Here is a 56460-nt window from a genome sequence, read left to right as displayed (position 1 = left end):
TAGATTTCTTACCGGGCGATAGGGGTCAGTCGCAGCAAATGAATCCGACGGCTGTCGGCGTTCAGGATGCGGAAACGATAGGCGCCGATTTCAGTGATTTCGTTGCGTTTTGGCAAGTGCCCGAACGCGCTCATCACCAGACCGCCAACGGTGTCGAACTCGTCGTCGGAGAATTCGCTGTCGAAGAACTCGTTGAAGTTCTCGATCGGCGTCAGGGCCTTGATCAGGAAGTCACCGCTGGGCAGTGGTTTGATGTAGCTGTCTTCTTCGACGTCGTGCTCGTCTTCGATGTCGCCGACGATCTGCTCCAGCACGTCTTCAATCGTCACCAGACCGGCCACGCCGCCGTACTCGTCGATGACGATGGCCATGTGGTTGTGGTTGGCGCGGAATTCACGCAGCAACACATTCAGACGCTTGGACTCCGGCACGAACGTAGCCGGGCGCAGCAGGTCCTTGATGTTGAAGCTGTCGCCGTTCTCCTTGAGGATCAGCGGCAGCAGATCCTTGGCCAGCAGCACGCCCATCACGTCGTCGTGGCTTTCGCCGATGACCGGGTAGCGCGAGTGGGCCGAGTCGAGCACGGCCGGCAGGAATTCACGAGGGGTCTGAGTCGCCTTGATGCTGATCATCTGCGAGCGCGGGACCATGATGTCGCGTACTTGCAGGTCAGCCACCTGAATGGCGCCTTCGACGATGGCCAGCGCTTCGCTGTCCAGCAGTTTGTTCTGATGTGCATCACGCAGCAGCTCAAGCAGCTCCTGACGGTTCTTCGGCTCGTGGGCAAAAGCCTGGGTCAGTTTACCCAGCCATGACTTCTGCCCGTTGCTCGATCGATCTTCGCTCATAGCGATTACTCTGAATCCTTTGTTGTAACGATAGGGGAGGTTTCGGCTTCGTCGTCCGCGTACGGATCGGGATAGCCGAGTTCGGCAAGCAACTCGCGCTCCAGTGCTTCCATTTCTTCGGCTTCGTCGTCATCTATATGGTCGTAACCGAGCAGATGCAAGCAGCCGTGAATGACTAGATGTGCCCAATGGGCCTGGAGTTCCTTGCCTTGTTCGGCAGCTTCGCGTTCGACCACAGCCACGCAGATCACCAGATCGCCGAGCAGCGGGATGTCGAGAAACTCGTCCGGGACTTCGGCCGGGAACGACAGAACGTTGGTCGCGTAATCCTTGTGGCGCCAGGTGTGATTGAGTTCGCGACCTTCTTCCTCGTCGACCAGGCGAATGGTCATTTCCGAGTCGGCGGTGCGCTGGCGCAGGGCCAATTCGCACCATTCGCGGAAGTCGGCTTCACTCGGGGCGTTCGCTTCGGTAGCGATTTGCAGATCCAGCTCAAGCATCGCGCGAGGTTTCCTTGGCGGCTTCGGCACGGGTCTCGAAGCGCTCGTAGGCCTCGACGATCCGCTGCACCAACGGGTGACGCACAACGTCTTTGGGCTGGAAGTGCGTGAAGCTGATGCCCGGAACGTCCTTGAGCACTTCGATCACATGGTGCAGCCCGGACTTGGTGCCGCGCGGCAGGTCGACCTGGGTGATGTCGCCGGTGATGACGGCGGTGGACCCAAAGCCGATCCGGGTCAGGAACATTTTCATCTGTTCGACGGTGGTGTTCTGGCTTTCGTCGAGAATGATGAAGCTGTTGTTCAGCGTCCGACCGCGCATGTAGGCCAGCGGCGCGACTTCGATCACCTGACGTTCGATCAGCTTGGCCACGTATTCGAAGCCGAGCATTTCGTACAGCGCGTCGTACAGCGGGCGCAGGTACGGGTCGATCTTCTGACTCAGGTCGCCGGGCAAAAAGCCGAGTTTTTCACCCGCTTCAACCGCCGGACGCACCAGCAGGATGCGGCGGATCTGCTCGCGCTCCAGGGCATCAACGGCGCAAGCCACGGCCAGATAGGTCTTGCCGGTACCGGCCGGACCGATGCCGAAGTTGATGTCGTTGCCGAGGATTTCCTTCACGTAGCGCAGCTGATTCAAGCCACGTGGGCGAATCATGCCTTTCTTGGTGCGCAGGGCGACGGAGGCTTCGGCGGGGGCGTGGTTGTCCAGTTCGACGACGGCCGATTCCTGGAGGAACAGGTGCACCATGTCCGGCGACAGCTCGGTACCCTTGGTTTCGCGGTACAGGCGGCGCAGCAGGTTTTCCGCAGACGTGGTGTGCTTGGGGTCGCCGATCAGCTCGAACTGGTTTCCGCGATTGCGGATCTCGATGGCTAGGCGTTGTTCGATCAAGCGCAGGTGCTCGTCGAATTGCCCGCACAGATTGGCGAAGCGGCGAGCCTCAAAGGGCTCGAGGATAAAACGATGTGGTTCTATGGGTGCGTTCAAGGTCGTATTTAGCCGCCCTGGGGCAATTAAGATGAAATCAAGGATAACGCCAGTGGCGTGGGTGCGAAAGCTCTTAAAACGGTCTCACTGGATAACTGTGGCGAGGGAGCTTGCTCCCGCTGGAGTGCGCAGCGCTCCCAAGTCCTCCAGCCTCGATCATTCAGGATGATCGAGGTGTCTGGTTTGCGGCTGCTTCGCAACCGAGCGGGAGCAAGCTCCCTCGCCACAGAGGCACTTTGACGCCTTACGTTTACTGGACCAGCGAGCCGCGCAGCGAGTGCGGTTGCGCCGCGTCTATGTGCACATCGGCGAACTGGCCGATCAGGGTCGGATTATCGCAGCGGAAGTTGACGATACGATTATTCTCGGTGCGCCCTTGCAGCTCGCCCGGGTCCTTCTTCGAATAGTCGGTGACTAGAATGCGCTGGATCGAGCCGACCATTTGTCGGCTGATCTCGAACCCTTGCTGATTCAAACGATGCTGCAAGGCGTTCAGGCGTTCTTTTTTCAGCTCTTCCGGGGTGTCGTCGGCCAGATCGGCCGCCGGGGTGCCCGGGCGCTGGCTGTAGACGAAGGAATAGGAGAAGTCGAAACCGACGTCGGCAATCAGCTTCATGGTCTGCTCGAAATCTTTTTCGGTCTCGCCGGGGAAGCCGACGATGAAGTCCGAGCTGATGCAGATCCCCGGCACCGCAGCGCGCAGTTTGCGCAGTTTGGACTTGTACTCCAGCGCCGTGTGGTTGCGCTTCATCGCCGCGAGGATCCGGTCGGAACCCGACTGCACCGGCAAGTGCAGGTGTTTGACCAGCTCCGGCACTTCGGCGTGGGCCTGGATCAGGCTGTCGGAGAACTCCAGCGGGTGCGAAGTGGTGTAGCGAATGCGGTCGATGCCATCGACGGCAGCGACCACACGGATCAGCTCGGCCAGATCGGCCAGGCGCCCGTCGTGGGTCAGGCCGCGATAGCCGTTGACGTTCTGCCCGAGCAAGGTCACTTCACGCACGCCGTTTTCCGCGAGGTGGATGATCTCGGCAATCACGTCATCGAACGGCCGGCTGACTTCTTCGCCACGGGTGTAGGGCACCACGCAGAATGTGCAGTACTTGCTGCAACCTTCCATCACCGACACGTAGGCGCTCGGTCCATCGATGCGCGGCTCGGGCAGGTGGTCGAATTTTTCGATTTCCGGGAACGAGACGTCGACTTGCGGCAACTTGCTGCTGCGTGCGGCGTCGATCATTTCCGGCAGACGGTGCAGGGTCTGCGGGCCGAAGACCACGTCGACATACGGGGCGCGATCACGGATCGCCGCGCCTTCCTGGCTGGCCACGCAACCACCGACGGCGATCACCATGTCCGGGTTGGCCAGTTTCAGTTCGCGCCAGCGGCCGAGTTGCGAGTACACCCGATCCTGGGCGCGTTCGCGGATCGAGCAGGTGTTGAGCAGAATCACGTCGGCGTCTTCCGCACGCGCGGTGACTTCCAGGGCCTGATGTTCGCCCAGCAGATCGACCATGCGCGAGCTGTCGTACTCGTTCATCTGGCAACCGTGGGTTTCGATGTAAAGCTTCTTGGCCATGGAGTAGGGTCGTCACCTGATTCAAAGAACCGCGCATTATAGGGAACAAGCCCTCAGGTTCCTACCGCTGTGCGTCCGGCGGCTATGCTATAGTTTGCGCCCTCATTTTTATCCCCGATGTTATCCCCCCGCCATGACCAAACGCGAAGCTCCAATCTACAAGGTGATTTTCCTCAACCAGGGCCAGGTGTTCGAAATGTACGCCAAGCAGATCTATCAAAGTGATCTGTGGGGTTTTCTGGAAGTGGAAGAGTTCGTCTTTGGCGAGCGCACGCAAGTGGTCGTCGATCCGAGCGAAGAGAAGCTCAAGGCGCAGTTCGAAGGCGTGGTGCGCAGCTTTGTGCCGATGCATTCGATCGTGCGCATCGACGAGGTGGAGCGTCTGGGCACCCCGAAAATCAGCGAAGCCCGTGGCGCGGTCGGCAATGTGATGCCGTTTCCGATGCCGATGCCTGAGAAGTAAGCCGCAAAACCGAGTCGTCTCATTCGCGAGCAAGTCGAATCGTCGCACCGTCGCTCCCACAGGGGATCTTCTGAACACTGGAGATCTACTGTGGGAGCGAGCTTGCTCGCGAAGGGGCCGGAAAGGTCGGCGCAAAAATCAGGGAAGCGGCGAAAACGGCGTACGCCCATCCGCGCTCTGCAGTTCCATCAGGTATTTACGGAAAATTTGCCCGAGCACCTGGGTCGCGGTTTCGAGGTCTTCGCGGGACATTTTTTCCGAGACCTCGTCGGCGGTGTCCAGCGCATCTTCGGCGCCGTTGACCGCGGCCATCTTCAGCACGATGTACGCCTGAATGTTGTTGGCCTGCACGCCTTCGCCGTGGAAGAACATGGTGCCGAGCTTGAACTGTGCCTGAGCATGGCCTTGCAACGAGGCCTTTTCGAAATAGCTCAGGGCTTGATTGAGGTCGCGCGGCGCATTCTTGCCGTCGTAGTAGAACTCACCCAACTCGTATTGCGCTTGCGCATCCCCTTCATCCGCCGCTTTCTGGCAGGCAGCCAGTGCCTGCGTGACGTCTTGCGGCTGAGTATTGAGGGTGCAACGACCCATCGCCGGGATCAACAACGAGTTGCCGCCTGCTTGTGCATGCGCGAGCAGGGGCTGAAGGAGCAACAGGCAGCCCAAGGCAAGGGTGCGGCCGGTGCGGTTCATGGGAATCGACTTACCTCTGAAGGGCACGCGGACCCATCGAGGGATCCAATAAGCGCGCATTATGAAATAAGCGGGGCCAACCTTACAAAGTCTTTACTCGTTTTTCTGCTGCGCGGGGAATATATCGCCCACTTTCTGGCGGATTTTTAGCAGAGGCGTGGGAAAAACGGCGTGGGTGTAGGTAAAAGCTGACGCTGGCCATGGCCAACGTCAGCGGTACGGCGATTACTTCAATGCAGCGAAGGCGCGTTCGGCAGCGTCCAGGGTGATTTTCAGCTCGGCTTCGCCGTGGGCGATCGAGGTGAAACCAGCTTCGAATGCACTCGGCGCCAGGTACACGCCACCTTCCAGCATCAGATGGAAGAAGCGACCGAACAGTGCCGCGTCGCTGGCCATCACGTCTTCAAAGGTGACGATGTCGTCGGCGCCGCTGAAGTACAGGCCGAACATGCCACCCGCTTGCGTGGTCACGAACGGAATGCCCGCCGCATCGGCGCGTTGTTGCAGGCCGTCGAGCAGGCGCGTGGTGTAGTCGGTCAGTTCGGCGTGGAACCCCGGACGGCTGATCAGACGCAGGGTGGTCAGACCGGCGGCCATCGCCAGTGGGTTACCCGACAGGGTGCCGGCCTGGTACACCGGACCCAGCGGCGCGATGCGCTCCATGATTTCACGCTTGCCGCCGAAGCAGCCGACCGGCATGCCGCCACCGATGATCTTGCCGAACGTGGTCAGATCCGGGGTCACGCCGTAGTGCGCCTGGGCGCCGCCGAGGGCAACGCGGAAACCGGTCATCACTTCGTCGAAAATCAGTACCACGCCATGCTTGTCGCACAGCGCACGCAGGCCTTCGAGGAAACCCGGCGCCGGCGGTACGCAGTTCATGTTGCCCGCGACTGGCTCGACGATGATGCAGGCGACGTCCTGACCGACTTCGGCGAGCATCTTTTCCACTGCGTCGATGTCGTTGAACGGCAGGGTCAGGGTGTGTTTGGCGAACGCTGCCGGTACACCGGCGGAGCTCGGCACACCTTGGGTCAGCGCGCCGGAACCGGCCTTGACCAGCAGGCTGTCGGAGTGGCCGTGGTAGCAGCCTTCGAACTTGATGATGCTGTCCCGACCGGTGTAACCACGGGCCAGACGAATCGCGCTCATGGTCGCTTCGGTGCCGGAGCTGACCATGCGCACCATGTCCATCGACGGCACCAGCGAGCAGACCAGATCGGCCATCTCGGTTTCCATCGCGGTCGGCGCGCCGTAGGACAGGCCGTGTTGCAGCTGATTGCGCACCGCGTCGAGCACATCCGGGTGGCTGTGGCCGAGGATCATCGGCCCCCACGAACCGACGTAATCCACATAGCGCTTGTCGTCTTCGTCGGTGACGTAGGCGCCTTCGGCATGCTTGAAGAACAGCGGTGTGCCGCCCACGCTCTTGAACGCGCGAACCGGCGAGTTCACGCCACCGGGAATGTGTTTCTGGGCATTGGCAAACAGGGTTTCGGAACGAGACATGATCGGGCTCTCAAATCAGATTTTCAGAAGTTCGTTGAAGGCGCGGGCGCGGCGGGTCACTTCGGCGGTGCTCTCTGCACCGAACAAGCCGTGGACCACCGCCAGCAGGTCGACCCCATGGGCCACCAGCGGCGCGGCGTTGTCGAGGGTGATGCCGCCAATCGCGCAGACCGGCAGGTGCAGCTTGCGTTTGGCCTCGTCGAGCAGATCGAGGCTGCAGCTTGGCGCGCCGGGTTTGGTGTTGGAATTGAAGAAGCGGCCGAAGGCGACATAACTCGCGCCTTCCTTGGCGGCCTGTTCAGCCAGTTCGAGCTGCGCGTGGCAGGTCGAACCGATGATGGCCTTGGAGCCGAGCAGGGCGCGGGTCGGCGACAGCGGGCCGTCGGTCTGCCCCAGGTGCACGCCGACGTTGAGGCGTGCGGCCAGCTCGGCGTCATCGTTGATGATCAACTGCGTCTTGTAGCGCTCGCACAGGTTACGCAGCGCTTCGGCCTCGCGCAGACGGCGGGCCTCGTCGCTGCTTTTGTCGCGGTATTGCAGCAGGGTGACGCCGCCTTCCAGCGCCGCCTCCACGTACGACAGAAACTTGCCCGCCAGCAATTGGCTGTCGGTGATGGCGTACAGGCCACGGAGTTTCATCAGGCAGACCTCACGACGTTACGAGCAAAAATCCAGCGGCAGGCGACGCGGCACAAACTGGCCTTTGCCCAGTTGTTCGGCGTCGCGCAGGGTGCGCCAGGTGTAATCCAGTGCGGTACGCACGGCGCTGGCAAGGTTTTCACCCTGGGCCAGCCGACCGGCGAGGGCGCTGGCCAATGTGCAGCCGGAACCGTGATAACTGCCCGGCAAACGCTGGCAATAGAAGGTTTCACGCAGGCCGTCACGGCTGTACAGGCGATTGTGGATTTCAGTTTCGTCGCCATGGCCGCCGGTGATCAGCAGGTTTTTGACGAACGGCAAGAGTTTTTCCGCGCACTCGTCCGCCGTGCCTTCGGGCAATTCGGCGAGAATCCGCGCTTCGGGAAGGTTGGGGGTGGCAATGATCGACAGCGGCAGCAGACGCTCGCGCATCGCATAACCGACTTCATCCTTGCCCAGGCGTCCGCCGCCGCCGGCACGCAGCACCGGGTCGCAGACCACTGGCAGGTGCGGGTGCGCCGAAAGCAGTTCGACAACGGTGTCGACCATTTCCAACGAACCGAGCATGCCCAGTTTGACCGCAGCGACTTCGGAGTCGTTGAGCACGGCATTGGCCTGGGCCAGTACCCACTCACGGTCGAGGACGCGGAAGTCAGTGACGTTGACGGTGTCTTGCACGGTCAGGGCGGTGACGGCCGGAGCCGCATGGCAACCCTGCGCGAGCAGGGCTTCGATATCTGCCTGCAAGCCGGCGCCACCACTGGGGTCGTGGCCGGAGAGACAGAGGACAACGGGGCGGGAGCTGTAGATATTCATGGTGCGCGAGCTTACCACCAAACCTGATTTTGGGGTTCAGTCCTGACGGTGTTTGCGAGCAGATTGTCGGACAACACTGCAGCTATCATTGTGGCGAGGGAGCTTGCTCGCGCTGGGTTGCGAAGCAGCCCCCTGCATTTATTCAGGCACCGCGCATTTACAGGTTTTACGACTGCTGCGCAGCCGAGCGGGAGCAAGCTCCCTCGCCACAAAAGCGGATCGCAATGATTGAGCTGACCAACTCAACAGCTCTAGCTCGCTGCTTTGCTCTGAAACGCCCGTTCTAGAGCCTTTGTAGGAAAAATTTCGATGGTGCTCAATGGCCATCAACGGCTATGCTAGTGTGGATCCAAACCAATAACAGGTAATACCGGTTTTACGTCTACTCAAAGGGAATGGGGGGCTTCCTGACACAACCGGACGAGCCACGCTGGGGCTTCAATGCGCTATTTGCTGATGTTGCTGTTCTGCTTGCCCCTCTTCGCAAGCGCCGTCGAGTTCGACGAAAATACCCAGAGCCTTCCCCTGGGCCGCTCATTGCAAGTGTTCGAGGACCCAAGCGGTCAGGCGAGCATCGCCGACGTCCGCGCTCAAGCGGCGGCGGGCAATTTCAAACCTCACGACAAAGCCACGCTCAATGCCGGTTACTCGCGCTCGGCGTTCTGGCTGAAGATCGACCTGCATTACCGTCCGAACAACCCGGCCGCCCAGCGCACCTGGCTGCTGGAACTGGCGTATCCGCCGCTCGATCACCTCGACCTTTATATGGCCGATGCCAATGGCGACTACCGGCTGATCCGGCAAACCGGCGACGCCTTGCCGTTCGCCAGTCGCGAGATCCGCCAGAACAACTACCTGTTCGACCTTGAGTTCAAGCCGGAGCAACAACGCACCGTGTACCTGCGCCTGGCCAGTGAGGGTTCGATCCAGGCGCCGGTGACCTTATGGTCGAGCACCGCGTACCTCGAGGATCAGCCGGTGCGCCTGTATGTGCTGGGGATCATTTATGGCGTGCTGCTGGGGATGCTGGTCTACAACCTGTTCATCTACCTGAGCGTGCGCGACACCAGTTACCTCTATTACATCTTCTACATCGCTTCGTTCGGCCTTTATCAACTGTCGGTGAACGGCGCGGCGGTCGAGTATTTCTGGCCGGACAATCCGTGGTGGGCCAACGCCGCCACACCATTTTTCATCGGTTGCGCCGGCCTGTTCGGCAGCCAGTTCGCCCGCAGTTTCCTGCAGACAAGAACCCACAGCCGCTGGCTCGACTATTTATTGATCGCCCTGATCGCATTCGGCGCGCTGGTGGTCGGGCTGTCGCTGATGACCAGTTACGCCTTGTCGCTGCGCCTGGCGACCCTGTTGGCGCTGGTGTTCACCGTGGTGATCTTCGCCGCCGGGATTCTCGCCTGGTGGCGCGGCTTGCGGGTGGCGCGTTATTTCATCATTGCCTGGTCGGCATTCCTGCTCGGCGGCATCGTCAATACGCTGATGGTGCTCGGCCTGCTGCCGAACGTGTTCCTGACCATGTACGCCAGCCAGATCGGTTCGGCGATCGAAGTGGCGCTGCTGTCGCTGGCGCTGGCCGACCGCATCAACGCGATGCGCGAGCAACAGGCGCAGACTCTGTTCGATGCCGGGCAGAAACTTGAAGTGCTCAACCAGCAACTGGCCCACAGCAACAAGCTCAAGGATGAATTCCTTGCGACGCTGACCCACGAATTGCGCACGCCGATGAACGGCGTGATCGGTTCGCTGGAGCTGATGCAGACCGTCGAGCTGGAACCTGAACTGGAGCAATACCAGCAAACCGCCGCCGGTTCCGCCCGGGACATGATGCGCATGGTCAACGGCATCCTCACCCTCACCGAACTGCAGGCCGGCAAGCTCAAGGCGACGCCGGGCAGCTTCAGCCTGCGCGCGGTGGTCGAGGCCTTGCGCGTGCAGTTCGATGGCAACGCGGCGAGCAAGTCGCTGGACTTCAAGGTCGAGGTACTGCCGACCCTGCCGGATCGCTTGCACGGCGACAGCGCCAAACTGGCGCAGTGCCTGGAGTGCCTGCTGGACAACGCGATCAAGTTCACCCGGGTCGGTGGTCTCGCGCTGCGAGTGACCGGCAAACCGTCGGCGGGCAATCGCTTGGCGCTGTCGTTTGCGGTGATCGACACCGGCATCGGTTTCACCGATCTGGGCGAGGCGACGATGTATCAGCGCTTCTTCCAGCTCGATGGTTCGATGACCCGCGAATACGGTGGGCTGGGCGTGGGGCTGGCGATCTGTCGGCAACTGGTGGAACTGCTCGGCGGCAAGCTCACGCACCGCTCCCAACCTGGCAGCGGCAGCCGTTTTCAACTGGATGTCGAGTTCGAGCTGCCGGAAGTCGAAGCGGCGCCAACCGCGGACGCGCTGCACGAGCGCAGCCGTGCGCCGCAGGATTGCACGGTGTTGCTGGTGGATGACAACAGCGTCAACCAACTGGTGATGCGCGGCATGCTGCTCAAACTGGGGTTCCGCGTACGCACGGCGGACAACGGCGCGGCGGCGCTGGATTATCTGCAGCGCGAGGCCTTCGATGCGGTGCTGATCGATTGCCAGTTGCCCAGCCACGAAGGGGCCTCGTTGTGCTGCCAGATTCATGGGTTGCCCGGCTGCGCCAATCTGCCGGTGTTCATGCTGGCCCTGGGCACGGATCGCGAGCATTGCGCACCGGGCACGCGCATCGATTACCTGAACAAGCCGGTGAAATTCGAAGACCTGCAAACGGCGCTGGAGCGTCGGTTGCTTAGCGCGTAACAGGGTGAAAGCGCCGGAAGTTCGGCGCATATGACACTTTGATCGGCAGCGGACCGGTGCTTAACTGGATTCCTTGGCTGACCAAAGGAGCCCCGTCATGAACCTGCATCAGTTCGCCGAAACCCACGAAGTCACCAACCAGCCACCGTCGCTGGACGGCGCCAACCTGTACCGCATTGATCTGCCGCTGCAGGAGTGGTCGCGCCGTTTTGGCGCCGGTTGGGCCGAGTCGCGGATCGACACCTACGGCGCTCTGGCCGGTGGGCCGCTGATGGAAGCCGGGTTCCTCGCCAATCAGAACAAACCGGTATTCGTCAGCCATGACCGCTACGGTCATCGCATCGATCTGGTGGAATTCCATCCCGCTTATCACGAGCTGATGCGCACCGCGATCGAACATGGCTTGACCTCGTTGCCGTGGGCGCATCCGCAGGACGGCGCGCATGTCGCCCGCGCGTCCATGAGCTATTTGCACAGCCAGGCCGAGGCGGGCAGCGGTTGCCCGTTGACCATGACCTTCGCCAGCGTTCCGGCCATGCGTTTGCAGCCGGATCTGGCCGAACAGTGGCTACCGAAGATCCTCGCCACCGAATATGACCCGCGCAACGTCGGCATGGCGCACAAGGCCGGTGTGACCATCGGCATGGCGATGACCGAAAAACAGGGCGGCACCGACGTGCGGGCCAACACTACCAAGGCCTATCCGGTGGGTGCCAGCGGCCCGGGGCAGGCTTATGAACTGCTCGGGCACAAGTGGTTCTGCTCGGCGCCGATGTGCGATGCGTTCCTGACGCTGGCGCAGACCGACAAGGGCCTGACCTGCTTCCTGCTGCCGCGCCATCGCCCGGACGACACGCGCAATCAGTTCTACATCCAGCGCCTGAAAAACAAACTCGGCAACCAGTCCAACGCCTCCAGTGAAGTGGAGTTTCGCGGCGCGCTGGCGTGGATGGTCGGCGAAGAGGGGCGCGGCGTACCGACCATCATCGAGATGGTGGCGATGACCCGTTTCGATTGCATGGTCGGCTCCAGCGCCTTGATGCGTCAGGCGCTGACCCAAGCCAGCCACCACTGCGCGCACCGCAAGGTCGGCGGCAAACTGCTCAGCGAGCAACCGTTGATGCAGAACGTGCTGGCCGATCTGGCCCTGGAAAGCGAAGCCGCGCTGGCCCTGAGTCTGCGCATGGGCAAGGCGCTGGATCATCTGGATGATCGCCATGAAGCGCAATTCGCCCGGCTGGTGACGGCGGTGGGCAAATACTGGATCTGCAAACGCGCCCCCGGAATGATCAATGAAGCTGCCGAATGCATGGGCGGCGCGGGGTATGTCGAGGAAAGCATTCTGCCGCGCCTGTATCGCGAGGCGCCGGTCAACTCGACGTGGGAAGGCTCGGGCAACGTGCAGTGCCTGGACGTATTGCGTGCGCTATCGAAAGAACCGGGTGTGCTCGATGTGTTGTTCAGCGAATTGGGCGATGGCCATGGCGATAAGCGCTTGGCCGCGCATATCCAGCAGTTGCAGGCACAGTTCAAGGACACCAGCGACATTCAGTATCGGGCGCGGCAGTTGACCGAGGACATTGCGCTGGGGCTGCAGGCCAAGCTGTTGCTGGAGGCCGGAAACTCAGCAGTGAGTGATGCATTTATCGCCAGCCGTTTGAGCGGTGGCGGCCGGGTCTACGGTGCACTGCCGCGCGGCCTGGACGTCGAAGCCATCGTCGCCCGCTCAACCCCGCAGGGTTTCTGACTCAACACAAATCCCCTTGTGGGAGCGGGCTTGCTCGCGAATGCGGTGTGTCAGTCAATGGATAGGTCGACTGACACTGCGCATTCGCGAGCAAGCCCGCTCCCACAGGGGGATCTCCATTGACAGGGAGATTTGGGTACAGCCACAACGCCACTGTTCCCGTGACGCGATGTTGCAGGCAAGATGAAGCTCTGCAAGTCAGAACACAGGAAGCTGATCGTGACCGAAGCGTTTATTGTCGTTCAAACCGCCGAACAAGCCGTGGATCGTCTGGCCGAGCTGCATGAGCGGGCCACCACTGCGCTGAATTCGGCGCTCAAGCGGTATCTCAAGGATCGCGTCGAGCCCGACGCCGAACAGCGTGCTCTGTTTCGTTACCCCGAACTGCGTCTGACCTACCTGTGTCAGGGCGAAGTGCCGCAGACCACCCGCGCCTACGCCAAGGTGCAATTGCCGGGCACCTACAGCGTCACCGTCACCCATCCGAAGGCGTTCCGCAAATACCTGCTGGAACAGCTGGTGCCGTTGATGCACGACTTCACCGTGACCGTGGAAGTCGGCGTCAGTCAGCAGAACATTCCGTATCCGTACGTGGTCGAGCAGGGCGATGAACTGGCCGGCTCCGGCGTTACCGCTGCGGTGCTGGCGCGGGTGTTCCCGAGTACCGACCTGTCCGCCGCCACCGATGGCATCGCCGACGGTCTCTACGATTGGGAAAACACCGATCCGCTGCCACTGGCGCTGTTCGATGCCGCGCGCGTCGACTTTTCCCTGCGTCGCCTGGTGCACTACACCGGCAGCGACTGGCGCCATGTGCAGCCGTGGATTCTGCTGACCAACTACCACCGCTATGTCGACCAGTTCATCGTTCATGGCCTGGAACAACTGCGCAACGACCCGCGTTTCGTGCGCATGGTTTTGCCGGGCAACGTGATCATCGAGAAGGGCATGGATCACGGCGAAGCGTCGGCGATTGCCGCTGGCGTGGTCTGGCACCGCTACCAGATGCCGGCCTATCACCTGATCGCCAATGACGGCCACGGTGTGACCCTGGTCAACATCGGTGTCGGCCCATCCAACGCCAAGAACATCACCGACCACCTGGCGGTGCTGCGTCCGCATTGCTGGCTGATGATCGGTCACTGCGGCGGCCTGCGGCAGTCGCAGACTATCGGCGACTACGTGCTGGCTCACGCCTACATGCGTCGCGACGGGATTCTCGATCGCGTAGTGCCGCCGAACATCCCGATCCCGGCACTCGCCGAAGTGCAGCTGGCGCTGCAACAAGCCGCGGCCAATATCACCGGCGAGAAGGGCGAGGAGCTGAAAAAGCGCCTGCGCACAGGCACCGTGCTGACTTACGACGACCGCAACTGGGAGCTGCGCTGGGCGCAGGAACGTCCGCTGATCAATCTGTCCCGCGCCGTGGCGGTGGACATGGAAAGCGGCACCATCGCCGCCCAGGGTTATCGCCTGCGGGTGCCGTATGGCACGCTGCTGTGCGTGTCGGACAAACCGCTGCACAGTGAAATCAAGCTGCCGGGCTCGGCCAACGCGTTCTACGAGCGTGCGGTCAGCCAGCATTTGAAGATCGGCATCGAGGCGGTGGATCTGCTGCGCACCGAACTCAACTCGCTGCACTCGCGCAAACTGCGCAGCTTCGACGAGCCGCCGTTCCGTTAACGGTTAGTCGTGGTCATTTGGCGGTCGGGGCACTAGCATTGTCAGCCCAGATCGCCAGATGTTGTTTTGCCCATGTCCCGTCCTCCGCGTCCTCCTTCCCGCCGTCCCGGTGCGAAGCCATCCTCCTCAGCTCCACGTCGTGTCGCCAAGGCGCCGCCGGCCGAGCCGAAGCTGATCCTGTTCAACAAACCGTTCGATGTGCTGACGCAGTTCAGCGACGAAAGCGGGCGGGCGACGCTCAAGGATTACATTGACGTGCCCGGTATCTATCCGGCCGGACGCCTTGATCGCGACAGCGAAGGCTTGTTGTTGCTGACCAACGACGGCCAGTTGCAGGCGCGCATCGCTGATCCGAAACACAAACTGGCGAAGACTTACTGGGTGCAGGTCGAAGGCGTGCCGACTGCCGAGCAATTGCAGCGTCTGCGCGAAGGTGTCGAGTTGAATGACGGCATGACCCTGCCCGCCGAAGCCCGGCAGTTGGATGAGCCGCAGTTGTGGCCGCGCAATCCGCCGGTGCGCTTTCGCATGACGGTGCCGACCAGTTGGCTGGAACTGGTGATTCGTGAAGGGCGCAACCGTCAGGTACGGCGGATGACCGCTGCGGTAGGGCTGCCGACGTTGCGGCTGGTGCGGGTGCGGATTGGCGACTGGACGCTCGAAGGGCTCGATCAGGGTCAGTGGAAAGAAGTGCCGGCGCGTCTATAGAGCGCCGGATTCGATCAGGCCGATCACCACACTCTTGATGATGAATGCGGCCACGCCCAGGCCCAGGACGAAGAACAGGATGAACGAGCCGAAACGCCCGGCCTTGGACTTCTTCGCCAGATCCCAGACGATGAAACCCATGAAAATGATCAGGATGCTGACCAGGCCAGTCATCATCCACTCTTCGAATACTGCAGGATCCATCGGGCATCTCCGGCGCGCACAGGGCTGAAAGGGCTGGGCGATTATACGCCGAGGGGGATTGCGGGCGCATTGACCTGTGTCGGTGTGCCGCAGTGATGGTGGTCGCCTGTGCCGGCCCCTTCGCGAGCAAGCCCGCTCCCACAGTTGGAATGCATTTCCCTGTGGGAGCGGGCTTGCTCGCGAAGGCGATGTCAGCTGCGCAGATGGGTCAGCGGCAGTTCAGTGCTATTGAGCACCTGATTCAACACAAAACTCGAACGCACGCTGGTTACGCCTTCAATCCGGGTCAGATGCCCCAGCAGTAGCTTCTGATAATGATCCATGTCCGGCACCACCACTTTCAGTTGATAGTCGGCGTCCACGCCGGTCACCAGGCTGCATTCCAGCACCTGCGGCAGAGTGCGGATCGCCGCTTCGAAGTTCTCGAAACGCTCCGGTGTGTGCCGGTCCATGCCGATCAGCACGTAGGCGGTCAGGCTCAGGCCGAGCATCTTGCGATCGAGCAGGGCGACCTGGCGCGAGATGTAGCCGTCGTCTTCCAGTTGCTTGACCCGGCGCGAGCAGGGGGAGGGCGACAGACCGATGCGCTCGGCCAGTTCCTGGTTGGAGATGCGGGCGTCGCGCTGCAATTCCGCCAAAATGCTCAGGTCATAACGGTCGAGTTTGCTCATGAATCTGTCCTTGGTTGTAACTATTGCGGCGGATTATCTATCCAGGGTTAAAAATTGCGCAAGCGGTGTTTATTTGAGCAATCTTCGCAATCCTCTGTCGCGCCTCGCGGCCTATTCTTATCACCAGAATCACTGCTCGGTAACACAGTCCACTGCGGCCCGCCCAATCAGGCCCGCCGCGGCCGCCACCCCCACCGGGGATGTGCCGGCCCCCGAGCTGCACACTGTCCAGAAGACGGCGTGAGGTGAGCCGACGTCAAAAGCGTCGAGCCAGGACGAAGTTCTCTAAAGGGAGGCCGACGGGTCTCCCTTTTTTCTTGCCTGCGATTTGCCCGCCACGGAGAATGCCGGCCTCAATAAATAAGTTGCGTGACTGATAACCTGTCGCAGAACCCGGACTGTGGTTTCCCGGTCTTAGCTACAGGTCCACTCAATTACAGGCCTAGCCCGCAGTGAGGAAAAGCATGAAGTCGCGCATCTGGCGTCTGGCCAGTGTTGGTTTGCTATGTGTGAGTGTCAGTGCGCAAGCGCTTGCCGATGAGCCGCAGAACCGTGGTCCCGAGAATGACGGGCGTGGTCCGGAGCATCAGGGCAACAATCAAGGCCATGGTGGCAACAATCCGCCGCACGGGCAGAACAATCCGCCGCCGCAAAACCAGCCGCGGCCGCAGAACAATGAAATCATTCGGGGCGACAACAGCCGCCAGTTCGAGCACAACGGCCAGCAGCACAACAATGGTCAGTGGCAGAACCAGAACCGCGCGCCGAATCAATCGGCCCCGGTGCATCAGCCACCGCCGCCTCCGGCCAACAACCTGCCAATCCAGCCACGGCCCGACGCCGTGCGCCAGACTCAGGAGCCGCGCCAGGGTTACTACCGCGATGAGCGTCCGCAAAACGGCTACAACAACCAGCACTGGCAGGCCGGCAACAATCGGCCCAACGATAATCGCTGGCCGGGTCGCCCGGACGGGCATGGCAACGGTTGGGGCCCCGGCCCGCAATACCGCCCGGGGCATGTGATCGACCGCTTCCCGGATCGCGAATACCGCGTGCCGTATCGCGGCCAGGATTACTTCTATTCCGGTGGCTACTGGTATCGCCCGCAAGGCCCACGCTACATCGTCGTGCAGCCGCCACGGGGCATTCGTACCCATTATCTGCCGGACTACGCCCGTGAAGTGTGGATCGGCGGTGCGCTGCTGTTCCTCGCTGCCGGCTCCTATTATGCGTACGAAGAAAGCACCCAGGATTACGTGGTGGTCGAGCCACCGGTGCAACAACCGCCGCAACCGCAGCCGCAATCCCAGGGCTATGACGTCGAGGCTTATCCGGCCAACGGCCAGTCGCCGGAACAAGTGCAGCAGGACGGTTACCAGTGCTACCAATACGCCGTGCAGCAGAGCGGTTTCGATCCGCGCACCGCGACGTATCAGCCAGCGCCACAAGTGGTGCAGGCTTACCGTCAGGCCCAGGGTAATTGCCTGAGCAGTCGCGGTTATCAGGTGTCTTACTGAATCCGGGTTTGTGCCCGTTCGGTCTTGACCACTTCCTGCGGGTCGGCGTGCACCAGCACTTCGGCCCGCGGGTAGGCGGCGTGAATCGCATCGGCCGCCTGATCGCTGATGCCGTGGGCGACTGACAAGGTCAGCTCTCCCGGCAATTCCAGATGCAACTGCACAAACCAGTGGTTTCCCGAGATCCGTGTGCGCAAGTCATGCGCGCCCAACACACCGGGCACCGCGCAGGCCAGTTCGAGCATGTGCTGACTGACGTCCGTCGGCAGCTCTTCATCCATCAGCACCGAAAAACTTTCCCGGGCGATTTGGATCGCACTCCACAAAATGTACCCGGCAATCCCCAGGCCGAACCACGCATCGAGTTGATGAAAGCCCATGCCGGCGAGGATCAGCGCGATCAGAATGCTGCCGTTGAGCAGCATGTCCGACCGGTAGTGCAGCGAGTCGGCGCGCACCGCGTTGGAACCGGTCTGCTTGATCACTCGATGTTGCAGCGTCAGCAACGCCGCGGTCAGCAGCAGTGAGAACACGATCACGCCGATGCTCAGCCACGGCGCGCCCAGCGGCTCCGGTTGCTGAATGCGTTCATACGCCTGAAACGCAATCAGCACCGCACTGCCACCGATGAACAGCGCCTGCGCCATGCCCGCCAGCGATTCGGCCTTGCCGTGGCCGTAACGGTGATCGTCATCGGCCGGGCGCAGTGCGTAATGCACCGCCAGCAGATTCAGCAGCGAGGTGACGCCATCCAGCGCCGAGTCGGTGAGGCCGGCGAGCATGCTCACCGAACCGCTCAGCCACCAGGCGATGGCTTTGGCGATGATCAGCGTGCAAGCCACCGCCACCGAAGCGCGGGTTGCCAGCCGCAGCAGGCGGGCATGTTCGGGGCTGGTGGTCATGTGATTTCCTTATGCGGCGGGTTGCAGGCCAAACATCGCCAGTTGCTGAGTGCTGCCCTTGTGCTGGATCAGGCGTGGATCGTCCAGCGGCAGGTTGCGGCCCAGCTCAGTTTCGAGAATAGCCTGCAACTTGAGGTTATCGACCTGACCGTCCGGGCCGACCGCCTGTTTGAGCTTGGCCGGATCGACCTGGGCGGTGTGGCCCGGTTCGAAATAGATCGCGCCGGTGGTGAAGTCCACGGCAAAGGCGATCAGCCCGGGAATCACGTAGAACAGCAGGCCCACGGCATCGAGCACGGCAATTGCCGGATCGATCTTGCCGTCGATCTGGCCGCGACGGTCTGGATAGAAAATCGAACCGCAGGCGGTGAGTTGAGTGAGCAGGGTGGCGACCAGTACACCGCCGATCAGGCGAGAAGGTGAACGCATGAGAAATGTCTCCTGAATCATCAAATAACGAAGCGTCGTTGTGTGAAGTTAAGACCCTGACGAACGCCAAGCAGTTCGCCGTTATACTCGCCCTCGGCAGGGCGCGCCCACAGTAAATTGCGGCCTCGTCTCACCCCTACTGAAATATGTTGAGGATTGAAGTTGTTTTCTCCAGATCGACACCGCGTGAAGGTTGATGAATCCTGGCGGGGTTCGGCCCTCCGGGCTAAAGCTGTGAGCGCGCCATGCTGCGTTGCGGAACTTGGCAAGGAAACGACCCTTACCTGCGTCCCGCGCCTTGCCTGGCACGCTCACAGCTTTAACGCGACTCGCAATTTACTGTGGGCACGCCCTGGGGAGCCAGCATGATTTCTTTGCCGATCGATGAAGTTTTACCCGCCCTGCGTGAAGCCTTGGCGACACGCCACGAAGCCGTGCTCGAAGCACCGCCCGGCGCCGGTAAAACCACCCGCGTGCCCCTGGCCTTGCTCGATGAAGCGTGGCTGGCCGGGCAGACCATTCTGATGCTCGAACCGCGCCGTCTCGCCGCGCGTGCAGCCGCAGAACGTCTGGCCAGCGAACTGGGTGAGAAGGTTGGCGAAACCGTCGGCTATCGCATCCGCCTCGACAGCAAGGTCGGCCCCAACACCCGTATCGAAGTGGTCACCGAAGGCATCCTCACCCGGCGTCTGCAGGATGATCCGGCGCTGGAAGGCGTCGGTCTGCTGATCTTCGACGAATTCCACGAACGCAGCCTCGATGCCGATCTGGCCTTGGCCCTGAGTTTGAACGGTCGTGAACTGTTCCGCGCTGAACAGCCGCTGAAGATTCTGCTGATGTCCGCCACGCTGGAAGGCGAGCGTCTGGCCGGGTTGCTGGATGACGCGCCGATCCTGCGCAGCGAAGGGCGCATGTACCCGGTGACGATGCGCTGGGGCCGGCCGTTCCAGCCCGGCGAATACATCGACCAGCGCGTGACCCAGACCGTACTTGAAGCCCTGCACGATGAAAGCGGCAGCTTGCTGGTGTTCCTTCCGGGGCAGGCGGAAATCCGTCGCGTGCATCAGCAACTGAGCGATGCCATCGGCGAGCGTGAAGACGTATTGCTCTGCCCGTTGCACGGCGAACTGGATCTGAATGCCCAGCGCGCTGCCATCGACCCGGCGCCGACCGGCCAGCGCAAAGTGGTGCTGGCGACCAACATTGCCGAAACCAGCCTGACCATCAACGGCGTGCGCGTGGTGATCGACGCCGGGCTGGCGCGGGTGCCGCGCTTCGACCCGGGCAGCGGCATGACCCGCCTCGATACGCAGCGCATTTCCCGGGCCAGCGCCACCCAGCGTGCGGGTCGGGCTGGGCGTCTGGAGCCGGGTGTGTGTTACCGCTTATGGTCGCAGGATCAGCACGAGCAACTCGCCGCTTACGGCAGTGCGGAAATTCTGTCGGCGGATCTGGCGAGCCTGGCGCTGCAACTCGGACGCTGGGGCGTGATCCCGGGCGAACTGGTCTGGCTCGATGTGCCGCCGGCAGCGGCCTATGCACAGGCGCAGGATTTGTTGCAGCGCCTGGGCGCACTTGAAGGCGAGGCGCTGACCGCGCACGGTCAGGCCATGGCCGAGTTGCCGGCGCATCCGCGCATCGCCCATCTGTTGCTGCGCGGTCAGGCGCTGGGGCTGGCGCACATGGCGTGCGACGTCGCGGCACTGCTCGGCGAGCGCGATATTTTGCGCGGTGCCGGTGCCGATCTGCACAGCCGCCTGGTGCTGCTCTCCGGCGAAGAACGCGCGGCACGCGGTGCACAGGGTGGTGTGCAACGTGCGCGGCAACTGGCGCGGCAATATCGGGGTTACCTGCGCGGCAAGGCCAGCGAGCCGGTCAGCGATCCCGATCACCCACGCTGGCTCGGAGCGTTGCTGGCGCTGGCCTACCCGGATCGTGTTGCCCAGCAGCGGCGTGCCGGTGGCGCTGAATATCGTCTGGCCAATGGTCGCGCTGCGCTGTTCGCCGAAGCCGACAGCCTGATGAAGGAAGCGTGGATTGTCATCGCCGACCTCGGCAGCCGTCAGGGTCAGCGTGAGGAACGGATTTACCTGGCGGCGGATTTCGATCCGGCGCTGTTCGATTCGGTGCTCGCCGAGCAAGTGCACGTCGTCGATCAACTGGACTGGGACGAGCGCGAAGGCGTGCTGCGCGCCGAGCGTCAGCGCAAGGTCGGCGAACTGATCCTCAGCCGCGAACCGTTGACCGGTCTCGACGAAGCGGCGCGCAGTCAGGCGCTGGTCAATCTGGTGCGGCGCAAGGGGCTGGAGTTGTTGCCGTGGACGCCGGAACTGCGCCAGTGGCAGGCGCGGGTTGCCCTGTTACGGCAATTGGATCTGACTACGCAGGATGACAGTCAGTGGCCGGATGTCAGCGATGCAACGTTGCTGAAAACTCTCGAGCATTGGTTAATGCCTTACCTGGGCAAGGTCTCGCGGCTCAGCCATTTCGCCAATCTTGACCTGTCGAGCATCGTCCGCAATCTGCTGCCGTGGCCGTTGCCGCAGAAGCTTGATGAGCTGGCGCCGCATCACATCAGCGTGCCGTCGGGGTCATCGATTCGTCTGGATTACAGCGAACAGCCACCGATTCTCGCGGTGCGTTTGCAGGAGCTGTTCGGCCTCGCCGAGACGCCGCGAATTGCCGGCGGCCGGCAAGTGGTCAAGCTGCACCTGTTGTCCCCGGCGCGCCGGCCGGTGCAGGTGACGCAGGATCTGGCCAACTTCTGGCGCAGCACCTATGCCGAGGTGAAGAAGGATCTGAAGGGGCGGTATCCGAAGCATTATTGGCCGGACGATCCGTTGGTGGCCGAGGCCACGGCGCGGGCCAAGCCCCGCGGCACCTGAAGATCAAAAGATCGTAGCCTTGCCCGTCAGTTGTTCCCGGCAATAATCGGCGAACAACTGCGCCGGTTTGGTCAGTTGCCCGCGTTTGAGCCACGCGGCAACCAGGCCTGAACCGGTGACATCTTCGACAATGTCGACGCACACTACTTTCTTGCCGTCATAGGTGCACTCCGAGTGCGGCTTCGTCACCAGCACCGAGAAGCCAAAACCCTGGCCGACCATGCCGCGCACCATCTCGATCGAAGGCGAGCTGAACTCGATGCGCGGGGTCAGGCCAAGTTCTTCGAAAAGACTGACGAAGTAGGTTCGGCTCGGCTGCACGTCGAGCAGAATCATCGGCTCCAGGTACAGATCGCGCAGCGATACTTGCTTGTACTCGGCGAAGCGATGATCGGCCGACAGCAGCGCATACGGCCGTTGTGCCGGCATCAGCGGTTCGGTCTGGATGGTGGCATCCAGTTCGTGTTCGTAGAGGATCACCAGATCGAACGTACCCGAGGTCAGGCCTTGCACCAGTTCCTGCTGCTCGCCGTCGCGGATGCGGATTTTCACTCCCGGATACAGCGCGGAAAACCCGGCAATCAATTGCGGCAGGTACAGCGGGGCGACGGTTTCGAAGCAGCCGATGTCGATCTGCCCGGCGACGATGTCGTTGTCGGCGAGGGCGTTCTGCTCGAACTCCCGGGCCATGCGCAACAGCTCCTGCGCCTTGCGAAAAAACCGTGCCCCGCTGGGCGTCAGGGACACGCCCTGGGCGTGATGGCGAATCAGCAGTTGCACGGCGAAGCTGTCTTCCAGACCCTTGATCGCCGTAGAGATCGCCGGTTGCGCGATGTACAGCTTGCGCGAGGCTTCGGCAACGCTGCCGCATTCGACTGTAGTGATGAAGTATTTGAGCTGACGCAAATTGTAGGCGGCCACGGCAAACCTCAGGACGAGCGGACTCGACTTCCAAGCAATTTGTGCGCCGCCGCGTCCGCTGCGCGACGTTGTTTTTATCCTTGAACCTTAGTCATCCACAGCGGTTTTGGGGAAACCGATTGAGCAGTTTTTTCATTGTCTGCGAAGACATTTTTACTAATTTTCGCCCGTCCGGGCCTGCGCCACCATCGACTGCACAATAACGTCCAAGGAGCATTCGACGTGTTCGAACTTGCAGAGTGGCAGCGCCAGGCCGTTGCCTTGAAGTTTCCCGATCGAGCCGTAATCAATGGCCAACATTGCGCTGCGCAATCGGGGCAGACCTTCGCCGCGATCAATCCCGCTACCGGCCAGGTGTTGGCCAATGTCGCCGCGTGTGGCGAGGACGATGTCGACGCGGCGGTGGCTAATGCGCGACAAGTGTTCGAGGCCGGCACCTGGGCGCAACGCCCGCCCGCCGAGCGCAAACGGGTGCTGCTGCGTCTGGCCGACCTGCTGATGGAGCATCGCGAAGAACTGGCCCTGCTCGACTCGCTGAACATGGGCAAACCGGTGATGGACGCTTACAACATTGATGTGCCGGGCGCCGCCGGGGTGTTTCGCTGGTACGCCGAAAGTATCGACAAACTCTACGACCAGATCGCCCCCGGCGCCGCCAATGTGCTGGCGACCATCACCCGTGAAGCGCTGGGCGTGGTGGCGGCCGTGGTGCCGTGGAATTTTCCGTTGGACATGGCCGCGTGGAAGCTCGCGCCAGCGCTGGCGGCGGGTAACTCAGTGATCCTCAAACCGGCCGAGCAATCACCGTTTTCCGCGTTGCGTCTGGCCGAGCTGGCGCTGGAAGCGGGCCTGCCGCCGGGCGTGCTCAACGTGTTGCCGGGGCTGGGTGAGCAGACCGGCAAAGCCTTGGGCCTGCACGCGGATGTCGATTGCCTGGTGTTCACCGGTTCAACGCAGGTCGGCAAGTATTTCATGCAGTACTCGGCGCAATCCAACCTCAAACAGGTGTGGCTGGAGTGCGGCGGCAAAAGTGCCAATCTGGTGTTCGCGGACTGTCGCGATCTGGATCTGGCGGCGGAAAAAGCCGCGTTCGGGATCTTCTTCAATCAGGGCGAAGTGTGCTCGGCGAACTCGCGGTTGCTGGTCGAGCGTTCGATTCATGATGAGTTTGTCGAACGCCTGAAAGCCCAGGCTGAGCGCTGGCTGCCGGGTGATCCGCTCGACCCGCAAAGCCGTGCCGGAGCGATCGTCGATCAGCGGCAGACGGCGAGCATCCTGCGCGCCATTCGCGGTGCCGAGCAGGCGGGTGCGACCCTGGTGTGTGGTGGTCAGCAGCAGCGCTTCAATGGCTCGGACAACTTCATCGAACCGACGATTTTCACCGGCGTCAGTGCCGATATGCCGTTGTTTCGCGAAGAGGTGTTCGGCCCGGTGCTGGTGGTAATGCCGTTCGACAATGAAGACGAGGCGGTGCGCCTGGCCAACGACAGCGTATATGGGCTGGCGGCGTCACTGTGGACCGATGATCTGCATCGCGCACACCGCGTGGCGCGACGACTGCGGGCGGGTACGGTATCGGTCAACACAGTCGATGCCCTCGACGTGACGGTGCCGTTTGGCGGTGGCAAGCAATCGGGGTTCGGTCGCGATCTGTCGCTGCACTCGTTCGACAAATACACCCAGTTGAAAACCACCTGGTTTCAGTTGCGCTGATACCGCGTAGACCCTATCGCTGGCAAGCCAGCTCCCACAGGTTTTTGTGGTGTTCACCCATTCCGGGTACACCAACGATTACTGTGGGCGCTGGCTTGCCAGCGATTGCATTCTCCCAGGCAGTAAAAATTCCTGGCTTGCACCGACCGTGAGCATCTTCGCCAATCCCGCGCTTTCACGGTGCACCCTAAGCAGTTTTTTCATCATTTGCAGCCAACAATTTCCTGATTTTCCTCAGCCCGCACATGGGCCACCATCGATCTTGCCAGCCCGGTGTTTCCCGCCAGAGTCCAGCAGAGACCGCAGCGTGAATTCACCTCATCGGGGCCGGCCGTACTGCCCATGACAAAACTAAATCAACAGCGTCGGGAGTGCTCCATGATCAAGTCCTTGTGTATCCGTCTCACCCATCCTCTGGCAATCACCGCCCTGGCCGCCACGGTCGCGACTGGCGCCCAGGCCGGCACCCTGTCCATCGGCCATACCACCTGGGTCGGCTACGGCACGCTGTACCTGGCTCAGGACCTGGGCTACTTCAAGGAAAACGGTCTGACTGTCGAATTGCCGGTGGTTGAGGAAGCTTCGATGTACATGGCCGCCCAGGCCTCCGGGCAACTGTCCGGCTCGGCCTCGACCATCGACGAAGTGCTCAAGTACCGTCCGCAGTTCTGCTTCAAGGCTGTGGCGGCGCTGGATGACAGCCATGGTGGTGACGGCGTGCTGGTCGGCAAGGACGTGAAGTCGTTGCAAGAGCTCAAGGGCCAGGCGGTGGCCGTCAACGAAGGTTCGACGTCGCAGTTCTGGCTGTCGTACCTGCTGAAAAAGAATGGCATGAAAATGAGCGACATCACCGTGCAGAACATGACGGCCGACGATGCCGCCACCGCGTTCATCGCCGGTCGCGTGCCAGCCGCCGTGACCTGGGAGCCGCACCTGTCGATGGTCCGCGACAAGCAGCAGGGCAAGGTGCTGATCGACAGCAGCAGCACGCCGGGTGTGATCGTCGATGTGGTGGCGCTCAATTGCAGCGTCATCGAAAAACAGCCGCAGGACGTCAAGGCGCTGGTCGCCGGTTTGTACAAGGCGGTCAAGTACACCCAGGAACACCCGGACGAGGCCTACGCGATCATGGCCAAAGGCGTCGGCGGTTATCTTTCTGATCCGAAGGAACTGGCCGCTGCCGCCAAAGGTGTGCGTTTCTACGATCAGGCCATGAGCGAAAAACTTCTCGGCTCGCCGGGCAAACCGGGTGACAGCGCCGCGTTGATCAAACTCGCCAACGAGACCGCCAGCGAACTGCAAGGCAAACCCTACAACGTCAGCCACGACGAGCTGGTCGACAACCGTTTCGTCAGCCCGCTCTAGGAGGTCCGCATGTTCAAGCGCAAATCATGGCTGAGCCGCTGCCTGACGCCCAAGACCGGATTGCCGGTGCCAGTGGTGTGGAGTGCCAGCGGTCTGGCCTGGGTGTTGTTGGTCGGTCTGTGGGCCGGGTTGTCCTACGGCGGCATCGTCCCGGGAATGTTTTTGCCGACGCCCGGCGCGGTGCTCGAAGCGGCGGTGCGCCTGAGCCGCGACGGCACTCTCGGCACGCATGTGTGGGCCAGTGTCGAAGTGGTGGTGGTCGGCTTCATTGTGTCGTCGCTGGTGGCGGTGCCGCTGGGGTTGTTAATGGGCAGCTTTCGCATCGTCCAGGCGTTCCTCGAACCGCTGGTCAATTTCATTCGCTACCTGCCAGTGACCTCGTTCGTGCCGCTGTTCATTTTGTGGATCGGCATCGGTCTGGAGCAGCGCGTGTCGGTGATCATCTTCGGCGTGTTCTTCCAGCAACTGGTGATGATCGCTGACGTGTCCAAAGGGATTTCCAAGGACCTGATCAACGCCTCTTACACCCTCGGCTCCAATCGCCGCGATGCGGTGCTGCATGTGATCGCCCCGGCCTCGGTGCCCGGCGTGCTCGACACCTTGCGCGTGACCATGGGCTGGGCCTGGACTTATCTGGTGGTGGCCGAACTGGTCGCGGCGTCGAGTGGCCTCGGTTACTTGAGTCTGAAAGCCATGCGTGGTTTTCAGGTCGACGTGATTTTCCTCGCCATCGCGATCATCGGCCTGCTGGGTCTGGTCACCGATCAACTGTTCCGCTTTCTCCGCTTGAGGGTTGCCGCATGGGCTCAGTAACCGCCGCCAATCATCGCTTCATCGAACCGCGTGCTGCCGCGCCGCAAGCCGCCCCGCGCTTGCAAGTGGACAAGGTCAGCCTGCGCTACAAAAAGCCCGACGGCGGCACGTTTACCGCACTGGAACAGGTGTCGTTCGACGTGCCGGATCAGCAGTTCGCCGTGCTGGTCGGGCCATCGGGCTGCGGCAAGTCGAGCCTGTTATACCTGACCGCCGGCCTCGCCGAGCCGACTTCTGGCGAGATCTACGTCGGCGGTCAGCAAGTGCAAGGCCCCGGTGCCGATCGCGGCATGGTGTTCCAGAGCTACACGCTGTTTCCGTGGCTGACGGTGCGGCAGAACGTCGAGTTCGGCCTCAAGCGGCGCGGCATGCCGGCGGCGCGGCGCAAGGAGATTGTCGATTATTACGTCAATGAGGTCGGCCTCAGTGGCTTCGCCGACAGCTACGCCAAGCAACTGTCGGGCGGGATGATGCAGCGCGTGGCGATTGCCCGGGCGCTGGCCAATGATCCGCAGATCCTGCTGATGGACGAACCGTTCGGCGCACTCGACAGCCAGACCCGTTTGCAGATGCAGCAGTTGTTGCTGCGGGTCTGGGGCAACAGCAAAAAGACCGTGCTGTTCGTCACCCACGATATCGACGAGGCGATTCTGCTCGGCGATCGGGTCTATGTGATGGGCGCGAAGCCGGGGCGGATCAAGCAGATCCTCGACGTGCCGATCGAGCGCCCGCGCTCACTGGACATGGTCATGGAGCGCGCGTTTATCGACATGAAGCGGGAGATCTTCGGGCTGCTGCATGACGACCTCGAGGAAGTGCATTGACCTGGAGTCATGCATATTCCCCTGTAGGAGCGGGCTTGCTCGCGAAGGCGTAGTGTCAGCCGCCATCAACGTTGAAGACACACCGCTTTCGCGAGCAAGCCCGCTCCCACAGGGTTATGAGGTATGTATGACTACGGAGCAGCGGGCAGCAGGAACCGCGCAATCACCGGCAAATGATCGGAGATGCGCAGCGTATCGTCCTGGCGCACCATCGCCTCGATCCGTTTGATCTTCGGGCTGTAGAACAGGTAATCGACCGTGCGATCCGGGCCATCGAGGCCGGGGTCGTTGGGGTAATGGGTCAGCCAGTGGGCGCGGTCGATGCCGCTGGCTTCGTTGTTGGTCGGGATCATCGGGTACTTGTCCCATAACAGATGCAGCGCGCTGTCCACGGAGTAGGGCTTGCGCTGATCAGTGGGCAGGCGTTGGTACTGGCCCAGCGGCAGCAGATTGAAGTCACCGCCGATCAGCCATGGCAGGCCCTGGCTTTCGTATGTGTCGAGCACTTTGGCCACCGCCGTCACTTGCGCCCGCAAGGTGTCGTCCGGTTGGCTGGCGCGATCCAGATGGGTGTTGAACACCGTCAGTTGCCCGCCGTCGCTCAGCGGCAGTTTGGTGGCGAGCAGGGCGTCCTTGGGTTCGAACTGGCGCCAGATGAAATTCGCCGGGGGCACCGGCAATTGCAGGCGTTCGGCATGTTCGATGCGATAACGGCTCAGGGTCGCCAGTTGCCGGCCGACGCTGCCGAAGATGTGCGGGGCGGGGACAAAATCGGCCTTCCAGTCGAAGGCGTGGGCGCTGCATGGGTAAAGGTCGGTGACCCGTTCTTGCAGCAACTTGAGCTGATTCTGGTAATCGCTGGCCTTGGCGCCGTCATCCAGTTCCTGAATCAGAACCACGTCGGGCTGCTCGTCGCGGATCACCCGTGCCACTTCGTCGAGGCTGAAAGCCATGTCTTCCAGGGTTGGCGACTCATCGTCGCCGTGGGCCAGATCGTTCCAGAACACGTAGCGCTTGCCCGCCAGGTACTGCACGTTCCAGGTCATGACTTTCAGGGCTTGTCCGGGCACCAGGGTCGGCGGCGTACCGATGCAGCTGACCGGCAGGGTTTCGCGGGCGCCGGGGCGCCAGGTCAGGCTGTAGATCAGCCCGCCGATCAGGACGATGGCGAGCACAATCAGCAACAGGGTGTAGCGCAGTAGACGGGGCATGGCTCGGCTTATCGCGTTACAAAGATGGCTCCGAGCATACCTGACGGCGAACGCTTGGCCCAAGGGCCAAGAGGTCAGACCGCGCCGTTACGTTTGTCAGGCAATTCGCTGATCAGCATGAACAGGCGGAACAGCACCACACTGGTGAACAGTTGCAGGAAGCTGTGTGCGCTGTCGATCATGACCGCGATCAGCGGATTCTGTGGATCGGGGTACACCGCCAGCGTCGCGCCCTTGAGCAGCCACAACGGCCCCATCACACACAGAATGCACATCAGGATGCGCCAGAAATGCCCGCGCGTCAGGCGCAGGCTTTCCTTCATCGCCTGCAACGGCCCCATGCCGCGCAGCACCAGCAGGTATTCACCGAACGCGAGCATCACCATCAGCATCAGGCCCGGCAGGAAATACAGCGACAGTCCCAGCAGGATCAGCAACGTATTGAGCGCCGTGAGCAGGGCGAAGCGCGGCCACAGGCGGGCGGACATCGCCAGCAGGTCGAGAGTGCGCGGGGCTTCGCCACGGGTGCGGGCGTCGAGGAACAGGATCAGCGCCGCGGTGTACAGCGGATACACCAGCAGGCCGACGACCACGCTGGCGGCGGAAAAACTGTCGGGGTCGGTGGCGTGATCCACTACTTGCTGCAGCGCGGCCTCGAAGATCACCAACGGCAGACACAACTGCACGATGCTGGCCAGATGGCGTTTGAAAAAATACAGCGAGTCGCGCAGTACATCGAAGGCATTCATCAGTCGGTATCGCAGGTCGAAAACAGTGGCTCACTTTAACCGATGATGGGCGGGCCGACGCAAACGTAAACATTCGGTAAAGGTCGTTGAAACATCCTGTCACTGCCTCCATTACAGAAGTGCGCCATGTCCACAGTGGGCACAGGCAACGTTATCCCCGGCAATCTACGAGGTCGCCATGAACAGCGAAGAGCAAACCCTGATCGATGGACTGTTTTCCCGGCTGCAACAGGCCGAAACGGAGGCAGCCCCGCGCGACGCCCAGGCCGAGGCGCGGATCAAGGAACACCTGACCCGCCAGCCGGCGGCAGGTTATTTCATGACCCAGGCGATTCTGGTGCAAGAGGCGGCCATCAAGAGCCTCGACGAACAGAACAAGCAGCTCACCCAGCAAGTCCAGCAATTGCAGGCTGAACTGCAAGCGGCCAAGTCCCAGAGCGCGGCCCCGGCGCCAAGCGGCGGCGGTGGTTTCCTGTCGAGCATCTTCGGCGGCGGCAGCTCGCGTCCGGCACCGACCCAGAGCGCTCCGGCTTCCACCGGCGGCTGGCGTGAACCGGCACCACAGCAGAATTTTGGTGCGCCGCCGCCACAACAGAACTATGCCGCGCCACCGCCTAACTACGCACAGCAGGCAGCCCCGGCAGCGGGCAGCAGTTTCCTCGGCGGCGCCCTGAAAACCGCCGCTGGCGTGGCCGGTGGCGTGATGCTGGCGCAGGGCATCAGCAGTCTGTTCCATCACAACCAGCAGCCCGAAGAAATCGTGGAGGTGATCAAGGAAGAGCCGGCGCAAGTGGCCGACCAGAGCGGTAACGACTGGGGCAATGACCAGCGTGTGGCCGATAACGGTTTCTCTGGCAATGACCAAGGCGGATTCACTGACACCGACTACAGCGATGACAACTCGTCGTTCTTCGATGACGACGATTCGTTCGTCTGACTAACGGTCAGGCACCAGGCAACACCGTTTCTGTGGCGAGGGAGCTTGCTCCCGCTGGGGCGCGCAGCGGCCCTTTCTTTTAAAAAAGAAGGGCCTGCTGCGCAGTCCGGCGGGAGCAAGCTCCCTCGCCACACTGCTTTTTACTGGCATACTGAGCGCCTTTTTCGGGCCTGGTGCCTGATTCCGCTTCGTGCGCTATGCGCTCACAGGAATTCCGGTGAAAAAAATCGCAGTGTTCGCCGATGTGCAGAACCTCTACTACACCGTGCGTCAGGCCTATGGTTGCCATTTCAACTACGCCGCGCTGTGGGCTGACATCAGCAAGGACGGGCAGATCGTCGAGGCCTACGCGTACGCGATCGACCGTGGCGACAGCAAGCAGCAGCAGTTCCAGCAGATCCTGCGCAACCTCGGTTTCACCGTGAAGCTCAAACCCTACATCCAACGCAGCGACGGTTCGGCCAAGGGTGACTGGGACGTGGGCATCACCCTCGACATCATGGACGCCGCCGACCATGTCGACGAAATCGTCCTGGCCTCCGGTGACGGCGACTTCGACATGCTGCTCGAACGCATCATCAACAAGCACGGCGTGCAGGCAGTGGCCTACGGTGTGCCGGGCCTGACCGCCAACTCGCTGATCCGCGCCGCCAGCCGTTATGTGCCGATCGAAGGCGCGTTGTTGCTCAAAAATTGAGCAGTTATTGAAGAATTGATTTGGACGGAGTTGAACCCGGTTTGGAACGCATTGCAGTCATCGACTTTGAAACCACCGGCCTGTCGCCGAACAGCAGCTGTCGCGCCACGGAAATCGCCGTGGTCATGCTGGAGAACGGGCGCATCGTCGAGCGTTACCAGAGCCTGATGAACGCTGGCGTGCGCGTCCCCGCGTTCATCGAACAACTGACCGGCATCAGCAACGCGATGCTGCGCAGTGCGCCGCCGGCAGAGCGGGTGATGGAAGAGGTCAACGAATTCGTCGGCTGCACGCCACTGGTGGCGCACAACGCGTCATTCGACCAGAAGTTCTGGGACTTCGAACTGGGGCGGATCAAGCGCACTCGCCTGCAGAACTTCGCCTGCTCACTGCTGCTGGCCCGACGCCTGATGCCGGCGGCACCGAATCACAAGCTCGGCACCCTGACCACCTTCGCCCGCCTGCCGCACACCGGCCAGGCGCACAGGGCGATGGCAGATGCCGAGATGGCGGCCAACCTGATGGCGCATCTGGCGGAGGAACTGCGGCACAAGCATGGGGTGCGTGAGCTGAACCACGACCTGCTGTGCAAACTGCAGAAAGTCCCCGCCGCGAAAGTCAGCGAGCATCTACAGCGCTACCGCTGATTCCGAAGTCACCAAAAATCCCCTGTGGGAGCGGGCTTGCTCGCGAATGCGGTGTGTCATTCGACAAAAATGTTGTCTGACACACCGCATTCGCGAGCAAGCCCGCTCCCACATTTGGATCCTCTGAGTTGCTGATTACTTGCCGTTGCCTTCGATATGGCTCAACGGCACGCGCTTCTCGATCGCGCTCGACAACACAATCGAGGTCTTGCTGAAGCCGAACTTCGCCACGCGATTGATCAACTCTTCCAGTTCCGGCATCGAGCCCACCGCGCCCTTCATCATCACGCACGGATCGCCGGTCACTCGAAAGCATTCGGTCAGTTGCGGGATTTTCACCAGTTCGTCATACACCTTCTGACTGCCATTCTGGTGCAGGCGCAGTTCGATCATGCACTGGATCGGCAAGCCGATTTTCGACAGGTCGATGTTTGCCTGATACCCGGTGATCACCCCGGCTGCTTCAAGTTTGGCGACGCGTTCGGCCACCGCCGGGGCAGACAGGTTCACCTTGCGCGCCAGATCGGCGTAGGACGCGCGACCGTTTTCCAACAGGGCGCTGAGCAGCATGCGGTCGTATTTGTCCAAGGCCGGACTCCTGAAATTGCCAGACTTTCGAAATCGCGGTTAATCCCGTCGATCTCCGTTGTTTCAAAAGTTTACCGGCGCGATAAACAGGTTTTGTAACTTATTTTTGCCCACGGGCCTTTCTAGAATATTCGGACCCTGCCTCTGACTGTCGAGCTGCCCATGCCTGCCTTGCGCCGTTTTTCTCTGCCGCTGATCGCCGCGTTTTTCGCGCTGTACGTGATTTGGGGATCGACCTATCTGGTGATCCGTATCGGCGTCGAATACTGGCCGCCACTGATGCTCGGCGGCGTGCGCTTCGTGATTGCCGGCAGCCTGATGTATGCCTTCCTGCGCTGGCGCGGGGCGCCGGCGCCGACCTGGGCGCAGTGGAAAGCGGCGGGGATCATCGGGATTTTGCTGCTCAGTTTCGGTAACGGCGCGGTCAGTGTCGCCGAGCACAGCGGCGTGGCGTCCGGCGTGGCCGCGTTGGCGGTGGCGACGGTGCCGTTGTTCACCTTGCTCTGCGGCTATTTCTGGGGCGCCCGCAATACTCGTCTGGAGTGGGCCGGGGTGGCGTTGGGGATTATCGGCATCGCCATGCTCAACATGGGTTCCAACCTGCAATCGAGCCCGATGGGCGCGGCGCTGCTGATTTTTGCGGCGGCAACCTGGGCGTTCGGTTCGGTGTGGAGCAAGCACCTGCCGTTGCCGCAAGGGGCGATGGCCAGCGCGGTGGAGATGCTGGTGGGTGGCGTGGTGCTGTTGATCGGCAGCGCGGTCAGCGGCGAACACCTGCAAGCCTTGCCGCCGGTGGAAGGCTGGCTGGCCTTGGGTTATCTGATTTTCTTCGGCTCGATCATCGCCTTCAATTCCTACATGTATCTGCTCAAGCACGTGCGTCCGGCAGCGGCCACCAGTTATGCCTACGTCAACCCGGCGGTGGCGGTGTTGCTGGGGATCGTGTTTGTTGGCGAGAGCATTGGCATGGAAGAGGCGCTAGCGATGCTGGTGATCATCAGCGCGGTGGTGCTGATCGGTCTGCCGCAGTGGCGGCGCCCGGCGCAGCCGCTCGTCGTGGAGACGCCGAAGACCGCCATTCCAGCAGAGCAACGTGTGAATTAGGGTAAACTGCGCGCCATTGCACCCTTGTTTTGCGCAACCGCGCTGATTTTTCCTACGGTACTCCCATGACTTTCGCCACCCTTGGCCTGATCGAACCCTTGCTGCGCTCCCTCGAGAAGCTCGGCTACCAGACTCCAACGCCGGTCCAGGCGCAAGCCATTCCGGCCGTTCTGGCCGGTCGCGACCTGATGGCTGCGGCCCAGACCGGCACCGGCAAGACCGCCGGTTTCGCCTTGCCGCTGCTGCAGTTGCTGGCCATGGAAGGGCCGAAAGTGGCCGCCAATTCGGCGCGTGCGCTGATTTTGGTGCCGACCCGCGAGCTGGCCGAGCAGGTTCATGAGTCGGTGCGCCAATACGCTGAAAACCTGCCATTGCGCACGTATGCGGTGTACGGCGGCGTCAGCATCAACCCGCAGATGATGAAGCTGCGCGGCGGCGTTGATGTGCTGGTCGCCACGCCTGGTCGCCTGATCGACCTGTTCCGCCAGAACGCGTTGAAACTCGATCAGTTGCAAACCCTGGTGCTGGATGAAGCCGACCGCATGCTCGACCTGGGCTTCTCCGAAGAACTGGCGAACATTTACCGCATGCTGCCGAAGAAGCGCCAGACGCTGCTGTTCTCTGCGACCTTCTCCGATGACATCCGCCTGCTCGCCGGGCAGATGCTCAACGATCCGCTGAGCATCGAAGTCAGCCCGCGCAACGTCGCGGCCAACACTGTCAAGCAGTGGGTGGTGACGGTGGACAAGAAGCGCAAGCCGGAACTGTTCGTGCACCTGATGCGCAAGAACAAGTGGAAGCAGGTGCTGGTGTTCGCCAAGACCCGTAACGGTGTGGATGCGCTGGTGGAAAAACTCCAGGGCCTGGGCATCAACGCCGACGGCATCCATGGCGACAAACCGCAGGCGACCCGCCAGCGTGCGCTGGATCGTTTCAAGCTCAGTGAAGTGCAGATTCTGGTGGCGACCGACGTCGCCGCCCGTGGTCTGGATATCGAAGATTTGCCGCTGGTAGTCAACTTTGACCTGCCGATCGTCGCCGAGGATTACATTCACCGCATCGGTCGTACTGGCCGTGCGGGCGCGACGGGCGAGGCGATTTCGCTGGTGTGCGCGGATGAAGTGAACATGCTTTCGGCGATCGAGATGCTCACGCGTCAGACCTTGAAGCGCCAGAACGAGCCGGACTTCGAACCCGAGCACCGCGTGCCGGATACCGATGCCAGCGGTCAGGTGATCAAGAAGCCGAAGAAACCGAAAAAGCCGAAAGCATCCGGCGGCGGTGGCAAGCGCAATCTGGGCAAGTGGGTCGACAGTGGCGACACCCAGGCGCCGGAGCCGTCGATCAAGCCTGTGCGTAAAGTGCCGGTGTTCAATACCGGGCCGCGTAAGCGCAAGCCTTGATCTGATGGGGTGTCTGTAAGGACGCCTTCGCGAGCAAGCCCGCTCCCACATGGGCCTTCATTGAAATGGAGATCTCCTGTGGGAGCGGGCTTGCTCGCGAAGGGCGCGCCGCGGTCCTCAGTCCTTGCGCAACCACTCCAGCATCCCAAAACCCGCAGATCGCCCGCTGGCAAAACACCCGGTCAGCAGATAGCCGCCCGTCGGCGCTTCCCAATCCAGCATCTCGCCCGCACAAAACACCCCCGGCAACGCCTTGAGCATCAAACGCTGATCCAGCGCTTCGAACGTCACGCCGCCGGCACTGCTGATCGCTTCGTCCAGCGGCCGCGTTTTTACCAAAGTCAGCGGTAACGCCTTGATCGCCCGCGCCAACAGCGCCGGATCAGCAAACGTTGCTGCATCGCTCAGCTCTCGCAACAACGCCGCTTTCACCCCATCAATCCCGACCTGACTGTGCAGATGCTTGGCCATCGAACGCGAGCCGCGTGGTTTGCTCAACGCGGCCTGTAATTTATCCACAGGACGGCCGGGCAGCAGATCAATGTGCACCGTGGCTGAGCCATGCGCATTGATCGCTTCGCGAATCGGTGCCGACAGCGCATAGATCAGGCTGCCTTCAACCCCGGTCGCGGTGACCACGCATTCGCCCAGGCGCGGGATATCGTCGTTCAAACCGATGGCGACATTTTTCAGCGGTGCGCCGGCGAATTTACTGACAAGGAACTCGCTCCAGGCCTGCACCTCGAAGCCGCAATTGCTCGGCTGCAACGGCGCCAGTCCTACGCCTTTTTGCTCAAGGGGCAGCATCCACGCGCCATCCGAACCCAGCCGCGACCAACTGCCGCCGCCGAGGGCGAGCAGGGTGGCGTTGGGTTTGACGATGATTTCGCCGTCGGGGCTGGCGATGCGCAGCGCACCGTGTTCATCCCAGCCGAGCCAGCGATGGCGGGTGTGGATAACCACGCCGCTGTCGCGCAGGCGTTTGAGCCAGGCGCGCAGCAGCGGTGCGGCTTTCATGTCGGTGGGGAACACCCGGCCGGAGCTGCCGATAAAGGTTTCGATGCCCAGATCATGGATCCAGCGGCACAACGCGTCGGCGTCGAAACCGCGCAGCAAGGGCGCGATCTGCGGCGCGCGTTCGGCGTAGCGCGCGAGGAACGCCGGGTAAGGCTCGGAGTGGGTGATGTTCATACCGCCGACCCCGGCCAGCAGGAACTTGCGACCGACCGAGGGCATGCCGTCATACAGATCGACGCGCACGCCGGCCTGGCTCAGCACTTCGGCGGCCATCAGGCCGGCGGGGCCACCGCCGATGATGGCGACGTGAGCGGGAAGGGGGGCAGAAGTCTGGGTCATGGCGTGCGCTGCGGTATGGCGGGATAAGGCGCGCATTCTAACAGCGCAGACCAATGTGGGAGATCCCTGTGGGAGCGAGCTTGCTCGCGAAGACGTCGGTAGATTCAACATCCAGTTGACTGACACACCGCCTTCGCGAGCAAGCTCGCTCCCACAGGGGTATTTAGTGGATTCGATACCTGGTTAAAAATTAGTCAGTGTGCTGCAGGCCATGAGCGATATGGTCTGTAGTCCCTTTCGCTCAGGTTATCCACAGGCCGTTCCACAGCCATTGTGGGTAACGCAGCACAGCTTAGTGACAACCGTGTGACGTCCAGACCCGTTGCGCGCTGTGATGGAGGATGCCGTGGCGGCGGGCGAGGGCGTGGCGATCCTTGCTGTAGCCGCCGCCGATCACGCCGACCACCGGGATGTCGCGGCCCAGGCAGTGACGCATCACGCTTTCATCGCGGGCGGCGACGCCTTCGTCTGTCAGCTGCAGATAACCGAGGGCGTCGTCCTTGTGCACATCGACGCCGGCGTCGTACAGCACCAGGTCCGGTTGATACAGCGGCAGCAGGTAGTTAAGGGTGTCATCCACCACCTGCAGATAGTCGGCATCGCCCATACCTTTGGGCAGCGGAATGTCCCAGTCGCTTTCGGCCTTGCGTGCCGGAAAGTTCTTTTCGCAGTGCAGGGAAACGGTGATCGCCTCCGGGGTGTCCTGCAGGATCCGCGCGGTGCCGTCGCCCTGATGCACGTCGCAATCGAAGATCAACACCCGGTTCACCCGACCGCTTTGCAGCAGGTAATGGCTGATGATCGCCAGGTCGTTGAAGATGCAGAACCCGGCGGGGTAGTCGTAGTGGGCGTGATGGGTGCCGCCGGCCAGGTGACATGCCAGACCATGCTCCAGGGCTTTTTCCGCCGCCAGAATCGAGCCACCGACCGCGCGCACCGTACGCCGCGCCAGCGCTTCGTTCCACGGCAGGCCGAGGCGCCGCTGGTCTTCGCGGGACAACTCGCCGCTCAGGTAACGTTCGATATAGCGACGGTCATGGGCCAGGGCGAGGATGTCGTTGGGACAGATCTCGGGACGCAGCAGGTCGGCGTCGCGGGTCAGGCCACTGTCGACCAGGTGATCGCGCAGCAAGCGGAACTTGTCCATGGGAAAGCGGTGATCCGCCGGAAACTCGGGGCTGTAGTCTTCGTGGTAGATCAGCGGCAGTGGCATGGTGATTTCGTATGGCTGTTGAAGATTGGGAACGCAGGAAAGAGTGAACGATCCTACCAGCGATGTAGACTTGCGGCATGGAAATGGAGGGGCATGATGGAGCCGATTCAGCAACTCGAAAGCGCACGCCTGTTGATGCGTCAGTGGCGCGACGAGGATTTGCCGGCATTTGCGGCGATGTGCGCCGATCCGCAGGTGATGCGCTACTTTCCGGCCCCGCTCAGCCGCCTGGAAAGTGCGTCAATGATCGGCCGGGTGCGCGGGCATTTTGCCGAGCACGGTTTCGGTCTGTGGGCGCTGGAGCGCAAGGACAGCGGTGAGTTCATCGGTTTTACCGGTCTGGGTGTGGTCGGTTTCGACGCGCCGTTCACTCCGGCGGTGGAAATCGGCTGGCGTCTGGCCCGCGAGCATTGGGGCCTTGGTTATGCCAGTGAGGCGGCGTGGACGGCATTGCGCGCAGGCTTTGATCGGCTGGGGCTGAAGGAGATCGTTTCTTTCACCGCGCAGAGCAATCTGCCTTCGGAGAAAGTCATGCAGGCGATTGGCATGCAGCACGATCCGGCCGATGATTTCGATCACCCCAAAGTTGCCGTCGATCACCCGTTGCGCCGGCATCTGTTGTACCGAATTACCAGGGAGCAATGGCTGCAAACCCTGCATGGCTAAGCCGACACGGACGTTTACAATGGCGCGACAGTGGCTCGCGCCAGAACCTGAATGGGCCGCCGCAGCCAAGACTGCGCGGCATAGCGTTGTGTGAGGAGAGTCTGAATGAGCCAAGTGTTGGAAGATCTGGTCGACCTGCTGACCCTGGAACCGATCGAGGAAAATCTGTTCCGTGGCCGCAGCCAGGACTTGGGGTTCCGTCAGTTGTTCGGCGGGCAGGTGCTCGGTCAGTCGCTGTCGGCGGCCAGTCAGACGGTTGAAGAGGCGCGCCATGTGCATTCGATGCACGGCTATTTCCTGCGCCCGGGCGATGCCAAGTTGCCGGTGGTGTATTCGGTGGATCGCGTGCGTGATGGCGGCAGCTTCAGCACCCGTCGGGTCACGGCCATCCAGAAAGGCCACCCGATCTTCACTTGCAGCGCTTCGTTTCAGTATGACGAGGCAGGCTTTGAGCACCAGAGCCAGATGCCGGTGGTGGTCGGCCCGGAAAACCTGCCGTCGGAGCTGGAACTGACCCAGCAACGTGCGCACCTGATCCCCGAGCACATGCGCGAAAAACTGCTGTGCCCGAAACCGATCGAAGTGCGCCCGGTCACTGAAAAAGACCCGTACAACCCACAACCGGCCGATCCGGTGAAATACGTGTGGTTCCGTGCTGATGGCGCGTTGGCGGATATTCCGGCGCTGCACAAATACCTGCTGGCCTATGCCTCGGACTTCGGTTTGCTGACCACTTCGATGCTGCCGCACGGCAAGTCGGTCTGGCAGAAAGACATGCAGGTCGCCAGCCTCGATCACGCGCTGTGGTTCCACAATGATCTGCGCGCCGATGACTGGCTGCTCTATGCGATGGACAGTCCGTGGGCCGGCAATTCCCGGGGTTTCTCCCGTGGCAGCGTGTACAACCGCGCCGGGCAACTGGTGGCGTCGGTGACGCAGGAAGGCCTGATTCGTCACCGCAAGGACTGGGCATGAGCCTGAGCGATGTGAAGCACTGGGTGTTCGACATGGACGGCACCCTGACCGTCGCCGTGCATGACTTTGCGGCGATCCGCGTGGCCCTGGCGATTCCGCCCGAGGACGACATTCTCACCCACCTCGCTTCGCTGCCGGCCGAGGAGGCCGCGGCGAAACACGCGTGGTTGCTGGAGCATGAGCGCGATCTGGCGCTGGGTTCGAAACCGGCTGCCGGTGCGGTGGAGCTGGTGCGCGACCTGCACGGGCGTGGCTATCGCCTGGGCATTCTGACCCGCAATGCTCGGGAGCTGGCGCACGTGACACTTGAAGCCATTGGCCTGGCCGACTGCTTCGCCGTGGAAGATGTGCTGGGCCGCGATGAAGCGCCGCCCAAGCCGCATCCCGGTGGGTTGCTGAAACTGGCGGAGGCGTGGAGCGTGCCGGCAAGCGAGATGGTGATGGTCGGGGATTACCGCTTTGACCTGGATTGCGGGCGGGCGGCAGGGGCGCGGACGGTGCTGGTGAATCTGCCGGACAACCCGTGGCCGGAGTTGACGGACTGGCATGCGCAGGATTGTGTCGAGCTGCGGCGGATGCTTTTGGCCTGAGATCTTCGGTGCCTGTCAGATTGCCTTCGCGAGCAAGCTCGCTCCCACAGGGGAATGCATTCCAACTGTGGGAGCGAGCTTGCTCGCGAAGAGGCCAGAACGGCCACCGCAAGGATTACTGATCAAACAGCGCTTTCTGCCCCTCCGGCGACGTCAACATCCCATCGCCGTTATGCCCGACACCGGGCACTTCTACCAGCCGCTGATTCACCCCTTCCGGATGGCGCCGCAGCAGGTAACTGAAAAACGCCTTGCCCCGCTCCAGTCGATACGCGCCCTGCGCCTCGGCGGCGCAACTCTTGTCCAGCGCCGGATGTTGCGGGTCGGTGTCCTGCTGCCCCAGCAGATAAATCACTTCGCGCTTGATGTAGCTGCTCTCAAGCTGCAACGGCGTTTGCCCACCGGCGTACACCGGCATGTCTGCCAGACCGTACTTCCAGCGATTGAAGCCCGGGCACTGTGTGTGATCGAACGCCACTGGCCGCTGTTCGTTGAAATAAGCGTACGACGACGGATTGGCCACCACATACCGCAGGCGAATGCCGTTGGCCTTCAGCGCTGGCTGATCCTTGGCCAGCAGGGCGTAGCGCTGCACCACTTGTCCGCCACCGGAATGGCCGAAAATCACGATCTGCTGCACATCCGGAAACTGTTTGCGATCACTGACCCGGGCGACGATGGCGTCGAGTGCGGCGTAGGAGCTCAGCGGCTTCGGCCCTGTGGATAACCCGCCGCCCATCCACTCGTTGCCTTTCCAGCGCAGCAACGTGTTGGGCAGGGAGTACAGGGCGACGTCGCTTTCGTTGAGAAACTGCGGCGCGATCACCAGCGTGTGCGCCGTTTGCCCGGCCAGTTCGGTGGCGCGTTCGGCACTCTTGCGGTAGGTCTCGGCATTGCGCAGACGACCGTGAATGACGATCAACACCCGCTCGATTTTTTCCGGTGCCGGGCTGATGCCGACGGCCATTTCGCCGGCCTCGAATTGCAGGCGTCCGGGGCTGATGGCATCGACGCCCGCCGCGTGGGCGTTGCCGCCGATGATCAGTAAAGCCAAAAGCCATTTGCGCATTTACAGGTTTTTCGCCGCGAAGGTATCGCACTGGCCGACCTGGCCCTGGGCGAAACCGGTTTTGAACCAGCGCACCCTTTGCGCCGACGTGCCATGGGTAAACGAGTCCGGCACCACACGGCCCTGACCCTGTTGTTGCAGGCGATCATCACCGATGGCGTTGGCCGCATTCAAGGCCTCTTCGACGTCACCCGGTTCCAGCCAGTTCAGGCGCTTCTGCGCATGGTAGGCCCAGACGCCGGCGAGGCAGTCGGCCTGCAATTCCTGGCGCACCAGCAAACCGCCGTCGCCCTGCATCTGCCGGCCTTGCTGACGGGCCGCCTGAATTTTCGCCGAGACGCCGAGCAACGTCTGCACATGGTGGCCGACTTCGTGCGCAATCACGTAAGCCTGGGCGAAATCGCCGGCAGCCTTGAAGCGCTGGGCCATTTCCTGGAAGAAGGCCATGTCCAGATAGACTTTCTGATCGGCCGGGCAATAGAACGGGCCGGTCGCCGAAGTCGCCAGACCGCAGGCGGAATTCACCCGATTGCTGAACAGCACCAGGGTCGGGTCCTTATATTGGCGGCCGGCCTGCTGGAAAATCGCGCCCCAGGTGTCTTCGGTATCGCCAAGGATCGACCGCACGAATTCGGCCTGCTGGTCGTTGGCCGGTGGCGCCTGTCGGGTTTGCGTCGAGGCCGGTGCCGATTGCTCGGTCATCTGCCCGGTGAGCTGGCCGAGGATCTGCAACGGATCCTGGCCGGTGATCCAGCCGATGCCGACGATCAGCAAAATCGCCCCCAGGCTCAGACCCTTGCCGCCACCGAAACGCATGCCGCCGCCACCGCCGGTATCATCGCCACGGGCATCGACGACGTTGTCACTGCGTCGGCCTTTTTTCCATAGCATGTGGGAAATCCTCTTTCTGTACGTGGTGATGAGTGTTGCTGGTGTGAGAGTGTGGCGCCAGTCCGGTCGTCCGTCTATTCGCGCACACGCCAACAGGCCCGGCCTCGGGTGACGAGGACGGGCCTGTTATTGACGAGCGTGTACGCGACTAATTCAATCCGTTGGCGGATTTCTCTCGGCGCGCTGTGCGTCAGCGATCGAAGGCATCCCACACCGGGGCGAAATCCGGGCTGACCTGACGCTGATTCTTCGGCAGTGCGGCGATCAGTGCGCGGTCTTCAGCGTCCAGTTCAACCTGCAGCGAAGCCAGGTTCGCCAGTTGATTGGCCCGGCTGCTGGCCTTGGGAATCGCCGCGACGTTGGGCTGATCCAGCAGCCATTTCAATGCGACCTGAGTCGGCAGCACGCCGTGTTTTTCAGCGATCTGCTGAATCTGTGGAATGTCCGAGACCTTGTTACGCGCCAATGGCGTGTAGGCCGTCAGTGCCAGATCGTGTTGGCGCGCGTAATCGAGCAGGGCGTTCTGGCCGAGGAGGACGTGGTACTCGACCTGAATCGCCGAGAGCGGAATACCGTATTCCTCGACGACTTTGCGCAGCAGCGGCAGAGGAAAATTCGCCACACCGATATTGCGCGCCAGACCTTGCTCCTTGAAGGATGCGAGGGTTTCAAGCGTGCGCGGCAAGTCCCAGTCAGTGCTCGGCCAATGGATCATGAACAGGTCGACGTAATCGCTGCGCAAAGCCTTGAGGCTTCGTTCCATCGAGTGACGCATCGCGTCGGGTTGCAACTGATCCCACCAGACCTTGGTGGTGACATGAATCTGCTCGCGGGGTGTCGGTGTGTTCGCCAATGCTTGTCCGACGGCGTCTTCGTTGTTGTAGGCCGCTGCCGTGTCGATGTGCCGGTAGCCGAGTTCCAGCGCTTGCTCCACGGCACGGGTGCATTCGTCGCCGAGCATCGGCCAGGTGCCGAGGCCGAGTTTCGGCATGTTCAAACCCTGGGCGTTAACGATGTGCTGCATGGTCGATCTCCTGTTCGAAAGCAGTGATGCCGGCGATATGCCGGGCGGCGATGTAGCCGAAAGTCAGCGCCGGGCCGAGGTTGATCCCGCCTGCCGGATAGTGCCCGCCCATGATGCTGGCCATGTCGCCACCGGCGGCGTAGAGCCCGGCGATGGGCTGGGCATGGGCATCGAGCACTTGCGCCTGCGGGTTGACCTTGAGCCCGGCAAAGGTGCCGAAGCAGCCCGGTTGGACTTTCACGGCATAGAAGGGGCCTGTCTCTATTGGGGCAACGCAAGGGTTGGGAAGGTTCGCCGGATCGCCCTGTTTGCGGTTATAGGGCGTTGCGCCGCGACCGAACGACGGGTCCTCGCCGTGGCGTGCATGGCGGTTGTAGTCCTCCACCGTCTGACGCAACCCGCTGGGGTCGATGCCGCAGACGCTGGCCAATTCTTCAAGGGTGTTGCCGGTTTTCAGATAGCCGCTGCGGATAAATCCTGACACCGGAACGGGAAATGGCCGCGACATGCCCAAGCCATAACGCCGTTGAAAGGCGCGGGTGCAGATCAGCCATGAGGCGACTTCTTCGCCCTCGGGCGTGGCGGCAACCATGGCGCTGACGTAGTCGTAGTAACCGTTGGCTTCATTGGCGAAGCGTTGGCCGTTGCGCAGTACGCCAATAATTCCTGGTTTGCCGCGTTCGATGATGTGTGGGAAATGGCCGATGCTGCCGTCGGCATGGGGCACTTGCGAGACCGGCGCCCAGGCCACGGGCGAAGCCACGTCGGTGTTGACCGTGGCGCCGACACTTTCGCCCAGGCGCAGGCCGTCGCCATTCACCGCCAGCGGCGGCAGTGCCCAGTGTTCATGACCCGTGGGCGTGCGCGGAAACAAGGCCTTGCGTCGCTCGATGTCGTTGGCAAATCCACCGGCGGCCAGCATCACGGCTTTGCGTGCATGAATGTGGATCGGGCCTTTGGCGCTGTTGACCAGCGCGCCGCAAACCCCTGCTTCATCGCGCAGCAGTTCGGTCACCGGTGCCGACGCCCAGAGCAGGACGCCAAGGTCCTCGGCGGACTTCGCCAGTCGTGCGACCAGCGCCACACCGTTGACCAGTTGCATGGCTTGGCCATGTACCGCGAGGTCAAGCAGGTGCCGGGTAAAACGACGGGTTACGTGCCACGCGGCTTTCAGCGATCGGCTGAGATTGAGGAACGCCGCAAGGTCGGCGCCGGCCATGATTGGCATGCCCATGAAGGACGTTTCGCGCATCGTTGTACGCAGGCGCTTGAGCAGGCGTCCGACCTTTCGTCCGTCGTAAGGCGCCGCGATGACCGAGCGACCGCCCGTGCCCGCGCCGGGTGTATCGCCATGAATGTCGGCGATGGCGTTGCCGTCGGCAAATTGCAGAGCGGTGTGCTGTTCAAAAAACGCCACCATGCGCGGCCCGGCGGTGAGAAAGGCATCGACCATTGCCGGGTCGTAATGCTCGCCGAGTTCGTGGCGCAGGTAAGTGCGCGGTTGCTCAACGTCCTCGACGATGCCGGCGCGCCGGGCCAGCGGATTGCACGGCACCCACGCCCAGCCGCCGGACCACGCGGTGGCACCACCGAACACCGGATCTTTTTCAACCACGATGACTTTCAGACCATGCCACGCCGCAGTGACCGCTGTGGATAAACCGGCGGCACCGGAGCCGACGACCAGAACGTCGCAGTCGATTTCGGGAAGTTCGGCAGGCATCAGGCAAAGCTCCGCAGCTGGGTTTATTGGAATTGAATTCCAAAAAATAACCAATGAAGCGTGGCTGCAACAAGGCTTGTTTCAGTAAAGTGGGCGGTAATCGCCCGGCCAGTTCCGGATTTCGCTTTGTGTGAGATGTCTTCTAGAATCGGCAAAATTTCACTTGGATTTCCCCATGGCCGGCAGTCAGATCGAACGGGTTTTCAGCGTGCTCGAAAGCCTCACCAGTGAGCCGCGCGGGCTGCCGATGCAGACCCTCGCCGAGCAACTGGACATCCCGAAAAGTGCCACTCACCGGATGCTCGCCGAGCTGATTCGCCTGGGCTACGTGCGGCAGAATGCCGACACTTTGCGCTATCACCTGTCGACCAAACTGGTGGCGATGGGGTTTCAGTATCTGTCGAGCAGCGGTGCCGACATCGTGCAACCGGTGCTGGATCGACTGGCGCAGGAAACCGGTGAACTGGTGCGTCTGGGGGTGATCGACGGCGAGCGCCAGACCTGGATCGCCAAGGCACAGGGCGCACGCACGGGCTTGCGTTATGACCCGGACATGGGGCGCGATGCGCCGCTGTTCTACACCGCCTCCGGGCATGCGTGGCTGGCCTGCATGAGCGATGCCGAGGCGTTGTCGCTGGTCGAGCGCCAGGGCGCGGAAGTACCGGTGGGCATCGGGCCGAATGCGCCGCGTTCCAATATCGAACTACTGGAGCGCCTGCGCCTGGCGCGGGAACAGGGTTATGCCTGTGTCGAGGAAAGTTCGGCGGTGGGCACCTCGGCGATTGCCGCGGTGGTCAAACATCCGGTTGACGGGCGAGTGATCGGCGTACTGAGCATTGCCGGACCAAGCGCACGGATGCCCGGCGCGCGACTGCACGAATTGGCGCCGTTGCTGGTGAAGTTCACCGAGGAATTGTCGGCGGCGAGCCTGGCGTCTGAGTTATTCATCTGACCGATCCCCTGTAGGAGCTGCCGAAGGCTGCGATCTTTTGATCTTGATCTTGAAAAACAAAGTCAAAAGATCGCAGCCTGCGGCAGCTCCTACAGGTCAGGCGTTGGTATGAAGTTGTGCGGTGTTCGCACGGTTTTCCCATCACTGGGTGTTTGATTGTGGAACGTGGTTCTAAATTGTTGCTGGAGTGACTTTTCCAACAACAATCACAAGAGGATCGCGTCTTGACTCCGCCCCTTCGTATCGCCCTGATCGGCGCTGGCAACATGGGCCAGCAGCATTACCAGCACCTGCAAACCCTCAACGAAGCCCGCTTATGCGCAGTGGCCGATCCCGGCCCGCAGGCTGCCGCGCTGGCGGGGCGGTGGGGCGTAGCGCATTTCGCCGATCACCGGCAGATGCTGGAGCAGGCGCGGCCAGACGCGGTGATCGTCGCCAATCCAAATAATCAGCACGTCAGCACCGCCCTGGATTGCCTCGCCGCCGGGGTTCCGGTGTTGCTGGAGAAACCGGTCGGCGTGCACCTGGATGAGGTGCGTGAGCTGGTGGCGGCGGTCAAACGCTGTGGCGTGCCGGTGCTGGTCGGCCATCATCGGCGGCACAATCCGCTGATCGTGCGGGCCCATGAGTTGTTGCGCAGCGGCGCGCTCGGGCGGCTGACCACGGTTACCGCGCTGTTCCAGTTACGCAAACCCGACCGTTATTTCGAGATCCCGTGGCGCCGTGAACCGGGGGCGGGCCTGTTGCTGACCAATCTGATTCACGACCTCGATCTGCTGCGTCACCTGTGCGGTGAAGTGCAATCGGTGCAGGCCGTCACCGACAACGCGGTGCGGGGTTTTGCCAACGAGGACAGCGTGGCGCTGTTGCTGCAATTTGCCGACGGTGCACTCGGTACGCTGAGCGGTTCTGATGCGGTCGCCGCGCCGTGGAGCTGGGAGCTGAATTCCGGGGAGAACCCGGTCTACCCGCGTCAAGTCGACCAGCCGTGTTATCTGCTGGCGGGTACCGCCGGGGCGCTGAGCATTCCGCAACTCAAGCGCTGGCATTACGCTGCCGATCAAGTCGATGCCGGTTGGCACGAGCTTTTGCTCGCGGTGCAGGAACATTGCGCGGCCGGTGACGCCTTGCGTTTGCAACTGCAGCATTTTGTGCAGGTCGCGCGGCGTGAAGTCGAACCGCTGGTCAGTGCCGCCGATGCCGCGCGAACATTGGCGCTGGTCGAGGCGATTCGCGAGGCGGCGGCCAGCGGTCGTGCCTGTTCCCCTGCAGTGGTCGAGGCTTGAACATGTACGAACGAATCCTGTCCCTGGCCAGTCTCACCGTACTCGAATTGTCGCCACCGCAAATGGTCGAGGTGGCGGCGCGTGCCGGTTACAGCCATGTCGGCCTGCGTCTTGAGCCGGCGACGCCCGAGGAATATCACTTTCCGTTGGTGGCCGATGCTGATTTGCGGCGTCAGACGCTGGCGCGTTTGCGCGACACTGGCATCGCTGTGCTCGATGTGGAAATCCTGCGCTTGAAGCCGCAAACCGTGGTCGCCGATTTCGAGAAGCTGCTGGCCGTCGGCGCGGAGTTCGGCGCCAGTGAATTACTGGTCGCCGGCAATGATCCTGACGAGCAACGGCTCACCGACAACTTTGCCGCGCTGTGTGATCTGGCGGCGCCTTACGGTTTGCATCCGCACCTGGAGTTCATGCCCTGGACCGATGCGCGCAACCTCAAGCAGGCGTTGCGCATTGTTGCCAATGCCGACCGGGAAAACGCCGCGGTGCTGGTCGATGCCTTTCATTTCGATCGCTCCGGCTCACGGCTGGAGGATCTGGCCCACGTCGCGCCTGCGCGCCTGCGTTATGCGCAATTGTGTGATGTGGCGGGCCCGCGACCGGCGGACATGGCCGAGATCTTGCGTCAGGCGCGCAATGAGCGGCGGTTTCCCGGCGAGGGCGATTGTGACTTGCTCGGGTTGCTGAAAGCGCTGCCGACTAATCTTGCGTTGAGCCTGGAAATTCCTGCGGTGAAATTGCTCGAGCAGGGCGTGAGTGGATTGCAGCGGGCGCAGATGGCGATGGATAGCACCCGAGCGTTGTTGGCGCGGCTTTAAGCGCTGCTGCGCACCTGTTGCGGACAACCCCGTTGTCACAGGGACAATGTTGTTCCTGTGGCGACGAGACTTGCCTGCGAAGATTTTTGATCTTTTTTGCAACACAAGGAAATCCGATGACCGTCAGCACCCCGCTCTCTGGTGTCAACCAACCCTTCAAGGGGATCTTGCTGATTGTCGTGGCGACTTTCCTGTTCTCCAGCCACGACGCCCTGTCGAAATACCTTTCGGGTTTCTACCCGATCATCATGGTGGTGTGGGCGCGGTATCTGGTGCACACCTTGCTGATGGCGGGGATTTTCCTGCCGCAGTCGGGGTTGCGCGTGCTGCGCACCAAACGGCCGTTGTGGCAGTTGGCGCGGGCGCTGTGCCTGCTCGGCACCAGTCTGTTTTTCACCACTGCGCTGCTGTACATCCCGCTGGCCGAGGCCACGGCGGTCAACTTTCTTGCGCCGGTGCTGGTGACGGCCCTGTCGGTGCCGCTGCTCAAGGAAAGGGTAACGCGCGGGCAGTGGATCGCGGTGATCTGCGGGTTTATCGGAGTGCTGATCATCGTCCATCCGGGCGGCGAATTGTTCACCCCGGCGGTGTTGCTGCCATTCTGTTCGGCGCTGTTTTTCTGCTTCTATCAACTGCTGACGCGCAAGCTCGCAGAAGTCGACAGCCCCACCACCAGCAACTTCTTCGCCGGCTTGTGCAACACCTTGGTGATGAGTGCGCTGGTGCCGTTCTTCTGGCAAGTGCCAACGTTGTCTCACGCCGTGTTGATGCTGGCGCTGGGCAGCTGCGGGATGACCGCGCACCTGTTTCTGACCCAGGCGTTCCGCCATGCCGCGCCGGCATTCCTGGCGCCGTTCGGTTATTGCCAGATCGTGTTTGCCGGGTTGTTGGGGTGGGTGGTGTTCAATCACACGCCGAGTCTGTTGACGGTGATCGGGATCGCGGTGATCTGCTGCAGCGGCCTGGCGGCGGCGTGGCAGCAAAGCCGCCGCTGAAGGACCCACAAATCCCTGTGTAGGAGCTGCGGCACGCTGCGATCTTTTGATCTTCAAAAACAGGATCAAAAGATCGCAGCGTGCCGCAGCTCCTACAGGGGGAGGGTGGTGCAGGCCGGGTTACTCGGTGACGTCTGGAATCTTGCGCGGCGCCATGAAGTACATCCAGGTCAGCGCCAGGAAGTACATCGCCGGGATCAGGGTGAACAGCACCGTGTAGTTGTTGTTGGTGACGGTCAGGATGTGGCCGACGATCTGGGTCATGAACATCCCGCCGATCGCTGCGCACATACCGCCGAAACCGAACACCGTGCTCATCATGTGCTTGGGCGTGTAGTCCATCACCAGGCTCCAGATGTTCGCGGTCCAGGCCTGATGCGCGCCGATGGCCAGGGAGATTGCCGCGACGGCGACCCACAGATTGCTCGAACCGGCGGCCATGACCACGCCGATGATGCAGCAGGCGAACAGGAACATCGACAGCAGCCGCGCCTTGATCGAGTTCATCCCGCGACCGATCAGGAACGAAGACAGAATGCCGCCGCCGACGCTGCCGAAGTCGGCCGTCACGTAGATGATGATCAGCGGAATGCCCATCTGGGTCACGTTGATGCCCAGGTTGTATTGCTGATTGAGAAACGGCGGCAGCCAATACAGGTAGAACCAGAACACCGGCGCCGTCAGCGAATAGGCGAGGGCGAACGCCCAGGTGCCACGCATGCGCAGGATGCGTGAAAACGGTACGCGGGCCTGTTCCGGTTCGACTTCCTGCTGGATGTAGTCGAGTTCGGATTTTTTCACCCGTGGATGGTCTTCCGGGTTGAAGTATTTCAGGCCCCAGAACAGCAGCCAGATCCCGCCGAGTGCCGACATGCACAGGAACGCCGCCTGCCAGCCCCACACGTGGAGAATCAGCGGCAGCAGCATCGGCGTGAACATGGCGCCGACGTTGGTCCCGGCGTTGAAGATGCCGGTAGCCACTGCGCGTTCACCGGCCGGGAACCACAGGCGTGTGGTTTTCACGCAGGCCGGGTAGTTGGCCGCTTCGGTGAGACCGAGGATGAACCGGCAGACCATGAAGCCGACGGCCGACGTCGCCAGACCGTGGGCGCCGGTGGCCAGGCTCCAGAGTAGCACTGCGCAGAAGAACACGCGTTTCACGCCGACCCGGTCGATCAGGCGTCCCTGCAGGACGAAACCAATCGCGTAGCCGACCTGAAACCAGAAGTTGATGTTGGCGTAATCCATCGCCGTCCAGCTCATTTCCTTGGCGAGGATGGGCTGCATGACGCCGAGTGCGGCGCGGTCGATGTAGTTCAGGGTCGTGGCGAAAAACACCAGCGCCAGCATGCCCCAACGGGTCTTGCCGACAGCCATGGCGCCGCGGATCTTGTCGCCGATGCCACCCGTGGCAGTGCTCATGGCCGGGGCCATGCGGGAAGTCTGTGAAGGAATCATTGTTCCACCCGTTTTTGAATTTGTTATGTGGTGTTGTTTGCACGCACTGCGACCGAAGGTTCATTTCCGGACTCAATGTGAAGTCGATGGTGGGCAGTGGACGAAAAATCGTCAATTCGTCGAAACGCCATAGTGTTCGATAATCGCACGCAAAACTAACCGGCTGGTACACTTTAAATTGCTGCTGAAGACGATGCAGCCAATAATTTCCTCACGATAAAAAACGATCCCCTGTAAAAAACTGCAGCGCAGTCCGGGAGTAGAAACATGCAGCGTTCCATTGCCACCGTTTCCCTGAGCGGCACCCTGCCGGAAAAGCTCGAAGCCATTGCCGCCGCCGGGTTTGACGGCGTCGAGATTTTCGAGAACGATCTTCTGTATTACGACGGCAGCCCGCGGGAAATCAGGCAGATGTGCGCTGACCTGGGGATCGCCATCACGCTGTTCCAGCCGTTCCGCGATTTTGAAGGCTGCCGCCGTGATCGACTGGCGCGCAATCTGGAGCGGGCCGAGCGCAAATTCGACCTGATGCAGGAACTGGGCACCGATCTGGTGTTGGTCTGCAGCAACGCCTCGGCGGACAGCATCGGCGATCAACGGATTCTCGTCGATGACCTGCGCCTGCTGGCCGAACGGGCCGGCGCTCGCGGGTTGCGCATCGGCTATGAAGCGCTGGCCTGGGGCCGGCACGTCAATACTTATCAACAGGTCTGGGACATCGTTCGCCAGGCCGATCACCCGGCCCTCGGCGTGCTGCTCGACAGCTTTCACACTTTGTCGCTGAAAGGTGATCCAGGCGCGATCGCCGACATTCCCGGCGACAAGATCTTCTTTGTGCAAATGGCCGACGCGCCGATCCTCGCCATGGATGTTCTGGAATGGAGCCGGCATTTCCGTTGCTTCCCGGGGCAGGGCGAATTCGATCTGCCGGGGTTCCTCGCGCCGATCATCCAGAGCGGCTACACCGGGCCGTTGTCGCTGGAGATCTTCAACGATGGTTTCCGCGCCGCACCGCCGCGGGCGAATGCCGCCGATGGTCTGCGTTCGCTGCTGTATCTGGAAGAGAAAACCCGTCAGCGCCTGGAACAGCAAGCAACGCCGGTGGCCAACCGCGAAATCCTCTTCGAAACGCCACAGGCCAGCGAGTACAACGGCATCGAGTTTCTTGAGTTCGCCGTCGACGAAAGCCTCGGCGCCAAACTGAGCAACTGGCTGGAGCGGCTGGGCTTCGTCAAGGCCGGGCAGCACCGCTCCAAGAGCGTGAGCCTGCTGCGTCAGGGCGATATCAACCTGATCCTCAACGCCGAACCGTATTCGTTTGGCCACAGTTTCTTCGAGGCCCATGGCCCGTCGCTGTGCGCCACTGCCGTGCGGGTCAAGGACAGCGCCAGCGCACTCGCTCGTGCGGTCGCCTACAAGGGCCAGCCCTATCGCGGCTTGGTCGGCCCGAACGAGCTGGAACTGGCCGCGGTGCGTGCGCCGGACGGCAGCCTGATTTATCTGGTGGATGAAGCGGCGGATGTCTATGGCACCGACTTCAATCTGCTGCCGAACGCTCAGGCCCGTGGCGGCCTCAAGCGCATCGATCACATGGCCATGGCGTTGCCGGCCGACAGCCTCGACAGTTGGGTGCTGTTCTACAAGAGCCTGCTGGATTTCGAGGCTGACGATGAAGTGGTGCTGCCCGATCCGTATGGGCTGGTGAAGAGCCGGGCGCTGAGAAGCCGTGACAGTTCGATCCGCCTGCCGCTGAACATCTCGGAGAACCGTAACACCGCGATCTCCCACGCGCTGTCGAGTTATCGCGGTTCCGGTGTGCATCACATCGCCTTCGATTGTGATGACATCTTCGCCGAAGTCAGCCGCGCCAAAGAAGCCGGTGTGCCGTTGCTGGATATTCCGCTCAACTATTACGACGACCTCGCCGCACGCTTCGATTTTGACGACGAATTCCTCAGCGAACTGGCGTATTACAACGTGCTCTACGACCGTGACGCGCAGGGTGGCGAGTTGTTTCACGTGTACACCGAGCCGTTCGAGGGGCGCTTCTTTTTCGAGATCATCCAGCGTAAAAACGGTTATGCCGGTTATGGTGCGGCAAACGTCGCGGTGCGTCTGGCGGCGATGGCCAAATCACGCAGCGGCGCGGTGCGCCAGGCGAAGTTGTAGGAAATTCGTAAACGCGGGATTAAACACGGGTCGCGCAGCTTCCTTAGCGCAGTTGTGCGGCCCATAATCGCCAGCCTGTGCAGTGATGGCCGTGAGCCCGCAATGACAATGACTTCAGAACTCCCCGCAGCCCCCGTCGTATCTGGCATCGAGCCGCGCAAGAGTCGCAAGAACAACCCGGAAAAGACCCGCGAGAACATCCTGCAGGAGGCGATCGTCGAGTTCGTCCAGCAGGGTTTGTCCGGCGCCCGCGTCGACGCGATCGCCGAGCGTATCCACACCTCCAAACGCATGATCTATTACTACTTCGGCAGTAAGGAGCAGTTGTACGTCGAGGTGCTGGAGAAGCTTTACGGCGACATCCGCAGCACCGAAAACCGCCTGCACCTGGCCGAGCTGCCGCCGGTGGTGGCGATCCGCCGACTGGTGGAGTTCACCTTCGATCACCACGACCGCAATGTCGATTTCGTGCGCATCGTCTGTATCGAAAACATCCATAACGCCGAGTTCGTGAAGCGTTCGGACACGATCAAGGCAATGAACAATACGATCCTCGATTCACTGGGCGAGATTTTGCGTCGCGGTGCCGAGGAGGGTGTGTTCCGCACCGGGCTGGACGCGCTGGATGTGCACTTGCTGATCAGCTCGTTCTGCTTCTACCGCGTCTCGAACCGCCATACGTTCGGTGAGATTTTTCAGATCGACCTGCCGGACGAAAGCATCAAGCAGCGTCATCGCGAGATGATCTGCGAGTCGGTGTTGCGCTACTTGCAAGCCTGACGCATTCCCCCTGTAGGAGTGAGCCTGCTCGCGATGGCGGTGTGTCAGCCTATACATCTGGCGCCTGACACACAGCTTTCGCGAGCAAGCCCGCTCCCACAGGATCGATGTTGATCTTCAGCTATTCATGCTTTGGAAATGCGCAAGCATCCGCTGCGCATCCGGCACCACGCCGCTGAACAATTCAAACGCCTTCACCGCTTGAAACACCGCCATGTTGCCGCCGTCCAGCGTGCGGCAACCGAGGGCGCGGGCGTTGCGCAGCAGTTCGGTTTCCAGCGGGAAGTAAACAATCTCCGCGACCCATAATTCCTTGCGCAGCAGCTCCACCGGCACCGGCATGCCCGGCAGTTTGGCCATGCCCATCGGCGTGGTATTCACCAGACCATCGGCCTGATTCAGCGTGCCCGGCAGATCTCGCCCGGCCACCGCGCGGCCTGAGCCGAAATGCTGGTTGAGGTTGTTCGCCAGACTCTCGGCACGTTCGCGGTCGACGTCGAAAATGCTCAGTTGCTGTACGCCTTCGCTCAGCAGCGCGTGGGCCACCGCCGCCCCGGCACCACCGGCGCCCATCTGGACGACACGCTCACGCGCAGCGTCTGTCAGGCCTCGGCGAAAACCTTCGGCAAAACCCAGGCAATCGGTGTTGTGGCCGATGCGCTTGCCATCCTTGAGCACCACCGTGTTGACCGCGCCGATGCCCCGGGCTTCCGGCGACAGTTCATCGAGCAACGGGATGATCGCCTGCTTGCACGGGAAGGTGATGTTCAGGCCGGTGTAGTGCATGCGCTCGGCGGCCAGCAGCAAGTCGGGCAGCGCGTTGCTGTCGAGTTGCAACTGATCGAGGTCGATCAGTCGATACAGGTAGCGCAGGCCTTGGGCATCGCCCTCGTGTTCATGCAGTGCTGGCGTGCGCGAGGCCTGAATGCCCGCGCCAATCAGCCCGGCGAGTATTACGTTCTTACGGATCATGCTGCGCGTCCTTTCAGCCGTTGACTGAAATGCTCCAGGGCCAGGCGATAGCCATGGCTGCCGAAGCCGCACATCACCGCCGTGGCGATGGCCGAAACGAACGAATGGTGGCGGAACGGCTCACGCGCATGCACGTTGGACAGGTGCACTTCGATCACCGGCAACTCACTGGCCACCAGCGCGTCGCGGATCGCCACCGAAGTGTGCGTCCAGGCCGCCGGGTTGATCACGATCCCGGTGCAGCGCCCGCGTGCCGCGTGAATCCAGTCGAGCAATTCGCCTTCGTGATTGGTCTGGCGAAATTCCACGGTCAGGCCGAATTCTTCAGCGGCGCGCCCGCACAGTGCAGAAATATCGGCCAGGGTTTCGTGGCCGTAGGTCGCCGGTTCACGGGTGCCGAGCAGGTTCAGGTTCGGGCCGTTGAGCACCAGAACGATAGGGGGCATGGGGGCAAACTCCACTTATTGTTTTTGGCTTGGGCCGAGGATTTCAGCCTGTGGAGGTAAAATGTACCAGATGGTTACCATGGTCAATTGAGCAACGTTGCGCTTGGCGCTTAGTGTTCGTTAATCGCACAAAACAAAACATCACCCACAAAAAAGCCGTCAATCACGACGGCTTTTTCGTATCTGGCATTCGCTATCAACGCCGGGTCAGCAACACCCCGGACTCCATGTGATGCGTCCACGGGAACTGGTCGAACATTGCACAACGGGTGATGCGGTGGGTGTCGTGCAGTTGGGCGATGTTGGCCGCCAGGGTTTCCGGGTTGCAGGAGATGTACAGGATGTTGTCGAAGCGCCGGGTCAGCTCGCAGGTGTCCGGGTCCATGCCGGCGCGCGGCGGGTCGACGAACACGCTGCCGAACTCGTAGCTCTTCAGGTCGATGCCGTGCAGGCGACGGAACGGACGCACTTCGTTCAGCGCTTCGGTCAGCTCTTCGGCGGACAGACGCACCAGCGTGACGTTATCCACAGCGTTTTCGCTGAGGTTGCTCAGTGCGGCGTTGACCGAGGTCTTGCTGATCTCGGTGGCCAGCACTTTGCGCACGCGGGTGGCGAGCGGCAGGGTGAAGTTGCCGTTGCCGCAGTACAGCTCCAGCAGATCGTCGGGACGATCGCCCAATGCTTCGTACGCCCAGTTCAGCATCTTCTGGTTCACGGTGCCGTTGGGCTGAGTGAACGCGCCTTCCGGCTGACGGTAACTGAAGGTGCGACCACCGACTTCAAGCTTCTCGACCACGTAATCGTGGCCGATCACTTCGCGCTTGCCCTTGGAGCGGCCGATGACGCTGACGTTGAGATCAGCCGCCAACTTCGACGCGGCCGCATGCCAGTGCTCGTCCAGCGGACGGTGATAACACAGGGTGATCATCGCATCGCCGGCCAGGGTGGTCAGGAATTCCACCTGGAACAGCTTGTGGCTCAGCGCCGAGCTGGCCTGCCATGCCGCCTTGAGCTGCGGCATCAACTGGTTGATGCGCAGGCTGGCAATCGGGAATTCTTCGATCAGGATCGGCGTGCGTTTGTCGTCCTGGGAAAACATCGCGTAGTGCCGCTCACCGCCCTCGCGCCACAGGCGAAATTCCGCGCGCAGGCGGAAGTTCTGCAGCGGCGAGTCGAACACGGTCGGCTCTGGCGCATCGAACGGGGCCAGCAGGTCACGCAAACGCGTGACCTTGTCTTCGAGCTGAGTGGCGTAGGCCTGGGAATCGAAAGTCATGCGTTGAACCAACCCAACTTGATCACGAACAGAATCGACAGGATCACCAGCGCCGGGTTCAGCTCACGGGCGCGGCCCGACAGCAGCTTGATCACGGTCCAGGAGATGAAGCCGAAGGCGATACCGTTGGCGATCGAGTAAGTGAATGGCATCGCCAGCGCGGTAACCACCACCGGTGCGGCCACGGTGATGTCTTCCCAGTCTATTTCCGCCAGACCGGAAGTCATCAGCACGGCGACGAACAGCAGCGCCGGTGCGGTGGCGAAGGCTGGAACGCTGGCCGCCAGTGGCGAGAAGAACAGCGCCAGCAGGAACAGGATCGCCACGACGACCGCCGTCAGGCCGGTACGCCCGCCAGCGCTTACGCCAGCCGCGGATTCGATGTAGCTGGTGGTGGTCGAAGTACCCAGCAGCGAGCCGGCCATCGCCGCGGTGCTGTCGGCGATCAGTGCACGACCCATTTTCGGCATGTGGCCGTCCTTGCCCATCAGGCCGGCGCGCTTGGCGACGCCGATCAGGGTGCCGGAGTTGTCGAACAGGTCGACGAACAGGAAGGCGAAAATCACGCTGACCAGACCGATGTCCAGTGCACCCTTGATGTCCAGTTGCATGAAGGTCGGGGCCAGCGAAGGTGGCATCGAGGTCACGCCGCCAAACGGAGTGAAGCCCATGGCGATGGAAATGATGGTCACCGCCAGAATGCCGATCAGTACTGCGCCGCGCACTTTCAGCGCTTCGAGGGCGACGATCAGCGCGAAGCCGAGGGTGGCGAGGATCGGCGCCGGGGCTTTCAGGTCACCGAGGCCGACCATGGTCGCCGGGTTGCTGACTACGATGCCGGCGTTGTGCAGGGCGATCAGTGCCAGGAACAGGCCGATACCGGCGGCAATCGCCGAGCGCAGCGGCAGCGGGATGCTGTTGATGATCCATTCGCGGATGCGGAAGATCGACAGCAGGAAGAAGCACACTGCCGAGATGAACACCGCGCCCAGCGCCACTTGCCAGGTGTGGCCCATGTGCAGGACCACGGTGTAAGTGAAGAAGGCGTTCAGGCCCATGCCCGGAGCAAGCGCGATCGGGTAGTTGGCGATCAGGCCCATGATGGTCGAGCCGATGGCGGCTGCTAGGCAGGTGGCGACGAACACCGCGCCCTTGTCCATGCCGGTCTCGCCGAGGATGCTCGGGTTGACGAACAGAATGTAGGCCATGGCCAGGAAGGTCGTGACGCCCGCCAGAATCTCGGTACGCA

The 56460-nt window shown here is 61.8% G+C and carries 52 protein-coding genes and 1 pseudogene (1 of these 53 cut by a window edge); 25 read left to right on the top strand and 28 right to left on the bottom strand.

The features are described 5' to 3' along the window. Positions 1-8 precede the first annotated feature (8 nt). The 4 genes from V9L13_RS16995 to miaB all read right to left on the bottom strand — a co-directional run bounded on the left by V9L13_RS16995 (position 9) and on the right by miaB (position 3918). On the bottom strand, positions 9-848 hold the full coding sequence (locus V9L13_RS16995) for an HlyC/CorC family transporter (RefSeq protein ID WP_003228526.1): 840 nt from the start codon (positions 846-848) through the stop codon (positions 9-11). A 5-nt stretch (positions 849-853) separates the two neighbouring features. Next, on the bottom strand, positions 854-1348 hold the full coding sequence (gene ybeY / locus V9L13_RS16990; RefSeq protein WP_338800083.1) for an rRNA maturation RNase YbeY: 495 nt from the start codon (positions 1346-1348) through the stop codon (positions 854-856). Continuing rightward, the gene (locus V9L13_RS16985; protein ID WP_003228522.1) at positions 1341-2339 is read right to left on the bottom strand and encodes a PhoH family protein; all 999 of its coding nucleotides are present in this window, start codon (positions 2337-2339) and stop codon (positions 1341-1343) included. Before V9L13_RS16985 ends, ybeY begins: the two co-directional genes overlap by 8 nt. Before the next feature lie 250 nt (positions 2340-2589). Then, positions 2590-3918: a tRNA (N6-isopentenyl adenosine(37)-C2)-methylthiotransferase MiaB gene (gene miaB / locus V9L13_RS16980; protein WP_003228520.1), complete on the bottom strand. Its 1329-nt coding sequence runs from the start codon at positions 3916-3918 to the stop codon at positions 2590-2592. A 133-nt stretch (positions 3919-4051) separates the two neighbouring features. Between miaB and V9L13_RS16975 the strand changes: the two genes are divergently transcribed. Further along, positions 4052-4381 carry a DUF1820 family protein gene (locus V9L13_RS16975; RefSeq protein WP_003185742.1) on the top strand — a complete coding sequence of 110 codons (330 nt, stop codon included), beginning with the start codon at positions 4052-4054 and terminating at the stop codon, positions 4379-4381. Positions 4382-4519: 138 nt separating this feature from the next. On the opposite strand, the gene V9L13_RS16970 is transcribed toward V9L13_RS16975, so the two are convergent. From V9L13_RS16970 to V9L13_RS16955, 4 genes are all read right to left on the bottom strand, one after another. Next, complete coding sequence (locus tag V9L13_RS16970) at positions 4520-5074, bottom strand: tetratricopeptide repeat protein (protein ID WP_003228518.1); 555 nt, start codon at positions 5072-5074, stop codon at positions 4520-4522. A 225-nt stretch (positions 5075-5299) separates the two neighbouring features. After that, complete coding sequence (gene hemL, locus V9L13_RS16965; RefSeq protein WP_338800082.1) at positions 5300-6583, bottom strand: glutamate-1-semialdehyde 2,1-aminomutase; 1284 nt, start codon at positions 6581-6583, stop codon at positions 5300-5302. Positions 6584-6598: 15 nt separating this feature from the next. Further along, entirely contained in the window at positions 6599-7222 is a 624-nt protein-coding gene (thiE, locus tag V9L13_RS16960) for a thiamine phosphate synthase (RefSeq protein WP_003228513.1), read from the bottom strand. Between the two features lie 18 nt (positions 7223-7240). Next, positions 7241-8038, bottom strand: a complete 798-nt coding sequence (locus tag V9L13_RS16955) for a hydroxymethylpyrimidine/phosphomethylpyrimidine kinase (RefSeq protein ID WP_007960553.1) — start codon at positions 8036-8038, stop codon at positions 7241-7243. A 441-nt stretch (positions 8039-8479) separates the two neighbouring features. On the opposite strand from V9L13_RS16955, the gene V9L13_RS16950 reads away from it, so the two are divergent. After that, positions 8480-10834 carry a 7TM diverse intracellular signaling domain-containing protein gene (locus V9L13_RS16950; RefSeq protein ID WP_338800081.1) on the top strand — a complete coding sequence of 785 codons (2355 nt, stop codon included), beginning with the start codon at positions 8480-8482 and terminating at the stop codon, positions 10832-10834. 97 nt (positions 10835-10931) lie between these two features. Further along, positions 10932-12581 (top strand): acyl-CoA dehydrogenase family protein, encoded by a 1650-nt coding sequence (locus V9L13_RS16945; protein ID WP_338800080.1) that lies wholly within the window; start codon positions 10932-10934, stop codon positions 12579-12581. Positions 12582-12597: 16 nt separating this feature from the next. On the opposite strand, the pseudogene V9L13_RS16940 reads toward V9L13_RS16945, so the two are convergent. Further along, a pseudogene (locus tag V9L13_RS16940) lies at positions 12598-12723 on the bottom strand (metal ABC transporter ATP-binding protein); the annotation flags it as partial. 41 nt (positions 12724-12764) lie between these two features. Between V9L13_RS16940 and amn the strand changes: the two are divergent. Further along, on the top strand, positions 12765-14264 hold the full coding sequence (amn, locus tag V9L13_RS16935; RefSeq protein ID WP_177434769.1) for an AMP nucleosidase: 1500 nt from the start codon (positions 12765-12767) through the stop codon (positions 14262-14264). A gap of 72 nt (positions 14265-14336) precedes the next feature. Further along, positions 14337-14972 carry a pseudouridine synthase gene (locus V9L13_RS16930; protein ID WP_338800079.1) on the top strand — a complete coding sequence of 212 codons (636 nt, stop codon included), beginning with the start codon at positions 14337-14339 and terminating at the stop codon, positions 14970-14972. Here V9L13_RS16930 and V9L13_RS16925 read toward each other — a convergent pair. Then, the gene (locus tag V9L13_RS16925; protein WP_003228500.1) at positions 14967-15176 is read right to left on the bottom strand and encodes a DUF2788 domain-containing protein; all 210 of its coding nucleotides are present in this window, start codon (positions 15174-15176) and stop codon (positions 14967-14969) included. The genes V9L13_RS16930 and V9L13_RS16925 overlap by 6 nt on opposite strands. Before the next feature lie 191 nt (positions 15177-15367). Continuing rightward, positions 15368-15847: an Lrp/AsnC family transcriptional regulator gene (locus tag V9L13_RS16920; protein ID WP_007909658.1), complete on the bottom strand. Its 480-nt coding sequence runs from the start codon at positions 15845-15847 to the stop codon at positions 15368-15370. A 464-nt stretch (positions 15848-16311) separates the two neighbouring features. Between V9L13_RS16920 and V9L13_RS16915 the strand changes: the two genes are divergently transcribed. Further along, positions 16312-17364 (top strand): DUF6515 family protein, encoded by a 1053-nt coding sequence (locus tag V9L13_RS16915; protein ID WP_338800078.1) that lies wholly within the window; start codon positions 16312-16314, stop codon positions 17362-17364. Here the strand turns inward: V9L13_RS16915 and V9L13_RS16910 are convergent. Together V9L13_RS16910 and V9L13_RS16905 are read right to left on the bottom strand one after the other, a co-directional pair. Continuing rightward, a complete protein-coding gene (locus V9L13_RS16910) occupies positions 17358-18266 on the bottom strand; it encodes a cation diffusion facilitator family transporter (protein ID WP_103521008.1) in 909 nt (302 codons plus the stop codon). The genes V9L13_RS16915 and V9L13_RS16910 overlap by 7 nt on opposite strands. 9 nt (positions 18267-18275) lie before the next feature. Next, positions 18276-18695, bottom strand: a complete 420-nt coding sequence (locus tag V9L13_RS16905; protein WP_338800077.1) for a polyribonucleotide nucleotidyltransferase — start codon at positions 18693-18695, stop codon at positions 18276-18278. Positions 18696-19060: 365 nt separating this feature from the next. On the opposite strand from V9L13_RS16905, the gene hrpB reads away from it, so the two are divergent. Then, the gene (hrpB, locus tag V9L13_RS16900; protein ID WP_338800076.1) at positions 19061-21580 is read left to right on the top strand and encodes an ATP-dependent helicase HrpB; all 2520 of its coding nucleotides are present in this window, start codon (positions 19061-19063) and stop codon (positions 21578-21580) included. Between the two features lie 3 nt (positions 21581-21583). On the opposite strand, the gene V9L13_RS16895 is transcribed toward hrpB, so the two are convergent. Then, the gene (locus V9L13_RS16895; RefSeq protein ID WP_338800075.1) at positions 21584-22501 is read right to left on the bottom strand and encodes a LysR family transcriptional regulator; all 918 of its coding nucleotides are present in this window, start codon (positions 22499-22501) and stop codon (positions 21584-21586) included. Between the two features lie 222 nt (positions 22502-22723). Between V9L13_RS16895 and V9L13_RS16890 the strand changes: the two genes are divergently transcribed. From V9L13_RS16890 to V9L13_RS16875, 4 genes are all read left to right on the top strand, one after another. Continuing rightward, positions 22724-24214 (top strand): aldehyde dehydrogenase, encoded by a 1491-nt coding sequence (locus V9L13_RS16890; RefSeq protein ID WP_338800074.1) that lies wholly within the window; start codon positions 22724-22726, stop codon positions 24212-24214. Between the two features lie 378 nt (positions 24215-24592). Beyond that, a complete protein-coding gene (locus V9L13_RS16885; protein ID WP_103486196.1) occupies positions 24593-25579 on the top strand; it encodes an ABC transporter substrate-binding protein in 987 nt (328 codons plus the stop codon). 9 nt (positions 25580-25588) lie between these two features. Further along, positions 25589-26392 carry an ABC transporter permease gene (locus V9L13_RS16880; RefSeq protein ID WP_338800073.1) on the top strand — a complete coding sequence of 268 codons (804 nt, stop codon included), beginning with the start codon at positions 25589-25591 and terminating at the stop codon, positions 26390-26392. Continuing rightward, positions 26380-27216: an ABC transporter ATP-binding protein gene (locus V9L13_RS16875; RefSeq protein ID WP_338800072.1), complete on the top strand. Its 837-nt coding sequence runs from the start codon at positions 26380-26382 to the stop codon at positions 27214-27216. Before V9L13_RS16880 ends, V9L13_RS16875 begins: the two co-directional genes overlap by 13 nt. Before the next feature lie 131 nt (positions 27217-27347). Here the strand turns inward: V9L13_RS16875 and V9L13_RS16870 are convergent, their stop codons facing one another. Both V9L13_RS16870 and V9L13_RS16865 read right to left on the bottom strand, forming a co-directional pair. Next, entirely contained in the window at positions 27348-28427 is a 1080-nt protein-coding gene (locus V9L13_RS16870; protein WP_338800071.1) for an endonuclease/exonuclease/phosphatase family protein, read from the bottom strand. A gap of 74 nt (positions 28428-28501) precedes the next feature. Then, positions 28502-29176: a YciC family protein gene (locus V9L13_RS16865; protein ID WP_338800070.1), complete on the bottom strand. Its 675-nt coding sequence runs from the start codon at positions 29174-29176 to the stop codon at positions 28502-28504. A 178-nt stretch (positions 29177-29354) separates the two neighbouring features. On the opposite strand from V9L13_RS16865, the gene V9L13_RS16860 reads away from it, so the two are divergent. From V9L13_RS16860 to V9L13_RS16850, 3 genes are all read left to right on the top strand, one after another. Then, a complete protein-coding gene (locus V9L13_RS16860; protein WP_338800069.1) occupies positions 29355-30113 on the top strand; it encodes a DUF2076 domain-containing protein in 759 nt (252 codons plus the stop codon). Positions 30114-30330: 217 nt separating this feature from the next. After that, a complete protein-coding gene (locus V9L13_RS16855) occupies positions 30331-30810 on the top strand; it encodes an NYN domain-containing protein (RefSeq protein ID WP_003228475.1) in 480 nt (159 codons plus the stop codon). Positions 30811-30851: 41 nt separating this feature from the next. Further along, a complete protein-coding gene (locus V9L13_RS16850) occupies positions 30852-31457 on the top strand; it encodes a 3'-5' exonuclease (RefSeq protein WP_098965754.1) in 606 nt (201 codons plus the stop codon). Between the two features lie 135 nt (positions 31458-31592). On the opposite strand, the gene V9L13_RS16845 is transcribed toward V9L13_RS16850, so the two are convergent. Further along, positions 31593-32045: an Lrp/AsnC family transcriptional regulator gene (locus tag V9L13_RS16845; protein WP_103484818.1), complete on the bottom strand. Its 453-nt coding sequence runs from the start codon at positions 32043-32045 to the stop codon at positions 31593-31595. 162 nt (positions 32046-32207) lie between these two features. Here V9L13_RS16845 and yedA point away from each other — a divergent pair, with 162 nt between their 5' ends. Continuing rightward, complete coding sequence (yedA, locus tag V9L13_RS16840) at positions 32208-33149, top strand: drug/metabolite exporter YedA (protein ID WP_003228473.1); 942 nt, start codon at positions 32208-32210, stop codon at positions 33147-33149. Positions 33150-33214: 65 nt separating this feature from the next. Next, positions 33215-34552 (top strand): DEAD/DEAH box helicase, encoded by a 1338-nt coding sequence (locus V9L13_RS16835; protein ID WP_134787390.1) that lies wholly within the window; start codon positions 33215-33217, stop codon positions 34550-34552. A 117-nt stretch (positions 34553-34669) separates the two neighbouring features. Here V9L13_RS16835 and V9L13_RS16830 read toward each other — a convergent pair whose 3' ends face one another. Together V9L13_RS16830 and V9L13_RS16825 are read right to left on the bottom strand one after the other, a co-directional pair. Next, on the bottom strand, positions 34670-35908 hold the full coding sequence (locus V9L13_RS16830; RefSeq protein WP_338800068.1) for a TIGR03862 family flavoprotein: 1239 nt from the start codon (positions 35906-35908) through the stop codon (positions 34670-34672). Positions 35909-36200: 292 nt separating this feature from the next. After that, the gene (locus tag V9L13_RS16825) at positions 36201-37121 is read right to left on the bottom strand and encodes a histone deacetylase (protein ID WP_338800067.1); all 921 of its coding nucleotides are present in this window, start codon (positions 37119-37121) and stop codon (positions 36201-36203) included. 96 nt (positions 37122-37217) lie between these two features. On the opposite strand from V9L13_RS16825, the gene V9L13_RS16820 reads away from it, so the two are divergent. The 3 genes from V9L13_RS16820 to V9L13_RS16810 all read left to right on the top strand — a co-directional run bounded on the left by V9L13_RS16820 (position 37218) and on the right by V9L13_RS16810 (position 39352). Next, positions 37218-37787, top strand: coding sequence for a GNAT family N-acetyltransferase (locus V9L13_RS16820; RefSeq protein ID WP_003228468.1), 570 nt, complete (start codon positions 37218-37220; stop codon positions 37785-37787). Between the two features lie 105 nt (positions 37788-37892). After that, positions 37893-38762 carry an acyl-CoA thioesterase II gene (tesB, locus tag V9L13_RS16815; protein WP_003228466.1) on the top strand — a complete coding sequence of 290 codons (870 nt, stop codon included), beginning with the start codon at positions 37893-37895 and terminating at the stop codon, positions 38760-38762. Then, a complete protein-coding gene (locus V9L13_RS16810; protein WP_338800066.1) occupies positions 38759-39352 on the top strand; it encodes an HAD family hydrolase in 594 nt (197 codons plus the stop codon). Before tesB ends, V9L13_RS16810 begins: the two co-directional genes overlap by 4 nt. A gap of 115 nt (positions 39353-39467) precedes the next feature. Here V9L13_RS16810 and V9L13_RS16805 read toward each other — a convergent pair whose 3' ends face one another. The 4 genes from V9L13_RS16805 to V9L13_RS16790 form a co-directional block, all read right to left on the bottom strand. Further along, positions 39468-40421, bottom strand: coding sequence for an alpha/beta fold hydrolase (locus V9L13_RS16805; RefSeq protein WP_338800065.1), 954 nt, complete (start codon positions 40419-40421; stop codon positions 39468-39470). Then, a complete protein-coding gene (locus tag V9L13_RS16800) occupies positions 40422-41312 on the bottom strand; it encodes a neutral zinc metallopeptidase (protein ID WP_223007232.1) in 891 nt (296 codons plus the stop codon). 190 nt (positions 41313-41502) lie between these two features. Further along, positions 41503-42336: an aldo/keto reductase gene (locus V9L13_RS16795; protein WP_338800064.1), complete on the bottom strand. Its 834-nt coding sequence runs from the start codon at positions 42334-42336 to the stop codon at positions 41503-41505. Next, entirely contained in the window at positions 42320-44059 is a 1740-nt protein-coding gene (locus tag V9L13_RS16790; protein ID WP_338800063.1) for an FAD-dependent oxidoreductase, read from the bottom strand. Before V9L13_RS16790 ends, V9L13_RS16795 begins: the two co-directional genes overlap by 17 nt. 175 nt (positions 44060-44234) lie before the next feature. On the opposite strand from V9L13_RS16790, the gene V9L13_RS16785 reads away from it, so the two are divergent. From V9L13_RS16785 to V9L13_RS16770, 4 genes are all read left to right on the top strand, one after another. Further along, complete coding sequence (locus V9L13_RS16785) at positions 44235-45011, top strand: IclR family transcriptional regulator (protein ID WP_338800062.1); 777 nt, start codon at positions 44235-44237, stop codon at positions 45009-45011. 224 nt (positions 45012-45235) lie between these two features. Beyond that, on the top strand, positions 45236-46297 hold the full coding sequence (locus V9L13_RS16780; RefSeq protein ID WP_338800061.1) for a Gfo/Idh/MocA family oxidoreductase: 1062 nt from the start codon (positions 45236-45238) through the stop codon (positions 46295-46297). A gap of 2 nt (positions 46298-46299) precedes the next feature. Then, a complete protein-coding gene (locus V9L13_RS16775; protein ID WP_338800060.1) occupies positions 46300-47115 on the top strand; it encodes a sugar phosphate isomerase/epimerase in 816 nt (271 codons plus the stop codon). A gap of 116 nt (positions 47116-47231) precedes the next feature. Continuing rightward, positions 47232-48110 (top strand): DMT family transporter, encoded by an 879-nt coding sequence (locus V9L13_RS16770; RefSeq protein WP_338800059.1) that lies wholly within the window; start codon positions 47232-47234, stop codon positions 48108-48110. Positions 48111-48230: 120 nt separating this feature from the next. On the opposite strand, the gene V9L13_RS16765 is transcribed toward V9L13_RS16770, so the two are convergent. Then, positions 48231-49568, bottom strand: a complete 1338-nt coding sequence (locus V9L13_RS16765; protein WP_204895969.1) for an MFS transporter — start codon at positions 49566-49568, stop codon at positions 48231-48233. A 267-nt stretch (positions 49569-49835) separates the two neighbouring features. On the opposite strand from V9L13_RS16765, the gene quiC reads away from it, so the two are divergent. Further along, positions 49836-51737, top strand: coding sequence for a 3-dehydroshikimate dehydratase QuiC (gene quiC / locus V9L13_RS16760; RefSeq protein ID WP_338800058.1), 1902 nt, complete (start codon positions 49836-49838; stop codon positions 51735-51737). A 102-nt stretch (positions 51738-51839) separates the two neighbouring features. Beyond that, entirely contained in the window at positions 51840-52517 is a 678-nt protein-coding gene (locus tag V9L13_RS16755; RefSeq protein WP_045122645.1) for a TetR family transcriptional regulator, read from the top strand. Between the two features lie 117 nt (positions 52518-52634). Here V9L13_RS16755 and V9L13_RS16750 read toward each other — a convergent pair whose 3' ends face one another. From V9L13_RS16750 to V9L13_RS16735, 4 genes are all read right to left on the bottom strand, one after another. Then, positions 52635-53489: a shikimate dehydrogenase gene (locus tag V9L13_RS16750; protein ID WP_338800057.1), complete on the bottom strand. Its 855-nt coding sequence runs from the start codon at positions 53487-53489 to the stop codon at positions 52635-52637. Continuing rightward, on the bottom strand, positions 53486-53935 hold the full coding sequence (aroQ, locus tag V9L13_RS16745; RefSeq protein ID WP_338800056.1) for a type II 3-dehydroquinate dehydratase: 450 nt from the start codon (positions 53933-53935) through the stop codon (positions 53486-53488). Before aroQ ends, V9L13_RS16750 begins: the two co-directional genes overlap by 4 nt. A gap of 196 nt (positions 53936-54131) precedes the next feature. Beyond that, on the bottom strand, positions 54132-55211 hold the full coding sequence (trmA, locus tag V9L13_RS16740) for a tRNA (uridine(54)-C5)-methyltransferase TrmA (protein WP_338800055.1): 1080 nt from the start codon (positions 55209-55211) through the stop codon (positions 54132-54134). Continuing rightward, positions 55208-56460, bottom strand: the 3' portion of a protein-coding gene (locus tag V9L13_RS16735; RefSeq protein WP_003228434.1) for an NCS2 family permease. It continues 43 nt past the right edge of the window; 1253 of the gene's 1296 nt are visible here — the last part of the coding sequence; the start codon falls outside the window, past its right edge; the stop codon is at positions 55208-55210. Before V9L13_RS16735 ends, trmA begins: the two co-directional genes overlap by 4 nt.

Origin of the sequence: Pseudomonas sp. RSB 5.4, from assembly GCF_037126175.1 — a bacterium.
GTDB classification, from domain to species: Bacteria; Pseudomonadota; Gammaproteobacteria; order Pseudomonadales; family Pseudomonadaceae; genus Aquipseudomonas; species Aquipseudomonas fluorescens_H.
The sequence above is the reverse complement of the archived record's forward strand: the minus strand, read 5'-3'. Positions and strand labels throughout refer to the sequence as shown.

Coding starts and splice junctions, on each gene's coding strand:
- V9L13_RS16925 (WP_003228500.1), bottom strand. CDS start 15,176: ATGGATCCTGCAGTATTCGAAGAGTGGATGATGACTGGCCTGGTCAGC.
- V9L13_RS16835 (WP_134787390.1), top strand. CDS start 33,215: ATGACTTTCGCCACCCTTGGCCTGATCGAACCCTTGCTGCGCTCCCTC.
- trmA (WP_338800055.1), bottom strand. CDS start 55,211: ATGACTTTCGATTCCCAGGCCTACGCCACTCAGCTCGAAGACAAGGTC.
- V9L13_RS16875 (WP_338800072.1), top strand. CDS start 26,380: ATGGGCTCAGTAACCGCCGCCAATCATCGCTTCATCGAACCGCGTGCT.
- V9L13_RS16970 (WP_003228518.1), bottom strand. CDS start 5,074: ATGAACCGCACCGGCCGCACCCTTGCCTTGGGCTGCCTGTTGCTCCTT.
- V9L13_RS16750 (WP_338800057.1), bottom strand. CDS start 53,489: ATGATCCGTAAGAACGTAATACTCGCCGGGCTGATTGGCGCGGGCATT.
- V9L13_RS16870 (WP_338800071.1), bottom strand. CDS start 28,427: ATGCCCCGTCTACTGCGCTACACCCTGTTGCTGATTGTGCTCGCCATC.
- hemL (WP_338800082.1), bottom strand. CDS start 6,583: ATGTCTCGTTCCGAAACCCTGTTTGCCAATGCCCAGAAACACATTCCC.
- V9L13_RS16775 (WP_338800060.1), top strand. CDS start 46,300: ATGTACGAACGAATCCTGTCCCTGGCCAGTCTCACCGTACTCGAATTG.
- V9L13_RS16825 (WP_338800067.1), bottom strand. CDS start 37,121: ATGCCACTGCCGCTGATCTACCACGAAGACTACAGCCCCGAGTTTCCG.
- V9L13_RS16880 (WP_338800073.1), top strand. CDS start 25,589: ATGTTCAAGCGCAAATCATGGCTGAGCCGCTGCCTGACGCCCAAGACC.
- V9L13_RS16865 (WP_338800070.1), bottom strand. CDS start 29,176: ATGAATGCCTTCGATGTACTGCGCGACTCGCTGTATTTTTTCAAACGC.
- aroQ (WP_338800056.1), bottom strand. CDS start 53,935: ATGCCCCCTATCGTTCTGGTGCTCAACGGCCCGAACCTGAACCTGCTC.
- V9L13_RS16885 (WP_103486196.1), top strand. CDS start 24,593: ATGATCAAGTCCTTGTGTATCCGTCTCACCCATCCTCTGGCAATCACC.
- V9L13_RS16800 (WP_223007232.1), bottom strand. CDS start 41,312: ATGCTATGGAAAAAAGGCCGACGCAGTGACAACGTCGTCGATGCCCGT.
- V9L13_RS16995 (WP_003228526.1), bottom strand. CDS start 848: ATGAGCGAAGATCGATCGAGCAACGGGCAGAAGTCATGGCTGGGTAAA.
- V9L13_RS16810 (WP_338800066.1), top strand. CDS start 38,759: ATGAGCCTGAGCGATGTGAAGCACTGGGTGTTCGACATGGACGGCACC.
- V9L13_RS16805 (WP_338800065.1), bottom strand. CDS start 40,421: ATGCGCAAATGGCTTTTGGCTTTACTGATCATCGGCGGCAACGCCCAC.
- V9L13_RS16930 (WP_338800079.1), top strand. CDS start 14,337: ATGTCCCGTCCTCCGCGTCCTCCTTCCCGCCGTCCCGGTGCGAAGCCA.
- V9L13_RS16790 (WP_338800063.1), bottom strand. CDS start 44,059: ATGCCTGCCGAACTTCCCGAAATCGACTGCGACGTTCTGGTCGTCGGC.
- miaB (WP_003228520.1), bottom strand. CDS start 3,918: ATGGCCAAGAAGCTTTACATCGAAACCCACGGTTGCCAGATGAACGAG.
- quiC (WP_338800058.1), top strand. CDS start 49,836: ATGCAGCGTTCCATTGCCACCGTTTCCCTGAGCGGCACCCTGCCGGAA.
- V9L13_RS16955 (WP_007960553.1), bottom strand. CDS start 8,038: ATGAATATCTACAGCTCCCGCCCCGTTGTCCTCTGTCTCTCCGGCCAC.
- V9L13_RS16945 (WP_338800080.1), top strand. CDS start 10,932: ATGAACCTGCATCAGTTCGCCGAAACCCACGAAGTCACCAACCAGCCA.
- V9L13_RS16755 (WP_045122645.1), top strand. CDS start 51,840: ATGACAATGACTTCAGAACTCCCCGCAGCCCCCGTCGTATCTGGCATC.
- hrpB (WP_338800076.1), top strand. CDS start 19,061: ATGATTTCTTTGCCGATCGATGAAGTTTTACCCGCCCTGCGTGAAGCC.
- V9L13_RS16765 (WP_204895969.1), bottom strand. CDS start 49,568: ATGATTCCTTCACAGACTTCCCGCATGGCCCCGGCCATGAGCACTGCC.
- V9L13_RS16905 (WP_338800077.1), bottom strand. CDS start 18,695: ATGCGTTCACCTTCTCGCCTGATCGGCGGTGTACTGGTCGCCACCCTG.
- V9L13_RS16820 (WP_003228468.1), top strand. CDS start 37,218: ATGGAGCCGATTCAGCAACTCGAAAGCGCACGCCTGTTGATGCGTCAG.
- V9L13_RS16795 (WP_338800064.1), bottom strand. CDS start 42,336: ATGCAGCACATCGTTAACGCCCAGGGTTTGAACATGCCGAAACTCGGC.
- V9L13_RS16785 (WP_338800062.1), top strand. CDS start 44,235: ATGGCCGGCAGTCAGATCGAACGGGTTTTCAGCGTGCTCGAAAGCCTC.
- V9L13_RS16975 (WP_003185742.1), top strand. CDS start 4,052: ATGACCAAACGCGAAGCTCCAATCTACAAGGTGATTTTCCTCAACCAG.
- V9L13_RS16770 (WP_338800059.1), top strand. CDS start 47,232: ATGACCGTCAGCACCCCGCTCTCTGGTGTCAACCAACCCTTCAAGGGG.
- V9L13_RS16860 (WP_338800069.1), top strand. CDS start 29,355: ATGAACAGCGAAGAGCAAACCCTGATCGATGGACTGTTTTCCCGGCTG.
- V9L13_RS16830 (WP_338800068.1), bottom strand. CDS start 35,908: ATGACCCAGACTTCTGCCCCCCTTCCCGCTCACGTCGCCATCATCGGC.
- amn (WP_177434769.1), top strand. CDS start 12,765: ATGAAGCTCTGCAAGTCAGAACACAGGAAGCTGATCGTGACCGAAGCG.
- yedA (WP_003228473.1), top strand. CDS start 32,208: ATGCCTGCCTTGCGCCGTTTTTCTCTGCCGCTGATCGCCGCGTTTTTC.
- tesB (WP_003228466.1), top strand. CDS start 37,893: ATGAGCCAAGTGTTGGAAGATCTGGTCGACCTGCTGACCCTGGAACCG.
- V9L13_RS16920 (WP_007909658.1), bottom strand. CDS start 15,847: ATGAGCAAACTCGACCGTTATGACCTGAGCATTTTGGCGGAATTGCAG.
- V9L13_RS16910 (WP_103521008.1), bottom strand. CDS start 18,266: ATGACCACCAGCCCCGAACATGCCCGCCTGCTGCGGCTGGCAACCCGC.
- ybeY (WP_338800083.1), bottom strand. CDS start 1,348: ATGCTTGAGCTGGATCTGCAAATCGCTACCGAAGCGAACGCCCCGAGT.
- V9L13_RS16915 (WP_338800078.1), top strand. CDS start 16,312: ATGAAGTCGCGCATCTGGCGTCTGGCCAGTGTTGGTTTGCTATGTGTG.
- V9L13_RS16950 (WP_338800081.1), top strand. CDS start 8,480: ATGCGCTATTTGCTGATGTTGCTGTTCTGCTTGCCCCTCTTCGCAAGC.
- thiE (WP_003228513.1), bottom strand. CDS start 7,222: ATGAAACTCCGTGGCCTGTACGCCATCACCGACAGCCAATTGCTGGCG.